The 57,671-nt window shown below is 71.6% G+C and carries 43 protein-coding genes (1 of these 43 running past the window's edge); 26 read left to right on the plus strand and 17 right to left on the minus strand.

The window, feature by feature from the left end; genetic code table 11:
- Positions 1-18: 18 nt before the first annotated feature.
- Together Pma05_RS03645 and Pma05_RS03650 are read right to left on the minus strand one after the other, a co-directional pair.
- On the minus strand, positions 19-2,805 hold the full coding sequence (locus Pma05_RS03645) for a family 78 glycoside hydrolase catalytic domain (RefSeq protein WP_203855839.1): 2,787 nt from the start codon (positions 2,803-2,805) through the stop codon (positions 19-21).
- 28 nt (positions 2,806-2,833) lie between these two features.
- Positions 2,834-6,157 carry a family 78 glycoside hydrolase catalytic domain gene (locus Pma05_RS03650; protein WP_203855840.1) on the minus strand — a complete coding sequence of 1,108 codons (3,324 nt, stop codon included), beginning with the start codon at positions 6,155-6,157 and terminating at the stop codon, positions 2,834-2,836.
- A 272-nt stretch (positions 6,158-6,429) separates the two neighbouring features.
- Here Pma05_RS03650 and Pma05_RS03655 point away from each other — a divergent pair, with 272 nt between their 5' ends.
- The 4 genes from Pma05_RS03655 to Pma05_RS03670 all read left to right on the plus strand — a co-directional run bounded on the left by Pma05_RS03655 (position 6,430) and on the right by Pma05_RS03670 (position 8,970).
- The gene (locus tag Pma05_RS03655) at positions 6,430-7,479 is read left to right on the plus strand and encodes an SEC-C domain-containing protein (RefSeq protein WP_203855841.1); all 1,050 of its coding nucleotides are present in this window, start codon (positions 6,430-6,432) and stop codon (positions 7,477-7,479) included.
- 103 nt (positions 7,480-7,582) lie between these two features.
- Entirely contained in the window at positions 7,583-7,921 is a 339-nt protein-coding gene (locus tag Pma05_RS03660) for an ArsR/SmtB family transcription factor (protein ID WP_203855842.1), read from the plus strand.
- Position 7,922: 1 nt separating this feature from the next.
- A complete protein-coding gene (locus tag Pma05_RS03665; RefSeq protein WP_203855843.1) occupies positions 7,923-8,387 on the plus strand; it encodes an SRPBCC family protein in 465 nt (154 codons plus the stop codon).
- 19 nt (positions 8,388-8,406) lie between these two features.
- On the plus strand, positions 8,407-8,970 hold the full coding sequence (locus Pma05_RS03670; RefSeq protein ID WP_203855844.1) for a dihydrofolate reductase family protein: 564 nt from the start codon (positions 8,407-8,409) through the stop codon (positions 8,968-8,970).
- A gap of 41 nt (positions 8,971-9,011) precedes the next feature.
- On the opposite strand, the gene Pma05_RS03675 is transcribed toward Pma05_RS03670, so the two are convergent.
- On the minus strand, positions 9,012-11,579 hold the full coding sequence (locus tag Pma05_RS03675) for a polysaccharide lyase family 8 super-sandwich domain-containing protein (protein ID WP_203855845.1): 2,568 nt from the start codon (positions 11,577-11,579) through the stop codon (positions 9,012-9,014).
- Between the two features lie 137 nt (positions 11,580-11,716).
- Positions 11,717-12,952 carry a beta-ketoacyl-[acyl-carrier-protein] synthase family protein gene (locus Pma05_RS03680; protein ID WP_203855846.1) on the minus strand — a complete coding sequence of 412 codons (1,236 nt, stop codon included), beginning with the start codon at positions 12,950-12,952 and terminating at the stop codon, positions 11,717-11,719.
- A gap of 69 nt (positions 12,953-13,021) precedes the next feature.
- Between Pma05_RS03680 and Pma05_RS03685 the strand changes: the two genes are divergently transcribed.
- Positions 13,022-13,615, plus strand: coding sequence for a TetR/AcrR family transcriptional regulator C-terminal domain-containing protein (locus Pma05_RS03685; RefSeq protein ID WP_203855847.1), 594 nt, complete (start codon positions 13,022-13,024; stop codon positions 13,613-13,615).
- A gap of 12 nt (positions 13,616-13,627) precedes the next feature.
- On the opposite strand, the gene Pma05_RS03690 is transcribed toward Pma05_RS03685, so the two are convergent.
- Complete coding sequence (locus Pma05_RS03690) at positions 13,628-15,022, minus strand: FAD-dependent oxidoreductase (RefSeq protein ID WP_203855848.1); 1,395 nt, start codon at positions 15,020-15,022, stop codon at positions 13,628-13,630.
- A 479-nt stretch (positions 15,023-15,501) separates the two neighbouring features.
- Between Pma05_RS03690 and Pma05_RS03695 the strand changes: the two genes are divergently transcribed.
- Both Pma05_RS03695 and Pma05_RS03700 read left to right on the plus strand, forming a co-directional pair.
- Positions 15,502-17,010 (plus strand): family 43 glycosylhydrolase, encoded by a 1,509-nt coding sequence (locus tag Pma05_RS03695; protein WP_203855849.1) that lies wholly within the window; start codon positions 15,502-15,504, stop codon positions 17,008-17,010.
- A 26-nt stretch (positions 17,011-17,036) separates the two neighbouring features.
- The gene (locus Pma05_RS03700; RefSeq protein WP_203855850.1) at positions 17,037-18,551 is read left to right on the plus strand and encodes a family 43 glycosylhydrolase; all 1,515 of its coding nucleotides are present in this window, start codon (positions 17,037-17,039) and stop codon (positions 18,549-18,551) included.
- A gap of 92 nt (positions 18,552-18,643) precedes the next feature.
- On the opposite strand, the gene Pma05_RS03705 is transcribed toward Pma05_RS03700, so the two are convergent.
- Positions 18,644-19,918, minus strand: a complete 1,275-nt coding sequence (locus tag Pma05_RS03705; protein WP_203855851.1) for an endo-1,4-beta-xylanase — start codon at positions 19,916-19,918, stop codon at positions 18,644-18,646.
- A gap of 141 nt (positions 19,919-20,059) precedes the next feature.
- Between Pma05_RS03705 and Pma05_RS03710 the strand changes: the two genes are divergently transcribed.
- From Pma05_RS03710 to Pma05_RS03730, 5 genes are all read left to right on the plus strand, one after another.
- Complete coding sequence (locus Pma05_RS03710; protein ID WP_203855852.1) at positions 20,060-20,821, plus strand: SDR family oxidoreductase; 762 nt, start codon at positions 20,060-20,062, stop codon at positions 20,819-20,821.
- A gap of 56 nt (positions 20,822-20,877) precedes the next feature.
- Positions 20,878-21,762 carry an ABC transporter substrate-binding protein gene (locus tag Pma05_RS03715; RefSeq protein ID WP_203855853.1) on the plus strand — a complete coding sequence of 295 codons (885 nt, stop codon included), beginning with the start codon at positions 20,878-20,880 and terminating at the stop codon, positions 21,760-21,762.
- Between the two features lie 275 nt (positions 21,763-22,037).
- Positions 22,038-23,063, plus strand: coding sequence for a Bug family tripartite tricarboxylate transporter substrate binding protein (locus Pma05_RS03720; protein ID WP_203855854.1), 1,026 nt, complete (start codon positions 22,038-22,040; stop codon positions 23,061-23,063).
- The gene (locus Pma05_RS03725; protein WP_203855855.1) at positions 23,060-23,581 is read left to right on the plus strand and encodes a tripartite tricarboxylate transporter TctB family protein; all 522 of its coding nucleotides are present in this window, start codon (positions 23,060-23,062) and stop codon (positions 23,579-23,581) included. Before Pma05_RS03720 ends, Pma05_RS03725 begins: the two co-directional genes overlap by 4 nt.
- On the plus strand, positions 23,582-25,195 hold the full coding sequence (locus tag Pma05_RS03730; protein WP_239311622.1) for a tripartite tricarboxylate transporter permease: 1,614 nt from the start codon (positions 23,582-23,584) through the stop codon (positions 25,193-25,195).
- A gap of 92 nt (positions 25,196-25,287) precedes the next feature.
- Here the strand turns inward: Pma05_RS03730 and Pma05_RS03735 are convergent, their stop codons facing one another.
- From Pma05_RS03735 to Pma05_RS03745, 3 genes are all read right to left on the minus strand, one after another.
- A complete protein-coding gene (locus tag Pma05_RS03735; protein ID WP_203855856.1) occupies positions 25,288-28,617 on the minus strand; it encodes a ThuA domain-containing protein in 3,330 nt (1,109 codons plus the stop codon).
- A 160-nt stretch (positions 28,618-28,777) separates the two neighbouring features.
- Positions 28,778-29,884, minus strand: coding sequence for a sugar phosphate isomerase/epimerase family protein (locus tag Pma05_RS03740; RefSeq protein WP_239311625.1), 1,107 nt, complete (start codon positions 29,882-29,884; stop codon positions 28,778-28,780).
- Positions 29,885-30,280: 396 nt separating this feature from the next.
- Entirely contained in the window at positions 30,281-31,522 is a 1,242-nt protein-coding gene (locus Pma05_RS03745) for a type III PLP-dependent enzyme domain-containing protein (protein WP_239311627.1), read from the minus strand.
- Between the two features lie 155 nt (positions 31,523-31,677).
- Between Pma05_RS03745 and Pma05_RS03750 the strand changes: the two genes are divergently transcribed.
- The 10 genes from Pma05_RS03750 to Pma05_RS03795 all read left to right on the plus strand — a co-directional run bounded on the left by Pma05_RS03750 (position 31,678) and on the right by Pma05_RS03795 (position 41,339).
- Positions 31,678-33,021 (plus strand): helix-turn-helix domain-containing protein, encoded by a 1,344-nt coding sequence (locus tag Pma05_RS03750; protein WP_203855857.1) that lies wholly within the window; start codon positions 31,678-31,680, stop codon positions 33,019-33,021.
- Positions 33,018-34,307, plus strand: coding sequence for an amidohydrolase/deacetylase family metallohydrolase (locus tag Pma05_RS03755; RefSeq protein ID WP_203855858.1), 1,290 nt, complete (start codon positions 33,018-33,020; stop codon positions 34,305-34,307). The genes Pma05_RS03750 and Pma05_RS03755 overlap by 4 nt, the downstream gene beginning before the upstream one ends.
- Before the next feature lie 3 nt (positions 34,308-34,310).
- The gene (locus Pma05_RS03760; protein ID WP_203855859.1) at positions 34,311-34,691 is read left to right on the plus strand and encodes a RidA family protein; all 381 of its coding nucleotides are present in this window, start codon (positions 34,311-34,313) and stop codon (positions 34,689-34,691) included.
- Between the two features lie 185 nt (positions 34,692-34,876).
- Positions 34,877-36,163, plus strand: coding sequence for an extracellular solute-binding protein (locus tag Pma05_RS03765; protein WP_203855860.1), 1,287 nt, complete (start codon positions 34,877-34,879; stop codon positions 36,161-36,163).
- A gap of 6 nt (positions 36,164-36,169) precedes the next feature.
- The gene (locus tag Pma05_RS03770; RefSeq protein ID WP_239311629.1) at positions 36,170-37,069 is read left to right on the plus strand and encodes a carbohydrate ABC transporter permease; all 900 of its coding nucleotides are present in this window, start codon (positions 36,170-36,172) and stop codon (positions 37,067-37,069) included.
- A gap of 59 nt (positions 37,070-37,128) precedes the next feature.
- Positions 37,129-37,962 carry a carbohydrate ABC transporter permease gene (locus Pma05_RS03775; protein ID WP_203855861.1) on the plus strand — a complete coding sequence of 278 codons (834 nt, stop codon included), beginning with the start codon at positions 37,129-37,131 and terminating at the stop codon, positions 37,960-37,962.
- Positions 37,962-39,764, plus strand: a complete 1,803-nt coding sequence (locus Pma05_RS03780) for a beta-N-acetylhexosaminidase (RefSeq protein ID WP_203855862.1) — start codon at positions 37,962-37,964, stop codon at positions 39,762-39,764. Before Pma05_RS03775 ends, Pma05_RS03780 begins: the two co-directional genes overlap by 1 nt.
- An 86-nt stretch (positions 39,765-39,850) precedes the next feature.
- Positions 39,851-40,072, plus strand: a complete 222-nt coding sequence (locus Pma05_RS03785) for a hypothetical protein (protein WP_203855863.1) — start codon at positions 39,851-39,853, stop codon at positions 40,070-40,072.
- A 177-nt stretch (positions 40,073-40,249) separates the two neighbouring features.
- On the plus strand, positions 40,250-40,726 hold the full coding sequence (locus tag Pma05_RS03790; protein ID WP_203855864.1) for a permease-like cell division protein FtsX: 477 nt from the start codon (positions 40,250-40,252) through the stop codon (positions 40,724-40,726).
- A gap of 181 nt (positions 40,727-40,907) precedes the next feature.
- Complete coding sequence (locus Pma05_RS03795) at positions 40,908-41,339, plus strand: permease-like cell division protein FtsX (protein ID WP_203855865.1); 432 nt, start codon at positions 40,908-40,910, stop codon at positions 41,337-41,339.
- On the opposite strand, the gene Pma05_RS03800 is transcribed toward Pma05_RS03795, so the two are convergent.
- From Pma05_RS03800 to aceA, 3 genes are all read right to left on the minus strand, one after another.
- Positions 41,323-41,769: a hypothetical protein gene (locus tag Pma05_RS03800; protein WP_203855866.1), complete on the minus strand. Its 447-nt coding sequence runs from the start codon at positions 41,767-41,769 to the stop codon at positions 41,323-41,325. The genes Pma05_RS03795 and Pma05_RS03800 overlap by 17 nt on opposite strands.
- An 86-nt stretch (positions 41,770-41,855) precedes the next feature.
- A complete protein-coding gene (gene aceB, locus Pma05_RS03805; RefSeq protein WP_203855867.1) occupies positions 41,856-43,457 on the minus strand; it encodes a malate synthase A in 1,602 nt (533 codons plus the stop codon).
- Complete coding sequence (aceA, locus tag Pma05_RS03810) at positions 43,457-44,740, minus strand: isocitrate lyase (RefSeq protein WP_203855868.1); 1,284 nt, start codon at positions 44,738-44,740, stop codon at positions 43,457-43,459. The genes aceB and aceA overlap by 1 nt, the downstream gene beginning before the upstream one ends.
- A gap of 201 nt (positions 44,741-44,941) precedes the next feature.
- Between aceA and Pma05_RS03815 the strand changes: the two genes are divergently transcribed.
- From Pma05_RS03815 to Pma05_RS03825, 3 genes are all read left to right on the plus strand, one after another.
- Positions 44,942-46,339, plus strand: a complete 1,398-nt coding sequence (locus tag Pma05_RS03815; RefSeq protein WP_203855869.1) for a short-chain fatty acyl-CoA regulator family protein — start codon at positions 44,942-44,944, stop codon at positions 46,337-46,339.
- Between the two features lie 329 nt (positions 46,340-46,668).
- Positions 46,669-48,369, plus strand: coding sequence for a peroxidase family protein (locus Pma05_RS03820; RefSeq protein WP_203855870.1), 1,701 nt, complete (start codon positions 46,669-46,671; stop codon positions 48,367-48,369).
- Positions 48,370-48,712: 343 nt separating this feature from the next.
- Positions 48,713-50,860, plus strand: coding sequence for an MMPL family transporter (locus Pma05_RS03825; RefSeq protein WP_203855871.1), 2,148 nt, complete (start codon positions 48,713-48,715; stop codon positions 50,858-50,860).
- Positions 50,861-50,981: 121 nt separating this feature from the next.
- On the opposite strand, the gene Pma05_RS03830 is transcribed toward Pma05_RS03825, so the two are convergent.
- The 3 genes from Pma05_RS03830 to Pma05_RS03840 all read right to left on the minus strand — a co-directional run bounded on the left by Pma05_RS03830 (position 50,982) and on the right by Pma05_RS03840 (position 53,739).
- On the minus strand, positions 50,982-52,565 hold the full coding sequence (locus tag Pma05_RS03830; RefSeq protein ID WP_203855872.1) for a phospholipase D family protein: 1,584 nt from the start codon (positions 52,563-52,565) through the stop codon (positions 50,982-50,984).
- Positions 52,566-52,862: 297 nt separating this feature from the next.
- A complete protein-coding gene (locus tag Pma05_RS03835; protein WP_203855873.1) occupies positions 52,863-53,066 on the minus strand; it encodes an NUDIX domain-containing protein in 204 nt (67 codons plus the stop codon).
- A 40-nt stretch (positions 53,067-53,106) separates the two neighbouring features.
- Positions 53,107-53,739 (minus strand): TetR/AcrR family transcriptional regulator, encoded by a 633-nt coding sequence (locus Pma05_RS03840; RefSeq protein ID WP_203855874.1) that lies wholly within the window; start codon positions 53,737-53,739, stop codon positions 53,107-53,109.
- A gap of 71 nt (positions 53,740-53,810) precedes the next feature.
- Here Pma05_RS03840 and Pma05_RS03845 point away from each other — a divergent pair, with 71 nt between their 5' ends.
- The gene (locus Pma05_RS03845; protein ID WP_203855875.1) at positions 53,811-55,016 is read left to right on the plus strand and encodes an FAD-dependent monooxygenase; all 1,206 of its coding nucleotides are present in this window, start codon (positions 53,811-53,813) and stop codon (positions 55,014-55,016) included.
- 42 nt (positions 55,017-55,058) lie between these two features.
- Here the strand turns inward: Pma05_RS03845 and Pma05_RS03850 are convergent, their stop codons facing one another.
- The gene (locus Pma05_RS03850) at positions 55,059-56,759 is read right to left on the minus strand and encodes a CocE/NonD family hydrolase (protein WP_203855876.1); all 1,701 of its coding nucleotides are present in this window, start codon (positions 56,757-56,759) and stop codon (positions 55,059-55,061) included.
- 311 nt (positions 56,760-57,070) lie between these two features.
- Positions 57,071-57,671 carry the 3' portion of an anti-sigma factor gene (locus Pma05_RS03855; protein WP_203855877.1) on the minus strand. The gene runs 140 nt beyond the window's last position, so only the last 601 of its 741 coding nucleotides appear in the window; its start codon lies beyond the right edge, outside the window; the stop codon is at positions 57,071-57,073.

The raw sequence follows: 57,671 nt of genomic DNA on the forward strand, positions 1-57,671 counted from the left end.
TCACAACGGCGGTCGAGATCAGTGGGTACGGCCGGTCGGGTGGAAGACGGAGCGGCCGGAGCCGACCTCGAAGACGGCACGACCGTCCTCGATCCCGACGAAGGTCGCCGGGCTCGGCCCGGTCGCCCGGTAGGACCGGCCCGGCAGTACCGGCAGGGCGACCCTGGCCGTCACGTTGACCGGTACCTCCAGTTCGACCCGCAGCCCGGCACCGCTGCGACGCCAGTCCACGGCCACCGGACCGCGCTGGGTGTGCACGGTCCCGGCGGCGTACGCCAGGCCGGTCGCCGGGGGCACGACGTCGACCCGCCCGGCGCCCGGCGTGGCGGTACGCACCCCGAGCAGGGTCTCCTGGACGTCGACCACCGCCTGCGCACCCCAGCCGTGCGACTGGCTGAAGTTGGTGCCCGGGTCGAGGGTCCAGGCTTCCCAGGTGAAGGTGCCGCCCTGGGCGAGGATGTTGGCCCAGCCCAGGTCGTCCGGGTTGGTCAGCAGGTCGAGTACGGCGTCCGGCCGGCCCGCCTCGCCGAGCGCGGCCAGCAGCCAGTGCGCCGTCATCGGCCCCTGCTTCATGCCGAGCGACGCGAGATATCCGGCCAGCGCCGGATGGTCGACCCGCGGCGCCACACCGTGCGCGATCGCGTACGAGGTGCTGTGCTGGCCGGCGTGCGTGCTCTGCTCGCCGGTGTCGGCGAGGCCGTCGACGTAGACGCCGTCCGGGCGGCGCAGCTTGGCGTTCATCGTGTCGACCAGGGCGTCCGCCCGAGCCTGGTAACCGGCCGCCTCCCCGGCCGGCCGGCCCAGCGCCTCGGCCATCCGCGCGGCAGTACGCAGCACGTCCACGCCCTGGGCGTTGATGGTGGTCCGGGCGGCGGCGCTCATGTCGTAGCCGAACCGGCCCGGCTCGGGCCAGTCGACGATGCCGTACTGGTAGGCGCCGCTGCCGCCGGAGAGCCGGGTGACCAGGCCGGCGGTCGGCCCGTCGGCCGGGATGTGCCGGAGCACGTAGTCGGCGGTGTTCCGGATCGACGGGTACGCCTCGGCGAGCAGGCCCGCGTCCCCGGTCTCGGAGTAGTAGCGCCAGACCCAGTCCACGAACATCAGCGAGTAGTCGGGGATGTCCCGCTTGCCGTCCCCGTTCGGATAGACCGCGTTGTACCGGCCCAGGTCGTTGCCGGTGTTCCAGTAGCGCGTGGCGGAGTGCAGGAACTCCCGGATCGCCTGCTGAGTGGCGTCCCGCTCGCCGAAGGCGCCCATGGTGGCGTACGAGATGTCCGCCGCGTCGCCGAGGAACTGGCCCTTCTCCCGGGTCGGGGTGTCGACGAACGCCTCCTGCACCGAATAGATCGCCGACCGCTTCAGCAACTCCCACACCGCGTCGAGGGTGCGGTCGGAGCTGCGGAAACTCCCCTCCCGGCCGGCCGGGGTGTCGGTGTGCACCAGCACCGCCGAGACGTCGTCCCGGCCGATCTTCTCGCCGGCGCCCGGCATCTCCAGATAGCGGAAGCCGAGATGGGTGAAGGCCCGGAACTCCTGCTTCCCGTCGGACTGGGTGTAGGGGAAGCTCATGTCGGTGCCCTGGGAGAGCAGGGTGGAGGTCTCCACCCGGCCGGTGGTCGGGTTCAGGTCGTAGCCGGCCCGGATCGGCACGGTCCGGCCGGCGACCCCGGCGTCGAACCGTACCGCCGGGCGGGCCGGGATCACCACGCCGAAGTCCGCGACCACCGTGCCGTCGGCGGTGGTGGTCAGCGCGACCGGCTTGACGGTCCGCTCGGCGAGCCGGGTCTCCTGGCCGACCAGACGCGGGTACGCCGCCGTCGGATGCGCCCCCACCACCACGGCCGGTACCCAGGGCGCGGCGGAGTCGTCGTAACCGGGCGCGGTCCAGCCGACGATCTCGGCGCGGGCGTCCTGCCGCTCGATCCGGTCCCCCTCGCCGTTGCGCCGGCCGGATCCGGCGGGGAAGAGGCTGTCCCGGGCGACCTGCCAGGTCCCGTCGGTGACGTGCACCGCGCGGGTACCGTCGGCGTGCTCGACGACCAGCTTCAGCAGCAGCCCGGGAGTGCCGGCGGGGCGGCCCTGGCCGCTGCCGTACCAGTGGTAGCGGACGCCGATCGCGAGCGGCTTGCCCGCCCTGACCAGGTCGGTCACGTCGGCGGCCTGGTAGTAGTCCTCGCCCGGGTAGCCGAACGAGGTGCCCCGGTCGGCCCGCCGGCCGTTGAGATACAACTCGTAGGTGTGGTCGGCGGCGGTGTAGGCGCGGGCCCGGACCACCCGGCTGCGCCCGATCGACACCTCGGTACGGGCCAGCGTGTAGTCGTCGGCGTCCCCGGTGACCCGGCGGATCCAGTTCGCCCCCTCCCACTGGGCGTCGGAGATGCCGGTCTCGAAGCTGCCGCTGCCGGCCGGCGAACTGCGGCCGGTCCGGTCCCAGGTCCGCACCGTCCACTGGTAAGCCGTGCCGGGCGCCAGCGCCGGGCCGCCATAGGACACATAGGACTGCTGGGCGGAGTGGACCTTGCCGGAGTCCCAGCGCAGGGCACCGTCGGCCGCCGAGACCGTCAACCGGTACGCGGTCTGCGTCTCGCCCGGGTCGTCGTCCTGGGGTAGCCAGTCGAACCGGGGCGTGCCCTCGACGTTCAGCGGCCGTACCCGGTCGTCGACGGTCAGGCCGGTCGGCGTGCCCGGAGCGTGTCCCCGGGTCGCCAGTGCCGGCGGGGCGGCGGCGAGCACACTCCCCGGCACGAGTACGGCGGTGACCACCAGGGCGGTGCCCAGCCGGGCGGATCGTCGGCGTCGTGACATGTGGCGCTCCTTTTGCCGTGGCGAAGGTTCAGTGCCGGTCCGGCCAGTCGAGGACGGTCGCGCCCGGCTCGACCCGGGTCAGCACGAGCCGGCCGGCGACCACCGAGCGCTCCGGTGCCCGCCCGTCGGAGCGCACCCGCACCTTCCGGGCCTCGGAGACGCCGAACTGGGCGAGGTCCAGTTCGATCCGCCCGGTGACGTTCGGCGGCAGCGTGACGGACAGCTCCGACGTGCCGGACGGGTGCGGCCCGGAGCCTCGGTCGAGGTGTGGTCCGGAGCGCCGGTCGAGCCGCACTCCGACCGGGCCGCGTATCGTCGGGACGGTCGCGCGCAGCCAGCGCAGCGGGCCGGGTTGCGGGGCGACCAGCACCTCGCGGGCACCGGGGGCGAGCGGGCGGACCCCGGCGACGAACCGGGGCACGATGTTGGCCGGCGCGGATCCCCAGGCGTGCGAGAACGTGGTGTTCGGCTTGATCGACGGGTCCCATGCCTCCATCACGACGGTGGCGCCGAGGTCGTCCATCATGTGCAGCCAGGAGGACTGCGCCCGACTGGTCAGCAACGCGTGCGCGGCGTCGGCCAGACCGGCCCGATAGAGCGCCTCCAGCAGGAACTGCGCCCCGTAGACACTGACCCGCATCCCGCCGGCCGCCAGCCCCTCCCCCAGCGCCCGGACGTGCTGATCCTCCGCCACCCCTAGGGCCAGCGGAAACACCGTGGCGTGCTGGGCCCGGTGCTCGGTGCCGACCCCGTCGCGGTACGCACCGGCCACCGGGTCGAGCAGCGCGGCGTTGAGCGCGGCACGCAGCCGGGCGGCCAGTTCGGCGTACCGCTGGCGGTCGGCGGGACGGTCGAGCACCCCGGCGATCCGGGACAGCGCCTCGAAGGCGGCGTACTGCCAGGCGTTGACCACGGTGTTGACCCGGGTGAAGACGTACCCGTCGCGGTTGCTCGCCGGCCAGTCGACCAGGTCGGCGTTGGACTGGCTGGAGCCGCCCGGATTCTTCTCCACCAGTCCGGCGGCGTTCAGCGCCTCGTCGAGCTGGCGGTCGACGAAGAGGTCGTAGTCGGCGGCCAGGTTCGACGGGTCACCGGTGGCCAGGTAGTCCTGCCAGGCGGTGAGCACGGTCTGCAACCGGTACTCGGCCGGCCAGGTCGGCCGCCGCACCAGGTAGGAGGTGGAGTAGCGGGCCAGCGCGTACGACCGCTGGGTGGCGTACTCGGAGAGCTGGTTGATGATCGCGTCGCCCTCGTACGGGCCGCGTTCCCGGGTCGGGGTGTCCTGGTAGACGTCCTGCCGGGTCGCCTCGATCGAGTACCGGCACATCGCCCAGACCCGGTCCAGGTCGGGATCGGAACTCTCGAACGCCGCGTCCCCGTCCCGCCAGGGCAGTGTCAGCACCGCCGCCTCCACCGCCCCGGACAGCTCCAACGCCGGATCGGCGACCAGCTCGATCCAGCGGAAGCCCCGGTACCCCCAGTGTTCGAGCCGCTGCCAGCCGTCCCGCAGGGTCCAGACCTCGCGGTAGGTCTGCCCGGCCCGCAGGTTGTACCGGGCACCGGTCTCGGTCCGCTCCTCGCCGAGCCGGACCTCGACGGTCTGCCCGGCGACCCCGCGCACCGAGAGCCGGAGTCCGCCGACCACCTCCTGACCGAGGTCGAAGAGCCAGCGGCCCGGTTCGAGCCGGTGCACCGCGACCGGCCGCCGGTAGTGGTATTCCAGGTTGCCGACCCAGGCCGGTGCCAGCGGCCGGGTCAGCGGGGCGGCGACCGCCGGCTGCCAGCCGGAGTCGTCGAACCCGGCGCGGGTCCAGCCGACCGGTTCGCGCCGGGCGTCCAGGTATTCCTGCGGCGCCTGGTAGAAGCCCCCGCCGGTGAAGCCGGCCGGTGGCCGCCACGCCCCGGCCCGGCGGACCCGCCAGCCGGGGCCGGTGCCGAAGACCTGCCGGGTGCCGTCGGTGTAGACCACGACGAGCTGGGCGAGGAAGGCGCGCTCCTGCGCGGAGTAGCAGAGCGCGGCGAGCGCGTTGCGGCCCGGCCGCAGCAGGCCGGTCACGTCGTGGGTCTGGTAGCGGGCCTCGCCGGCCATCGCCCGGACCGGGCCGACCCCGGCGATCTCGTCGTTGACCCGGAGCTGGTAGACGTACTGCCGGGTGGGCTCGGGCGACTGCCCGGTCGCGTAGACGTAGCCGGCGGCGACCGGCTTGCGCGGCAGCACCACCTCGGTACGCAGCAGCACCCAGTCGTTGCTCTCGCCGAGCGTCGCCAGCACCGACTGTCCCCGGTCGACGACCAGGTCACCACCGGCGACCGTGCCGCCCGGGGCGAACACCCCCGGCCCGGTCGAGAAGTCCTCCCGCACCAGCACCGCACCGGACGGGTCGGTGAAGCTGGCCGAGTGGAACCGCTGCGACTCGGTACTCCCGTTGCGGAACCCGATGCTCCCGGCGGCGTACGTGCCGTCCACAGTGGTGTCGACAAGTACGTCGCCGAGGTAGGTCCGGATCGTCGGGCCGGCGAGTTCGACCCGCAGCCGCAGCGGGGTGCCGACCGGTACCGGCTCGGTGAGCGGCCGGTCCGCCAGCACGGTGTAGCTGCCGTTGCGCTGCACGTGCGTACGCAGCACCCCCGGGGTGCCGGCCCGAAGTTGCCAGAGGTAGTTGTTGGCGGTGTTCTGGGCCCGGAACCAGAGGCTGGCGGCGACCGAGGTGATGGTGACCGACACCTCGAAGCTGCCGTCGCCGAGCCGGATCGTGCCGTCCGGTACCCAGATCGGCTCGGCTACCCAGGTGTCCCCGGAGGCGGTGACCAGCCGCTGCGGCGCGGACCACTGCGAGACCCGCCCCGGATCCGCCCAGGTACGCACCCGCCAGTGGTAGACCGAGCCGGATCGCAGCGGCGGCCCGGCGTACGGCACGGCGGTGGAGTCGGCCGAGCGGACCCGGCCACTGTCCCAGACCACCCCGCCCCGGCGGGACAGTTCGGTCGTGGTGTGCGCGACCTGCACCTGGTAGGCGTACTGCCGGGGCGCCCGGCCGAGCGCCGGCACGATCCAGCTCAGCCGGGGGTACTCGGCCGCGATCCCCAGTGGATCGTCCAGCAGGGAGGTGAGCAGCCCGGTCGGGGCGATGGCTGCGTCCGGCTTGCCGGCCGCCGACGCGGCGGTGCCCACGGTGTCGCCGAACGCGCCGAGGGCGGCTCCGGACGCGGTGGCGCCGAGGGCGAGCGCACCTCCGGTACCGAGCAGCCCTCGGCGGGACAGTCCGGAGCCTGCCGCAGATTCTCCAGGACCTGGGAGCCCCGGGTCGGTGCCGGTGTGCTCGGCGGTATGGTCGGCGCTGGGCTGGCTCACCCCTGCCTCCTGCCTGAATCGTTTCAGGCAGGTTAACGCCGCCGGCCACCCCGCCGGAAGAGACGCCGGTTGGCCGGATCCGGCCACCCTGCCGGCCCGCGAGCTGGTGCTGGACGGCGAGGCGATCGCGCTCGGGCCGCCCATCGCCAGCCGATCCAAGGTGCGCTTGGCCCGGCCTCGGCAATCCGCCCACGGTCACCCAGGCGGGCACGTGTGGCGGGTTACACCCCGACTGGTCGGGTTGCGCCCGACTACCGCAGTACGGTGAAACCGTGCCGACGAAAGACGTTCTCACCAGCGCAGACCTGACCGGGCTGCGACAGTCCGCGCTCGGCGCGGCCGACCCGCTGGGCATCGCCGCCGAGTTGGCCGAGGCGGTCGAACAGGGGCGGCTCGCCGATCCGGCGGACGCCGGCCGGGCGCTGACGCTGGCCGCCGAGATCGCCGAGACCCGGGCGAAAATCGACGCCGCCCAGCGGTACGCGGACCGCGCCGTCCAGGCGTACCGGGACAGCACCGAGCCGGACGCCGGTTTCGCCCGCGCGCTGCACGCCCGGATCCTGTTCCGGGCCGGTCGTGCCGACCAGGCGCTCGCCGAACTCACCGCGCTGCGCCCACTGCTCGGCTCCCAGCCGGACGCCGCCGCCTACCTCAGCGCGGCGCTGGACGTCGGGGGCCGGACCGACCTGGCCGAGCAGTGGCTGACCGAGGCGGTGGAGAGCGCGCTGCGCGACCGGGCCGCCCCGGCAGAGGGCGCCGCGACGGACACCACCGACGCGACCGTGATCGCGGAGCCGACCGCCCAGGAAGCCTCCGGACTCCTCTTCTTCCTGCTCCAGCAACGACACCGGGTACGCCGCGAACTCGACCTGCCGCACGACCAGAACGACAACCTGGCCGACCGGCTGGAGAACGAACTGTTCCGCAACGCCACCACGGCGGCGGCCGAGCCTGGGCCGGAGGCGCGGCTGTTCCTGCCGCAGGGCGAGTTCGACGCGGTGCTGTCGCGCTGGCCCGACCTGGCCGAGTCGGTCGGCCGGGACTGGGCCGAGCACCGGGGCCGGGTCCAGCGGGAGCTGGTCCGGCTGACCGATGCGGGTCAGGTCGGGCTCGGCCCGCTGCGCGGCTCGACCGAGGAGTTGGCCGGATACGCCGGGCGCACCGGCGCGGAGCCGACCGAGGCGTCGACCCGGGCCGGCTACGCGGCGGAGCTGGCCGAGCGGGGCGGGCAGCTTTCCTGGCCGCCGGAGCGGAACGAGGCGTGCTGGTGCGGCTCGGGCAGCAAGTACAAGAAGTGCTGCCTGCCGCGTACCCGTAGTTAGTCCCGGCGACGCCGACGGCCCGGAAGGGGTTGACACGAGCTGCTGCGGGCGCCATATTCAACCTACAAGTTGATTAACCGAGCGGTTGAGAAAGGCGGACCGAGTGGACCGGCTGAGCGAGGTGTTCAGCGCCCTCGCCGACCCGACCCGGCGGGCCATCCTGGCCCGGCTCGCGGAGGGGGAGGCGACGGTCAACCAGATCGCCGAGCCGTTCCCGATCAGCCTCCAGGCCGTCTCCAAGCACCTGAAGGTGCTGGAACGGGCCGGGCTGATCAGCCGGGGCAGGGAGGCGCAGTGGCGACCGTGCCGACTCGACGCGGAGCCACTGCGCGAGGTGGCCGACTGGATCGCCGGCTACCAGCGGTTTTGGAAGCAGCGCTACGACCAGCTCGGCGAATACCTGCGACAGCTGCAGAAGGACGAAACGCGACCGGAGGAGTGAGATGAGCGAGAACCTGACGGTGACCCTGCCGTCCGACCTGGAGATCAAGATGGTGCGCGTCTTCGAGGCACCGCGCGCGCTCGTCTTCGAGGCGCACGCGGCGTGCGAGCACGTGAAGCACTGGTGGGGCCGGGGCAACCCGCTCGACTGCGAGATGGACTTCCGCCCCGGCGGCAGCTACCGCTTCGTCGAGCACGCCCCGGACGGCGAGTACGCGTTCCGGGGCGAATACCGGGAGATCCAGGCGCCGGAGCGGATCGTGCAGACCTTCGAGTTCGAGGGCATGCCCGGACACGTCTGCGTGGAGACGCTGGAGCTGACCGAGCAGGACGGCAGGACGACGGTCACCAGCGTCACCCGGTTCGACACCAAGGAGGAGCGTGACGGCCTGGTCGCCTCCGGCATGGAGGACGGCGCCCGGGAGTCGTACGAGGCCCTGGCGGCGTACCTGGCGAAGCTCTCCTGAGGGCGGGACGGAGAACCCGATGCGAGAACTGACGGTGGACCTGTTCAGTACCGTCGACGGCTGGCTCCGGGGTCGCGACTCCCCCGCCTACTTCGGCTACGACGGCCCGGACCTCCAGGCGTGGATCGACGAGCAGTCGGCCCGTCCACAGGTGATGCTGATGGGCAGCAACACCTACCGGGCGTTGGCGGAATACAGCGGTGGCGACGACCAGTCGTCCAAGCGGATGGCGGAGTTGCCCAAGCTGGTCTTCTCCAAGTCGTTGCGGGCCCCGCTGAGCTGGCAGAACACGTCGGTGGTGGCCGAGGACGTCGAGGTGGCCGTACCCGCGCTCAAGGACGCCCCCGGCGACCCGCTCCGGGTGATCGGCAGCCTCTCGCTGGTCCGCAGCCTGTTCCGGCTCGGCCTGGTGGACCGGCTGCGCCTGCTGGTGTTCCCGCAGGTGCTCGGCGAGAGCGGCGAGGAGCGGATGCTGGCCGGCCTGCCCGACCTCGACCTGCGGCTCGCCACCACCGAGGTACTCGACCGGCGGCTCGTCCTGCTCGACTACACGGTGGAGAGGACTCCGACGCCGGTCGGGTAGGCCCGAACCGGCGCGGATCACCGACAGCGGCATCCTCACCGTCAGCGCAGGGTCACCCGGAGGCTGTGACCGTACGCCTGGCGGGTGCGGGCCTCGATCCGGGTACCGCCGGGAACCCGGCGGACCCGGATCCCGTCGTCGGCCGAGACCACCCGGCGCCAGCGCCCGCGCAGCGTCACCGAGACCGTGTCGCGGTCCATCGTCGGATCGGCGACCGCGACCGAGGCGGTGCCGTCGCGGTCCTGCCGGAACAACACCGAGGCCGGGCCGTCGACCACCAGCCGGTCGGCGGTGTGCCGGCCGGGCGTGAAGGCGTTCGCGGCGACCAGCCCCAGCCCGGCGTGCCGGACGGCCTGGCACCGGGTGCTGTTGGTCAACACCACGACCGGCCCGCCCGGGTACGCCCGCAGCCGCTGCTCCGAGGCGTTCGGCAGCAGGGCGTACGCCAGCGAGCCGAGCGGCGCACCGGCGGCCTGCTCCACCGAGACGGCGAAGACCCGCTTCCGCACCATCGTGTCCGGGTTGGCGGTCCGGACCACCCGCCGACTCCGGGTCACCACCTCGGCGGTGACGGTCGGCGCTGGCCCGGCCAGGAAGACGTAGCCGACCGAGGTCTGCTGGGCGGCGTTGGCGTAGCGCAGCCAGGCCAGTGGGGCGGTGGCGCTGCCGGTGCCGCTGCCGGTGCCGGTGCCGGTGCCGGTGAAGCTTCGGCCGTCGCGGAGCCGTCCGGTCACCGTCACCGGATCGGACTCCTCGGCGATCCGGCTGTCGACAGTCGTGCTGACCGCCCTTCCGGCCAGGTCGCCGACCCCGGCGGCGAGCACCACGATCTCGTCGTCGAAGAGGAACCACGACTTGGTGGCCACGGCGTTCCGGTACGCGACGAAGTCGTCCGGCAGCCGGCCGGCCCGCTTCGCGGCGTACGCGGCGTCGTCGGACTGGACCAGCCCGGCGGCTCCGTAGCTGTCGAGGGTGGCGCCGCCGGAGAACCCGTTGGTGCCGCGCGGGAAGTAGACGTAGGTGTTCTGCGACTCCGAGGAGGAGGTGAAGCCGAGCGCCGGGTTGTCGTACCAGGCGGTGCCGTACAGCTCGGGGACGGTGTGCCGGTGCTCGACCGGCGCGGTCACCCCGGCCAGCCGGTACGGCGAGACGGTGGTGAAGTAGTCCACCCCGTACGCCTGGGTCTGGTCCTGTCCGGCGAGGTAGAGGTAGTACGCCCCGTCCCCCTGGAACCACGGCGTCAGGTTCTCCCCGCTCATGTACTCGTACTTGCTGATCCGGTCCGAGCTGCGGGCCAGCGCGAAGGCGTAGCCGGGGCGGCGGTGCACGGTCCGGTCCATCGCGTTGAACGCGACGCTGCGCCGCTCCGGGTTCAGGTCGGCCGCCGGGATCGTGGCGTCGGCCAGGATGTCGGCGTAGCGGGCGATGCTGACCGGTGAGACGAAGGTGCTCGGGTTGAGCGCGGCCCGGGAGGTCTGCCGGACGAACTTGACATAGCCGGCCAGCGCCCGGGCGTCGGCGCCGGTGGCGTGCCCGGAGAGGTCGACGACCGCCTCCACCACGTTGGCCACGTCGGCGTAGCCGGTGGTGGTCCGGGAGACCGCCCGACCCTTGACGATCTCCATCATCCAGCCCTCGAAGATCAGCGGGGCGAACCCGTCGACCACCCAGCCCCGGACCACGTCGACCAGGTCGGCGCCCTGGACGTAGCCGGTACCTTGGAGGATCTTGATGGTCTGCACCACCCGGGTCAGCAGGTTCTTCCCGTACGCCCCGGTGTAGGCGACCGAGGCGTGCTGGATGAACGACCCGTCGGCGTAGTAGCCGTCGGTGACGCCGTGCTCCAGCGCGTACGGGTCGATGGTGGCGAAGACGGTGAGCTGGTCGGCGAGGGCCTTGCTGATCCGGGCGTCGTCGCCGAGTACGGCACCCTGGAGGATCCGGTTCGTCGCGATGTCGGCGAGGTTGGCGCCGGTGTGGAACCGCGAGTCGAGGTCGACGTCACCGTCCTTCCCGTTGCGCAGGTACGCGTCCATCGACGCCAGATAGCTCCCGACCAGCTCCGGCCGGTACGCCGCCACCTCGGCCGCGAGCAGCACCAGGGTCCGGCTGACGTGGTTCGAGATGCCGATCTCCCAGTTGTGCCAGTTGCCGTAGTAGCCGGTCGACTGGTCGCCGTAGTAGCGCTCGTGCAGCCAGCCGAGCCCGTCGATCACCCGGTGCCGAAGTGCGGTGTCGCCGTCGAGGGTGCCGCCGGGGACCCGGGTGGCCAGCGCGATCTCGTAGAGGTACTGGAACGACGTGGTCAGGTTGGGGTCGCTGCTGCCCAGCGGTACGCCCCGGAACAGCTCGCCCGGCCCGGCACCGGTCAGCGCGTCGAGCCGGGCCCGGGCCGTCGAGTCGATGGCCGCGAGCTTGGCGGCAACCTCGGGCCGCCCGTTCGACTCGGCGGTACCCGCGAAGACCGCGACCGTGTTGCCGAGCAGCACGGCATGGTCGGCGGCGACCCGTCCCGGTGGGGTGGCGGCTCTGGCCCGCAGCGGTTCGGCCAGCGCCAGCAGGCCGGCGGCGGGGATCGTCGACAGGACGGCGCGGCGGGAGACAGACACGGCGGACGCTCCAAGATCGACAGTAGGCAATTGCCGAATTCAACCAACCGCAGTGAAACTTTTCAACCTCCCCGTGCCTTCTGGCTCGCCGGTGACGAGGACAACGGCGAGACCTCGGGCGCCAGACGGAGCCGCCGTCAGTTGGCGGTGAAGAGCAGCGAGACGTTCTGCCCGCCGAAGCCGAACGAGTTGCAGATCGCGGCGTCGATCCGCTGCTCGCGCGGCCCGTCGCCGACCACCTCCAACCGGACCTCGGGAGCCTTGCGGTCCAGGTTGAGTGTGGGCGGGATGACGCCGTTGGCGACCGACAGCAGGGTGACGATCCCCTCCACCGCCCCGGCCGCGCCGACCAGGTGCCCGAGGCTCGACTTCGGCGCGGTGAGTACGACGTCGTCGCCGAGCGCCTGCTGGATCGCGCTCGCCTCGCCGACGTCGCCGACCACCGTGGACGTGGCGTGGCAGTTGACGTGCCCGACGTCACCCGGTCGCAGCCCGGCGTCGGCCACGGCGTTACGGATCGCCCGGATCTGCCCGGCACCGGTCGGGTCCGGACCGGTGATGTGGTGCGCGTCGGCGGTGATGCCGTAGCCGGCGAGCCGGCCGCGCGGCCGGGCACCCCGGCCCGCCGCGAAGTCGGCCCGCTCCAGGATCATCACCCCGGCACCCTCGCCGAGCACGAAGCCGTCCCGGTCCACGTCGAACGGTCGGGAGGCCCGCTCCGGCTCGTCGTTGCGCTTCGACAGCGTCCGCGCCTGGGCGAAACCGGCGATGGTCAGCGGGGCGATCGCCGCCTCCGCGCCACCGGCGATCACCACGTCGGCCTCGCCGGAGCGGATCAGCCGGACGGCCAGCGCGAGCGCCTCGGCACCGGAGGCGCAGGCCGAGACGGTGGTGTAGACGCCGGCCCGGGCGCCGAACTCCAGGCTGACCCAGGCGGCCGGCCCGTTCGGCATCAACATCGGCACGGTGAGCGGGGAGATCCGGGCCGGGCCCTTCTGCTCCAGCAGGTCGTCCTGGGCCAGCAGGATGTTGACGCCGCCGATCCCGGTGCCGACCACCACCGCCAGGCGGAGCGGATCGACCTCGGGACTGCCGGCGTCGGCCCAGGCCTGCCGGGCGGCGACCAGCGCGGCCTGCTGGCAGCGGTCCATCCGGCGGGCCTGCACCCGGGTCAGCACCGAGTCCGGCGAGACGGCCATCGGAGCGGCGATCCTGGTCGGCAGGTCGTCGGTGTGCGGGAACGACGCCACCAGGTCGTCGATCCGGCGTACGCCGGAGCGCCCGGCGAGCATGCCCTGCCAGAGGGAGTCGACGTCCCCGCCGAGCGGGGTGGTCGCGCCGAGTCCGGTGACGACAACGTCCCGGCCGCTCATGCTGTCTCCTCGTCGTCTTCGCGGTGTGGCGGCTTGTCTGCCGTTAGTTGTATCGCATACAACTATGGCATGTCCACCGAGCCGCCCCGGGCCCGTGGTCGGCGTACCCGGGCGCAGATCCTCGAACACGCCGCGGCGCTCTTCGCCGAGCGCGGCTTCGACGCCGTCAGCGTGGCCGAGATCGCCACCGCCGCCTCGGCCCACCCGAACCAGATCACCTACTACTTCGGCTCGAAGGACGGACTGTTCGTGCACGCCGCGTTCATGCTGCTGCTCCGGGACGCCGAACGACTGGAGCCGGTCGGCCGACGCCGGCGTACCCCGGCCGCGTTCCGTACCGCGTTGGCCCGGAGCGCGCTGACGCTGCCCGCGGTGCCGATCGCGGTACAGGCGATGTCGATCACCCGACGTCGGCCGGAGCTGCGACCGGTGGCCGAGCAGAGCCTCGCCGTGCTGTTCCGCAAGGCGCAGAGCTATCTCGGCGCCATCCTCGACCGGCACGGCTGGGTGATCGACCGTCCCGCCGACGTCGAGGCGCGTACCTTCTGGAGTACGGTCCTCGGCGCCCGGCTGATCTCGGAGTCCGGCTTCGCCGGCCGGGCCGACGACATCGACCTGGCCGGGGTACTCACCGTCCGGGCGCCGGCCGAGCCGACACCCTGACGGGCGGGAGGCTCACCGTCCGGGCGCCGGCCGCCCCGGAGCCGTGACCGGCGGCGCCGACAGCGGCGGGCGGGTCGGGCCGCGCAGCACCCGCAGTGCCACCCTCGGATGCGCCAGCGCGGCCGGCGGCCGGACCAGATGCTGCACGTCGGTCAGCACCCGCAGCACGTACGCGTCCCGGTCGGCCACGTCCGAGGCCCGGTCCAGATACCAGTACGAGAGCCGGCCACGCCGCCCCGGCCGGACCGCGCCGGGGGCGGAGAACCGCAGGTCGGTACCGGTGGCGATGGTCCACGCGGTGGCACTGCACCCGGCCACCGCGGCCTGGGCGGCCCGGCCGAACCGCCCCCGGTGGGCCCGCAGGTGCAGGCCGAGCACCACCGCGGTCTGCGCGGCGACGCTCATCCCCTGCCCGTAGACCGGGTTGAACGCGCAGGCGGCGTCCCCGACCACCAGGAACCCCTCCGGCCAGCGCGGCATCGTCTCGTAGTGCCGGCGGTGGTTGGCGGTCCGCCGGAACCCGTGGATCGGCCCGTCCGGCTCGGCGTCCCGGATCGCCTCGTAGATCAACGGACTGCGCAGGTTACGGGTGAACTCCAGGAAGCCCGCCTCGTCGGTGGGCGGGACCTCGCCGCCGAACCCGCCGAGGGTCACCATCCAGCGGCCGTTCTCGATCGGATAGAGCACCCCGGCCCGGGTGACCTGCGGCGGCTTCGGCATCACCATGATGTTCTTCCAGCCGTCCGCGACGCCCGGGGCAAGCCGGTACCGTCGGCTCGCGTAGCCCAGCCCGGCGTCGATCCTGGTCTCCGCCGGCCGCCCGTAGCCCAGCGCGGCCAGCCACTCGGGGCTGTGCGAACCGCGCCCGCTGGCGTCGACGACCAGGTCGGCCTCGCAGCGGTGGATCTCGGGTCCACCGTTGCGGATCCGCAGTTCCACCCCGGCGACCGAGCCGCCGTCCTCGCCGGACAGCAGTCCGACCACCTCCCGGGCGGTCTCGAACCGGATCCGCCCGTCGGCGGCGAGCCGCTGCCGGATGGTCCAGTCCAGCAGTTCCCGGCTGGCCCCGACCAGGGTGTGGGTGGCCGGAAAGCGCTCCCGCCAGCCGTACGGGCTCAGCGACAGCAGGTCGGTCGGCGCGGCGACCGGGACCGCGCCACGGTCGTAGAGTTCGGCCATCAGGCCGGGAAAGAGCCGGTCGAGGGCGCGCTGTCCCGAGGTGACCAGGACGTGCAGGTGACGTGCCTGCGGAATGCCCGTACGCAGCCGAGGCCCGTCCGGAAAGCGGTCCCGGTCGAGTACGGTCACCCGCTCGACGAAATCGGCGAGGGTACGCGCGATGCAGAGGCCGGCGAAGCTCCCGCCGACGACCACGGCATGGCGGGGCTTGGACAGTGGCGAAGGCATACCTCCATCCTTACCGAGACCAGTGCTCACCAGCCGAAACTGCTTTGCCAACCTGCCGGATAGTCAGCATCACGACTCTCCGGTGCGTCGGCGTCCGCCGCCGGGCGGGGCTCCGCCCAGCCGGGCCGCCGGGACGCGGCGATGGTCCGCGGCGACAGTGTGACCGCTAACATCGATGGGAGTCAAGGCTCTGCCGCCTCCAGCGAGAACGAGGATTCCCGCCTTGACATCGAAGGATGTTAGCGCGAACATCATCGATACGTCCGGGCCGAGTGACACCGCGACACCGCCGCGCGCCGGCACCCGGGCCCTGCGGCAGCGCCCGCCGGCACCTCATCGGCGAGCCGGCGCCCGAGCGCACCCACCGGACGCCGGACGATCCACCGCCTCGACCACCCCGGCCAACCCGCGGGGCACCGTCGTCCCACGGCACCCGCAGGCTCGGCACCGTCCACGGACGGACCGACGGAAGGAAGACAATGGAAGCCCCCGCTTCCCGCCGACCCACGACGCCGGGCCGAGCCCGGCTCCTCCGCACCGCCACCGCCATCGCGGTCGCCGCCACGCTCGTCGGCGCCGTGCTCACCGTATCGGTCCGGTCGGCCTCGGCCGCGACCGTCGACCCGAACGCCTGGTACGTCCTGGTGTCCCGGCACAGCGGCAAGGCCCTCGACGTCTACGACCGGTCCACCGCCGACGGTGGCCGGATCGTGCAGTGGGCCCGCAACGACGGCGCCTGGCAGCAGTGGCAGTTCGTCGACTCGGGCGGCGGCTACCACCGGCTCCGCTCCCGGCACAGCGGCAAGGTCCTCGACATCCGGGACTCCTCCAGCGCCGACGGCGCGGAGGTGATCCAGTGGACCGACCAGGGCAGCACCGACCAGCAGTTCCGGCTCGCCGACTCGGACGGCGGGTACGTCCGGCTGATCAACCGGAACAGCAACAAGGCCCTCGACGTCTGGGAGTGGTCCACCGCCGACGGCGGCCGGATCAGCCAGTACGCCGACCTGGGCGGCGCCAACCAGCAGTGGCAACTGGTCCGGGTCGGCTCGGTCGGCGGACCCGGCACCCCGACCCCCACCGGTGGCCCGGGTACGCCGCCAGCCGCCTACCCGGCGCCGATGCGGGTGACCGGGGACGTCGGGGTACACGACCCGACCGTGGTCCGCCGGCCTGGCGGCGACTACCTGGTGGCGCACACCGGGAACGACATCTCGCTGAAGACCTCGACCGACCGGATCGCGTACCGCAACGCCGGGTCGGTCTTCCCGAACGGCGCCCCGTGGACCACCGGCTACACCGGAGGCAGCCGCAACCTCTGGGCGCCGGACATCTCGTACCGGAACAACCAGTACTACCTCTACTACTCGGCCTCCACCTTCGGCTCGAACCGGTCGGCGATCTTCCTGGCCACCAGCCCGACCGGCAACTCCGGCAGTTGGACCGACCGGGGCCTGGTCATCGAGTCGCAGACGTCGGACAACTTCAACGCGATCGACCCGAACCTGATCGTGGACGACCAGGGGCGCTGGTGGCTGGCCTTCGGCTCGTTCTGGTCCGGGCTCAAGCTGGTCGCGCTGGACCCGGCCACCGGCAAGCGCGCGGACAGCACGATCCGGAGCATCGCCGGCCGGGGCGGCGGCGCGATCGAGGCGCCGACGCTGGTCAAGCGGGGCAGCTACTACTACCTGTACGTCTCCTTCGACCGCTGCTGCCAGGGCGCGGCCAGCACGTACCGGGTCATGGTGGGGCGCTCCACCAGCGTGACCGGACCGTTCGTCGACCGGAACGGCACCGCGCTCACCTCCGGCGGCGGTACCCAGGTGCTCGCCTCGCACGGCGACATCCACGGGCCGGGCCACCAGACGGTGCTCTCCGACACCGACGGCGACCTCCTCGTCTACCACTACTACGCGAACAACGGCGCCTCGCTGCTCGGCATCAACCGGATCGGCTACGACTCGGCCGGCTGGCCGTACGTCTACTGACGCATCGACCCGTAGGGAGTACCCCAATGACAGCGCACTCGCGCCGGGCCCACTGGCGGGCCGGGCTCGCCGCCGGCGTCGCCGGCCTGGTCGCCGGCACCGGCGTGCTCGTCGCCGCCGCGCCGGCCTCGGCCGCCACCGCCGACCCGAACGTCTACTACGTACTGGTCAACCGGCACAGCGGCAAGGCCCTCGACGTCTACAACCTGGCCACCAACGACGGCGCCCCGATCAACCAGTACGCGCGCAACGACGGCAACTGGCAGCAGTGGCGGTTCCTGGACGCCGGCGGTGGTTACTACAAGGTGCAGTCCCGGCACAGCGGCAAGGTGCTGGAACTGCCGAACTCGAACGACGGGGTGCAGTTGGTGCAGAACGCCGACAGCGGCAATAGCCGGCAGCACTTCCGGCTGGCCGACTCGGCCGGCGGCTACGTACGCCTGATCAACCGGGCCAGTGGGAAGGCGCTGGACGTCTGGGAGTGGTCCACAGCGGACGGTGCGATGGTCTCGCAGTACCAGGACCTGGACGGCGCCAACCAGCAGTGGCAGATGGTCAACGTCGGCTCGGTCGGCGGCGGCAACCCGACGCCGGGCACCTTCACCAACCCGATCAAGCGGAACGGGCCGGACCCGTGGCTCCAGCACTACAACGGCTACTACTACCTCGCCACCACCACCTGGAACTCGACGATCACGATGCGGCGCTCCCCGACCCTCGGCGGGCTGGCCAGCGCCCCCGACCAGGTGGTCTTCAACCTCGCCGGCCGGCCGAACGGCTGCTGCAACATGTGGGCGCCGGAGTTCCACCTGATCAACGGGCCGAACGGCAACCGGTGGTACCTCTACTACGTGGCCGGGCAGAACGTCGGCGACTACAACCCGACCCAGCGGCTGCACGTACTGGAGAGCGCCGGCACCGACCCGCTGGGGCCGTACACCTTCAAGGCCGACCTGGGCGGCGACTGGCAACTCGACGCCAGCGTGCTGCGGGTGAACAACAGCCTCTACCTGCTCGGCACCTACAACGCCGGCGGCAGCTACGGGCAGAGCCTGTTCATCACCCCGCTCAGCAACCCGTGGACGATCAGCGGCTCCCGGGTCCGGCTGACCTCACCGACGCTGAGCTGGGAACGGCAGACCGGTGCGGTGGCGGAGGGGCCGGAGCCGCTCTACCGGAACGGCCGGACGATGATCGTCTATTCGGCCAGCGCCTGCTGGGGACCGGACTACAAGCTCGGCCTGCTCACCCTGACCGGCGGCAATCCGCTGAGCGCGTCGTCCTGGACCAAGAGTCCCAACCCGGTCTTCCAGCGCAACGACGCGAACGGCGTCTTCGCGCCCGGCCACAACGGTTTCTTCAGGTCGCCGGACGGGACCGAGGACTGGATCGTCTACCACGCGAACGACTCGGCGAGCGGCGGCTGCGACATGAACCGTTCGACCCGGGCCCAGAAGTTCAGCTGGAACAGTGACGGCACCCCCAACTTCGGCACCCCGGTACGGCTGGGCGTGCAGCTCACCGCACCGTCCGGCGAGTAGTCGGACCGGTCCGGCCGGGGAGCTGACCCTCGCCAGTTCCCCGGCCGGGCCCCGCCGCCGGGCAGGGTCGTGGCTGACCCCGAGCAAGCGGGTCAGAGCGCCACCTCGACCGCTGTCGCCCCCGGTTCGTCGAGCCGGAACGTCGCGGTACGACCGCCGGCCGACACCTCGTACTCGCCGAGGAGACCGGTGACCCTGACCCGGCCCAGTTCGTCGGTGCCCAGGGTGGTCGGTGCGAGCCACCACTCGTCCCGGACCAGCCCGCGCAGCGCCTCGTACGAGGGCTTCGGGGTGCCGTCGGCCCGGACGAAGCCGCCCGGCGCGCCGAGCCAGCCACCGTCCACCATTCCCCAGTAGGTGGTGGCGCGCACCGACGGGTGCGAGAGCAGGGTCTTGTAGTGCCGGACGATCTCGTCGGCCTGCCGTTCCTCCCCCTCCGGCGTACTGGGCCAGTCCGGGATCTGGTAGTCGTTCAGGTCGACGATGTCGGCCGGCATGAGGTGCCCGGAGAGCAGGGTCGTCTCGGTGAAGTGAATCGGCAGGCCGTACCGGGCGAACCGGTCGAGGACGGCTAGCGTCTTCTCCTCGCCCCAGTAGCCCTGGTGCATGTGGCTCTGCAAGCCGAGCGCGTCGACCCGGATCCCCGCCTCCAACACCCCCTCGATCAGGCACTCGTACGCGGCGGACATGTCGAAGTCGTTGAGCAGCAGGGTGGCACCCGGATTCGCCTCGCGGGCCGCGTCGAAGACCATCCGGACCAGCGGGATCCGCCCCAGCTCCCGGCAGATCCGGGTGAGACCGTTGTCGTACCTGTCGAAGATCGGCATGATCACGACCTCGTTGATCACGTCCCAGGTGTCGATCACCCCGGCGAAGTCGGTCACCTCCCGGCGGATCCGGTCCAGTTGCACCTGGGTGATCTCCGGGTTGGACAGCTCGGTCAGCCACTCGGCGCTCACCGTGTGCCAGGCCAGCGGGTGACCCTTGACCAGGCAGCCCCGCTCGGCGAACCAGCGCGCCGTCGCCTGGAGCCGCCGGGTGTCCGGCCGGCCGCGCTCGGGCTCGAACCGTCCCCAGTAGAACGGCAGGGTGGCGAAGTTGAACAGGTCGAACCAGAGGTCGGCCAACCGTTCGACCCGGGTGATCTCGGCCTCGCCCGGCGAGCCCGGTCCGGCCTCCACGGCCGCCGTCAACTCGCCGTTGGCCAGCGGGATGAACTCGAATCCGGTGCAGCCGAACAGGAACGCGTGGTCGCGCTGGGCGACGACCACCTGCTGACCGGCCAGCGGGGCACCGTCGCTGGTCACGGTCAGGGTGGCGGTGGCGGCCCGGTACCGCCGGATCAGCGCGTCGGAGTCGGACGACATCGAGCATCCTCCATCGGTGGGGTGGGTCGGCGCGGACGGCCAACCGTACGCCCCGGCGCCGAACAGCGATCGACTTCCGTTCGTTCGGCAGGTGGTGAACGCGGGCTTGCTTGTCGACCTTGAGTCCGACAGGGTCGGTCCATGCGGGACGGGGACGGTGCTCCGGTACGGGTGGCCCTGGTGACCGGGGCCGGCCGGGGGCTCGGCGCGGAGATCGCCCGGACCCTCGGCCGGGCAGGGTTCGCGGTGGCGGTGAACGACCTGGCCAGCAGCCCCGGTGCACTGGCCGTGGTCGAGGACATCCGGGCGGCCGGTGGGGAGGCCGGACTCTTCCCCGCCGACGTCACGGCCGAGGACGCCGTGTCCGGGCTGGTCGCCGAGGTGCAGCGCCGGCTGGGCGAGGTGCAGGTGCTGGTGGTCAACGCCACCGGACCGCAGCCTGTCATCGGGGTCGAGGATCTCCGCTGGCAGGACCTCCTCGACCAACTGGTCTTCTTCGTGAAGAGCCCGACCCTGCTGGTCCAGGCGGTGCTGCCGGGCATGAAAGCCCGGGGCGGCGGGCGGATCGTCAACATCGGCTCCGACCTGTTCGAGCGGGCCGCGCCAGGCTTCTCCGCGTACTCGGCCGCCAAGGGGGCGCAGTTGGGGCTGACCCGCACCTGGGCCCGCGAACTGGGGCAGTACGGGATCACGGTGAACCTGGTCGCCCCGGGCTGGATCCCGGTGGAGCGGCACGCCGAGGTGCCCACCGAGGTGCTCCAGACGTACGCCGACGAGGTGGCGTTGCGCCGGTTCGGCAGCCCCGGCGAGGTCGCCGCCACCGTTGCCTTCCTCGCCTCGCCGGAGGCGGCGTTCATCACCGGCGAACGGATCGCCGTGAACGGTGGGCACACCATCGCCTGACTCTGACCGGCCGGGGCGGCTGTCCGGCGACGGCCGTGGGCGGGCACGATGGCGGTATGCGCCTGGTGTCGCTGCTGCCCTCCGCGACGGAGATCGTCTACGCCCTCGGGCTCGGGGACGATCTCGTCGGCGTGACGTTCGAGTGCGACGAGCCACCGTCGGCCCGGACCGACAAGACGGTCGTGGTCGGCGGCCGGGACACCCGGGGAATGACGCCGGCCGCGATCGACGAGTACGTGAAGTCACAGATGTCGGCGGGGGCCGACCTCTACACCCTGCACGCCGACGCGCTCGCCGGACTGGCGCCGGAGCTGATCCTGACCCAGGACCTCTGCCGGGTCTGCGCACTGCCGTCCGAGCACGTCGAGGACGCCCTCGACTATCTCGGCTGCCGGGCGGACGTGCTCTCGCTGGACCCGTACTCGCTGGAGGAGGTCTTCGGGACGATCCTGGCGGTAGGCGCGCGGACCGGCGTACCCGATCGGGCCGAGGCGCTGGTCGGCGCGTTGCGGGACCGACTCGCGGCGGTGGCCTCGGCGGTCCGGGGTCGACCACGGCCCCGGGTCGCGGTGGTGGAGTGGGTCGAGCCGCCGTTCACCGCCGGTCACTGGGTGCCCGACCTGGTACGCGCGGCCGGCGGCGAGCCGGTGGCCGCCCGGCCCGGGGCGCGGTCTGTGCAGACGACCTGGCAGGAGTTCGCCGACGCCGAGCCGGAGATCGTGCTGGTGACGCCGTGCGGCTTCCACCTGGACGGCGCGGCCCGGCAGGCCGAGACCGTCGCGCGCCGGCTGTCCGGGGTCGCGGTATGGGCGGTCGACGGGGACGGCCTGGTCGTCCGCCCCGGCCCGCGCCTGGTGGACGGCGTCGAGGCGATCGCCGCGATCCTGCACCCGGGCGCCGTGCCCGAGCCGCCCGGCGGAGCCGTCGCCCGGATCGCCTGACCGGCGGTCGGACCGGACCCGACGCCGCGCCCGCGCCGGGCGGACGGTGCACGCTGGGCGTGTCCGGCGGCCAGCGCGCCGGTGCGGCCCGGAAGCCGCTGGGCGCGGCGCGCTGGCGGCACCCCGACCTGCTGAGAGGATTCCGGTGCTGCCTCCGTCGCTGTCCACTTCCTACCGATGCCACCGGTTTGATTGACAGTACCTAGATCGGCATGTATCAAGGTGACACTCTTCGAAGTCCAAGATCTCCAACCTGAGCCACCAGGGAGGGACCAGTGACCGAATCGAATCTGAGGCACGCCATGGACCGGCGGGCCGTCCTGCGCCTCGGCGCGGGGCTCGGCGCGGGAGCGTTCCTCGCCGGTTGCAGCGTGCAGACCGGCAACGGCGGCGACGACGGCGGTTCGGGATACCCGGAACGCTCGGTCGAGCTGATCGTGCCGTTCGCCCCGGGTGGCAGCACCGACCTGATCGCCCGGACCCTCGGCAAGGCGATCGAGAAGCCGCTCGGCCACTCCATGGTGATCGTCAACCGGGACGGCGCGGCCGCCGCCGTCGGCACCAAGGAGGTGGCCGCGGCCGCGGCCGACGGTTACAAGATCGGCTTCCCGCCCAGTTCGCTCTTCACCCTCACCCCGCAACTGGGCAAGGGCGCCGCCACCGTCTCGCTCGACGAACTGCGGGTGGTGATCGGGCTGACCGTCGAGAACATCGTGCTGGTCGCGCACAAGGACTCCCCGTTCAAGACCATCGACGACGTCATCGCGCTCAAGGGCAGCGGACGGCGGATCACGTACGGGCACTCCGGGGTGGGCACCGGGGCGTACTTCGCGCAGACCGCCTTCTACAAGCTCGCCGGGATCAACGCCACCGACGTGCCGTTCGGGGGTGGCGGTCCGGCCGTCACCGCCGTGCTGGGCAAGCAGGTCGACATCGGTGCCTCCCAACCGGCCGAGTCGATGCGGCTGGTCGAGTCCGGTGAGCTGCGCTGGCTCGGGGTGTTCAGCCAGCAGCGCAGCCCCTCGCTGCCCGACCTGCCGACCGCCGCCGAGAAGGGCTTCGACCTGACCGTCGACCAGGCCCGGTTCATCGCCGGACCGAAGTCGATGCCGGACGACGCGGTGACCGCGCTCCAGGAGGCGTTCCGGGAGGCGGTCAAGGCACCGGAGTACGACGACTTCCTGAAGAAGAACTACATCGACCGGTTCGAGGTCGACGGTACCGAGGTGGCGAGCAAGATCAAGGGTGACTTCGACCGGTACAAGGCGCTGATCGACCGGTTCGGGCTGGGGCCGAAGTGACCCGTTCCGACCTCGACGAGGCGTCCCCGCCGACCGGGGAGGACGAGCCGGGTCTGCTGCCCTCCGAGGACGTCCCGCCGGCCGGCCGGCTCGGGCAACTCGTCGCCGGGGTGGTACCGGTCGCGCTCGGCCTGGTCGCGCTCGGCTACTCGGTCTCGCTCTCCCTCGGTACCCCCGCCGAGGCCGGGCCGGGGCTCTGGCCGGCGCTGGCCAGCCTGCTCCTGCTCGGCGCCGGACTGTGGTCGCTGGTCTTCGAGCGGGACGCGGGGGCGGTCGAGCGGTTCAGCCGGGGCGGGATCGGGATCGCCCTCGGGGTCGTCAGCCTGGTCGTCTTCGTACTGCTGATCAACCGGATCGGCTTCGAGATGTCCACCCTGCTGGTGATGGCGTTCTGGCTCAAGGTGCTCGGCCGGGAGTCCTGGCTGGTCACCGCAGCGGTCAGCATCGCCACCACGGCCGTGCTCTACCTGCTGTTCATCACGCTGCTGGACGTGAGCCTTCCGAGATTGGCGTTCTGAGTGGACTTCCTCGAGCCCGTCCTGGCCGGCTTCGGGGTGGTCTTCACCCCGGTGAACCTGCTGTACGTCCTGGCCGGTGTCGTGATCGGCATGGTCATCGGCGTACTGCCCGGCCTCGGCCCGGTCGCGACGATCGCCCTGCTGCTGCCGATCACCTACGAGATCCCGGCCGAGTCGGCGATCATCATGCTCGCTGGCATCTACTACGGCGCCATGTACGGCGGCACCATCACCTCGGTACTGCTGCGGCTGCCCGGCGAGGCGGCCACGGTCATCACCACCATCGACGGCTACCAGATGGCCCGGCAGGGGCGGGCCGGCTCGGCCCTGGGCATCGCCGCGATCGGGTCGTTCATCGGCGGCACGGTGAGCATCGTCGGGCTGACCCTGGTCGCCCCGTTGCTGGCCAGGTTCTCGCTCGGCTTCGGGCCGCCGGAGAACGCCGTACTGGCCGCGATGGGAATCCTGCTGGTCGCCAGCCTCGGTACGGTGTCGACCGCGAAGAGCCTGGTCGCGGCAGGGCTCGGCCTGCTGCTCGCCGCCGCCGGACCGGACCCGCTGTTCGCCTCGCCCCGGTTCACCTTCGGCAACATCAACCTGGCCGACGGCGTCGACTTCGTGGCCCTCGCGATGGGGCTGTTCGGGCTAGGCGAGATCCTCTACCTCCTCGAACACCGGGCCCGGAACCGGCTGCCGAAGCCCCGGGTCAGCAACGCCTGGCCGTCCCGGCAGGACTGGCGGCAGTCCCGGGGCGCGGTGGGTCGGGGCTCGGTCGTCGGGTTCTTCATCGGCCTGCTGCCGGGCGGCGGCGGGGTGCTGTCGTCGATGGCCGCGTACGCCCTGGAGAAGCGGCGGAGCAGGACGCCGGAGCGGTTCGGTCGGGGCGCCATCGAGGGTGTGGCGGCACCGGAGACCGCGAACAACGCGGCGGCGACCTCCTCGTTCATCCCGCTGCTGACCCTCGGCATCCCGACCAACCCGGTGATGGCACTGATCTTCGGCGCGCTGCTGCTCCAGGGCATCCCGCCCGGTCCCCGCCTGATCAACGAGAACCCCGAGGTCTTCTGGGGCGTCATCGACTCGATGTACGTCGGCAACATCTTCCTGCTGATCCTCAGCGTGCCGCTGGTCGGCATCTTCGTCCGGCTGGTCTCGGTCCGGGACAGCATCCTCGCGCCGATCGTGGTGACCGTGACGATGCTCGGCGTCTACACCGTCAACAACAGCACCTTCGACATGCTGCTGGTGATCGTCTTCGGCGTCGTCGGGTACCTGATGAAGAAGACCGGCTTCGAGCCCGGCCCGCTGGTGTTGGCGTTCGTGCTGGGCAGTGTGCTGGAGACGGCGTTCCGGCAGTCGATGCGGATCTTCGACGGCGATCCGAGCGGGTTCGTGACCCGGCCGATCTCCGGCACCCTCTTCGTGGTCACCGTGCTGGCCCTGCTCCTACCGGTCGGAATACGACTGGCCCGGCGGCGCCGGAAGGCCGCCTCCCCGGCGGCCACGGTGCCGGCCGACGCGGCACCGTCGGCCACCGAGTCGGCGGACCGGGAAGCGACGGTCCCGTCGCAGCGGCAGGACCGTGCCGCGGACACCCCGCCGCCGGTCGACTGAGGACCGTGTGGGACCGGCCGGGTGGCGGACGCTCCACAGACGACGGTGCCGGGGAGCCACACCCGTGACTCCCCGGCACCGCTGCGGACGGGCTACTTCGGGGTGAACTCCACCCAGTTCAGGTTCACCAGGCCGGTGGTCGGGCCGCCGGTGACCGGCTGGAAGACCAGGTAGAGCCGGTGCCCGCCAGCCGGTTGGTCGACCGGCACGGTCTGGCTGGACCAGTCGTTGTTCCCGGTGGTGGCGTTCAGCGTGGCGGTGCCGGCCAGCGGACCGGTCGGCGAGTCGAGCCGCAGCTCGACGGTGGCCCGGGGCGTACCGGCGGTCGCGGCGGAGCCACCGGAGACCCGGAAGGTGACCGCGCTGGCGTCACCCAGGTTGATCGGGTCGAACGCGATCGAGTCGCCCGCGTCGATCCCGTTGACGTGCTGACCGCCACCGGCGTCGCTGGTGTTGGCGATCGTCACGTTCTGCTTCACCTGGGCGAACTCGGCCTGCTGCCGGGGCGTCTGCACGACGACCTGGCTCACCGTGGTCAGCGCCGGCTGGCCGCCACCGCCGAGATCGGTGTACATGGCGCTGATCCCGCCGTAGAGGTAGCCGCCGGCGTGGTCGGCGCCGTCGGCCGGGGACTGGAGGACCCCGGTGCAGCCGGTGGTCGAGCCGTGCTCGTGGCCGTGGGTGTCGTGCCCGAGTACGAAGCTGACCGTGACCCGGGAGCAGTCGATGGTGCCGTCCTCCGGGTCGGTGACCGTCACCGAGTAGGGAACCGGGTCACCCCAGTTGAAGAAGGAACCCGGGATCGGGCCGGTCACCGTCACCGTCGGGGCGGTGTTGCCGACCGTGATGGTCCGGGTCAGCACTCCCGTCTTGCCGCTGGAGTCGGTCACCGTCAACCGCGCCGTGTACGTCCCGTTCGCCGGGTACGTGTACGACGTGCTCGGGTCGGCCGAGTCGACCGTACCGTCGCTGGTGAAGTCCCAGGCGTACGAGATCGACTCGCCCGGGTCGGGGTCGTACGAGCCGACGGCCGAGAAGTTCACCGTCAGCGGGGCCTGCCCGGAGGTGGGGCTGGCGTTCAGTACCGCCACCGGGGACCGCTTGCCCTTGACGTAGCGGATCACCGAGAGCTGGGCGTCCGGGTTGGCGGTGAAGAAGCCGTCGCCGTACTCCAGCAGGTAGAGGCTGCCGTCCGGGCCGAACTCCATCTCCATCGGGTTGTCGAAGACGAAGCCCGGTAGCAGTTGCTCGACCCCGGTCAGGTTGCCCTTGCCGTCGGTCCGCATCATGAAAATCTTGTCCCGGGTGAACTCGCCGAAGGCGACGGCGTTGTCGTAGTACTCCGGGAACTTCGTCTCCGAGGTCGAGTCCGGGTCGTACTTGTAGATCGGTCCGCCGTGCGGCCCGACCCCGCCGGTCCCGATCACCGGCCACTTGAAGTCGCAGCTCGTCGGCGGCGTCTCCAGGTACGCCCCGGGGCACGGGGTACGCGCCTCGTAGGTGTACCAGAACTGCGGGTCCTGGACCGGCGGCAGCACCGTCCGGCCGGTGTTCCGGGGCGAGTTGTTCACCGGGGCACCGCAGTTGAACGGCTTCCCGGAGGTCCGGGTGGCAAAGTCGTAGTCGATGTACGGCAGACCCGGCGAGTAGCAGTACGGCCAGCCGTAGTTGCCGGCCTTGTTGGTGGCGAACCACCGGCCGGTCCCCTCCGGTCCCCGGGCCGGGTTCGAGGTCCGGCTGTCCGGCGAGTAGTCGCCGACGTAGACCCGCCCGGAGGCGTCCACGTCGAACCGGAACGGGTTGCGCAGCCCCATCAGGAAGATCTCCGGACGGGTCTTGTTGTCGTAGTCCTGCGCCTCCGGGAAGAGGTTCCCGGCCGGGATCGTGTACGTGCCGTTCGGCCGTACCTTGATCCGGAGCAGCTTGCCGCGCAGGTCGTTGGTGTTGGCGGAGGAGCGCTGGGCGTCGTAGCCCGGGCCCTGGGTCGGCGACTCGTTGATCGGGACGAAGCCGTCCGAGCCACCGGCGTTGGTGTCGTCACCGGTGATCAGATAGAGGTTGCCCTTGCCGTCGAACTTCACCTTGCCGGCGACGTGGCAGCAGATGCCCCGGTCCACGTCCACCCGCAGGATCTGCTGCTCGGTGCTCATGTCCAGGTGCGGGGTCTCGCCGTCGACGAACTTGACCCGGGAGAGCTGGTTGTAGCCCTTGAACTTGTCCCAGACCGTCGGATCGGTGCTGGTGACCGGCGCGTCACCCTCGTTGACCCCCGGGGTGGCCGGGTTGTCGACCGGGGTGTTCAGCGGCGGCGAGTAGAAGAGGTAGACCCACTTGTTGGTGGCGAAGTCGGGGTCGATCGAGACGGTTTGCAGCCCGTCCTCGTCGTGGCTGTAGACCGGGATCGTGTTGATCACCGGGCTGGCCCCGCTGGTCGGGTTGTAGAGCCGGACCTGACCGCCCCGGGTGTTGTGCAGCACCCGGCCGTCCGGCAGTACGGCGAGCGACATCGGCTCGCCCGGCTCGTCGTTGAGGGTCACCTTCTCGTAGTTGCCGATCACGGTCGCCCCGCAGTCGCCCTCGACCACGCCGGCCGCCCACTGGATGCCGCCGAGCAGGTGCTTGGTGAACGGCTTCGAGCGATAGGTCTCGATGGAGTGGCCGAGCCCGGTGTACCAGGAGCGACCGCCCTGGTAGTCCTTGCACCAGGCGACCGGGTGGTCGAAGCCCATCGTGCCGCCCGCGAAGCTGCGCTCGTCGGCGGTGGCCAGCACGTGCGAGTTGCCCCGGACGTTGGCGGAGAAGTTGTACCACTCCTCGGTCAGGGTCAGGGTGCGCGGCACGGTCTCGGTGGACGGGTGTGCCCGGTCGGCGACGTCGATGTTGCCCGGCTCGACCGGGGAGGCACCGGTGGCCTTCGCGCCGAGCAGGCTCTGGTAGAACGCCCAGTCCGGCTCGGTCTCGGCCGCCGCGTGCACCCCGGCGAAGCCGCCGCCGGCCCGGACGTACTTCTCGAACGCGGCCTCCTGGCTGGCGTTCAGGATGTCGCCGGTGGTGTTGAGGAAGACCACCGCACGGTACGTGCCGAGGTTCTGCTCGGTGAACGCCGCCGCGTCCTGGGTGACGGTGACCCGGAACCCGTGCTCCTTGCCGAGGTCCCGGATCGCCTGCACACCGTCCGGAATGGACGCTCGCCGCGCCCCGGCCGTCTTGGTGAAGACCAGTACGCCGTAGTCACGCGGTGCCCGGACGTCCGAGCGGAGCGCGGCCGGGCCGTTCTCCTCGGCCACCAGTGGCTCGGCGGGTACGCCGCCGGAACCCGCTCCCGGGTCCGGTACGGCCGCCGCCGGGGCCTGGACCGCCAGTGGGACGATCGTCGCGGTCGCCGCCAGCACGGTCAGCCAGCGGCGCATGGTTCTCTTCATCTTTCCTCCGTTCGGCACACGGTCGTGTGGGCAGCAACACGCGCGTGCCCCGGCGCGGTGCCACGTCCGCCGGGGTCACCCGGGGGGTGCGGTCGGTGGTGCGCGGGCCTGGTCACGGAAGGTGGGCGAGGCACGCGCCGCCGTGCCCCGCCCGGACGCCTCAGCGGCGGTAGATGGTCAACTCCGACATGTTGGTGTAGCTGAGCGAGGCGAAGTCGAGCGACTGGCCGGGGTTGGTCGCGCCGCCGGGCGCGGTGTCCTGCTCCCAGTTGGCGTGCCGGAAGTCCGGGTCGCCGATGGTCTGGAAGAACTGCTGGAAGTTGATGTCGCCCTCGCCGAGCGGGGTCATCTCGTAGCCGTTGGCCAGCGCGCTGTTCCGGTTGCCGTCCTTGGCGTGGAAGAGCGGGAACCGCTTGCTCTGCGAGACCACGTTGAGGATCGGGTCGAACAGCTCGGTCTTCTCCCGGCCCCACCGGTCGACGTACTTCTGGTGCTTGAAGCGGGCGACGTAGGCCCAGTAGATGTCCAGCTCGAAGAAGACGTACTTCGGGTCGGTCTTCTGGAAGAAGTACTCCAGCCGGCGGGTGCCGGAGGAGCGGGTCGGCCGGCCGTTCGCGTCCAGCGGCCCGGCGTCGAGCAGGAACGAGTACGCGGCGTCGTGGTTGTGCGTGTAGAGCCGAAGTCCGCGCTTGCGGGCCTGCCGGCCCAGCTCGTTCCAGACGTCCGCCGCCGCGTCCCAGTCCGCGGTGTAGACGGAGTTCGTCGGGTCGCTGCCGGTGCCGATGTTCTTCATCCCGAGCGTCTCGGCGATGTCCATCTGCTGCTCGAAGGTGGCCGGGTTGATCGAGGCGTGCGTGCCGTTGGCGACCAGCCCGTTGTCGTCGAGGATCTTGCGGATCTCCTCCGGCGTGATCTGCCGTCCCAGGATCTGGGTGCTCTGGTTGTAGCCGGCGAACTCCACCTCCTGGTAGCCCAGCTCGGCGATCCGGGCGAGCACCCGCTCGAAGCCGTACGGCACACCGCTGTCGTCCGGGGCGGCGGAGATCCGGTCCCGGACGCTGTAGAGGATGATGCCCCGGTTGCGGCCCGGGATCAGCGGTTCGGCCCGCAGTTGCCCGTGCGCGACCGCGGGGGCCTCGGTCCGGACCACGTTGGCGCCGACCGCGCTGAGCGCGGCGGCTGCGCCTGCCGAGGCGGCCAGGATGCTCCGCCGGGTGAGCCGGCGACGTTCCGCCGGATCCATCGGTTCGCGCTGCGTCTTCCCCATGTCGTGCACCTTCCCGGGTGGCGACGCCTCCACCACCCCATGCTTGGATCGATTCAAGAGGTCCTCGGTGGGCAACTCGGATAGCTCGGTGGCTGCCCACCTGACGAAGTCGACGGAGGGGCGCGCTCACGTGCCACTCGCGGCGCGCGGGGACGGGCGTCGCGGCCGTGGCGGGCCGGACGCCTTCGTGGCTCCCGCTCCGGGCGGCCACCCGGGCGGGATATGACGATCAGCGGTCGTCTCTGTTACGAATGAACACACGCTAGAGGCTGCGCAGCCAGAAGAAAAGAGCAGCGCTCGGCAACTTTGGTCGCCATCTACAAAAGTTCGTCGCGCGCAGCGGAAAGTTTCCTTCGATTGTGGTTCGAACGGGACGACCGGCCGGTCGGCAGCCGCTCAGAAGTAGGTGCGCAGCACGTCGACGACGGTGTGGGCGTCGTCGACCACCGGCATCGCCCGCCACTTGTCGAAGGCGGTGCACGGGTGGGAGATACCGAAACAGACCAGGTCACCGGGGTACAGCGCGACGCCGGGCGGCACCGCGAGATAGCCGTGGTGGTCGTTGAGCCGGCTGACGACAAGCCCGGTGCCGGGCTGGAGTTCGCCGGACCGGCGCCGGATCCGCAGCGGCACCGGCAGGCCCTCGTCGTACGGGGCGTCCCGCTTGCCCATGCCGACGATCGCCAGCCCCGGCTCCGGGGTGGAGGTGACCTGCGCCCAGAGTTCCAGTGCCGCGTCCAGGGAGCCCTGGCCGGGGATCCGCCGGAACGGCGTGTGCTCGGCGTAGAAGCCGTGGTCGTGGGTGACGTAGGCACCGCTGCGCAGCACCACCCGCAGGTCGTGGCCGGTCAGCCAGGCACCGCCGAGCTCCTCGGCCACCAGGTCGAACCACGCGCTGCCACCGGCGCTGACCAGTACCTCCGGGCCGACCAGCCGGCGCCGGGCCAGCTCGGTCGCCGCCGTACGGAGCCGTCGCAGGTATGCCGACACCGCCACGCCGTCCGGCAGCCCGCCCTCGTAGCCGGCGACGCCGTCGAGGCGTACCCGGGAGGTGGCGGCGACCGCCTCGGCGACCTCGACCACCTGCGCGACGGTGCGGCAGCCGGCCCGCCCGCCGGGGAAGCCGAGTTCGACAAGTACCCGCAGCGGTGCACCGGCCGGCCGGTCGGCGAGCGCCGCGTCGATCGCTTCGACCCCGGCGACCGAGTCCACGAAGAAGAGTGCCTCGAAACCCCGGTCGAGTTCGCCGGCCAGCCAGCGCAGCGGCACCGGGTCGAGCAGTTCGTTGGCGAGCAGCACCCGGGGTACGCCGAGGGCCCGGCAGGCGAGCACCTGGTTGGCGGTGGCCATGGTGATCGCCCAGGCACCGGCGGACAACTGGGCGGTGAGCAGCGACGGGGCCATGCTGGTCTTGCCGTGCGGCGCGAACGAGAAGCCGTGCCGGGCACAGAACTCGGCCATCGTGGCGACGTTGTGCGCGACGGCGGAGCGCCGGACGGCCAGTACCGGCCAGGTGAACGCACCGCCGAACAGGGAGTGCCCGGCGGCGGCGAACGCCGGGTCCGAGACCGGCGCGTCGGGCTGCCAGAACCCCTTGACGCGCCAGTCCAGCGCGGGCTCGTCGAGTTGGTGGCGCACCGGCTCTCCCCCGTGCAGGTTCGGATATGGCTCGCTGTTGGCTGCCCAGACTGCCCGACGTGAACCTTGTTCGTCAACGACTTGACGGGGTCAGCCCGGAAGGCCCAGGCTAGGACGCCACCGTTAACGGACCACTTTCGAACCTGGGGAGCCCGATGGTGATCGGTCTCGTCATCCACGCCAGCCACCGCGCCGTCTTCGAGGACGCGGCCCGGACGCTGGCCGGGGTGACGCTGGAGTGGGTCGTCTACGAGCACGAGGACGCGGTCCGGGGACTCGTCGGCGGCCTACTCGCCCGGCAACGCGTCGACGGCCTGCTGCTCGGCCCGGTCCCGTACGCGAAATGTCGTGACCTGCTCCCGGCGGAGCTGCCGGTGGCGATCCTGCGCTCGGCCGGGCTGGACCTGTCGCTGGCGCTGTTCAAGGCGCTGTCCCGGGGCTGGCGGCCCACCCCGGTGAGCATCGACACCTACGACGCGCAGACCGTGGACGAGGTGGCCCGGGCCCTGGAACTGGACCGGGGACAGATCAGCTGCCTGCCGTACGACCCGGAGCAGAGCGTGGCCGAGATCGTCGCGTACCACCGGGCGGCGCTGGACCGGACCGGCGCCGACTACGTGATCAGCCTGCGTACGGCGGTCGCCGCCCAGCTCCAGGGCGACACGCCGGTGCTCGGCGGCCTGCCCGGGCCGGCCACCCTGCGGGCCCAACTGCACGAGCTGGCCCTCCAGGTGCAGTCCAAACAGGCCAGTGCACTGCGCTTCGTCGCCGGCATCTTCCTGGTCGGTCGGACCGGCCCGCAGCTCGACCTGGACCGGGCCCGGGTGGGGCTGATGAACCTGCTGCTCAACACGCCGGAGTTCGGCGACGCCTGGATCGAGAACCGGGGCCGGCGCGGCGTGGTGGTCTTCGCCCACCAGGCGCTCTTCGAGCAGGCGACCAGCAGTTGGGTGTCGCTGCCCGCGCTCGGCCAGGCGCAGGAGACCCTCGGCATCCGGGTGGCCGCCGGATTCGGGGTCGGTGCCTCGGCCCGGAGCTGCCTGCACCTGGCCGAGCGGGCGGTCGCCCGGGCCGAGCAGGAGGAGTCGCCGAGCGCGTACCTGGTCGAGGACGGTGGGGTCATCATCGGGCCGATGAGCCCGGCCGGGGCCGCGCTCGCCTTCACCTACCGGGAACACGGCGCCGAACTCGAACGGCTGGCCGGCGAGGTGGGGCTGAGCGCGGCGACGCTGTCCCGGCTCTCCGCCATCGAACGGGCCCTCGAAGGCCGGGCCATCTCCCCCAGCGACCTGGCCCAGCAACTCGGCATCACCGACCCGAGCGGCCGGCGGCTGATCCGCAAGCTGAGCGACTCCGGACTGGTCGAGGTGGAGGGGAGCACCCAGGTGCACCGCAAGGGCCGACCGGCCCGGCTCTACCGACTGCGCATCTGCGCCGCCGCCGACGGCGGAACGGCCGTCGAGGAGGGAACCGCTGTCGAGGGCGAGGCGGCCAGATGAGCGAGCGGGCCGTCGACTCCGGTCCGGCTGGCTGGGACCTGCTGCTCAGCGGCGGGGAGCTGCTCGATCCGGGTACCGGCCGGGCGGGGCGGCACGACGTCGCCGTCCGGGGCGGCCGGGTCGCGGCGGTCGCACCCGTACTGCCCCGGGAGCGGGCCGCCGAGGTGGTGGAGCTGGCCGGCCGGTTGGTCACGCCCGGACTGGTCGACCTGCACACGCACGTGTATGCCGGTGCGACGTACTGGGGTATCGACCCCGATCCGGTGGCGTGGCGTTCCGGCGTGACGACCTGGGTGGACGCGGGCTCGGCCGGGGCGTACGGGTTCGCCGCGTTCGCCGCCGCCTCGGCCCGGTACGCCGTCCGGGTGCCCGCACTGCTGAACATCTCCGCCGTCGGGCTGGTCGCCCCGGTCGGCGAATCCCGGGAACTCGCCAACTGCGACGTCGAGCTGGCGGTGGCAACCGTACGGGCACACCGGGACAGCATCGTCGGGATCAAGGTGCGGATGGACCGGCACAACGTCGGTACGCACGGCCTGGCCCCGTTGCGCCGGGCGGTCGAGGCGGCCCAGGCGTGCGGGCTGCCGGTGATGGTGCACATCGGCGCGGCACCGCCGACGGTGGCGCAGATGCTGCCACTGCTGCGCCCCGGCGATCTGATCACACACTGCGCCAGCGGCATCGCGGCCGGTCCGGACGGCTTCGACCCGGCGGCGAAGGAGGCGTACCAGGCGGGGGTACGGTTCGACCTCGGGCACGGCTCCGGCGGCTTCGCCTTCGACGTACTGGAGGCGCAGTTGGCGGCCGACATGCCGCCGCACGCCGTCTCCACCGACCTGCACAGCCGGTCGCTGCACGGCCCGGCCTTCGACCTGCCGACCACGATGGCCAAGATGCTGGCGGTCGGGATGAGCCTGCCGCAGGTGGTGGCGGCGACGACGGTCGGGCCGGCCCGGGCGCTCGGCCTGCCGGACGGGATCGGCACGCTCGCGGTCGGGGCGCCGGCCGATGTCGCGGTCTTCACCGTCGAGCCGGGTCGGCACGAGCTGGTCGACGTGCACGGGCAGCGGAGGCATGCGCCGCTGCGGCTGGTCAACGACCTGACCTACCGGGCCGGCCGGCCGCTGCCGCCCCGGCTGCCCGAGCCGGTGCCGCCGTGGATCCCGCTCACCGACGCGCAACGCGCCGCACTGGCCGACCGGGACCGCCTGGTACGCCGACTTCTCACCCCACCCCTGGTGGGCCCGGACGGGCTCGCCGAACAGTTTCCCCGACACGGAGGTTGACCCATGCCCAAGCAGATCGTGGTGGCCGACCAGGCGGCACCGCCCGGCGGGCCGTATTCCCATGCGGTGGTCGCCGGGGAGTTCGCGTACCTCTCCGGAGCCTGCCCGGTGCGCCCGGACGGTACCTGGGTGAAGGGCGACTTCGCGGAGCAGGCCCGGGCGGCCTTCAGCAACCTGGCCAAGGTGGCCGAGGCTGCCGGCGGCGACCTCGACCGGGCGGTACGGGTCGGCGTCTACCTGCGGGACTTCGCCGACTTCCCGGCGATGAACGAGATCTACCGGGAGTTCTTCGGCACCGAGAACCTGCCGGCCCGGACCACCCTGCCGGTGGCGCTGAACGGCTTCGACATCGAGATCGACGCGGTGCTCTACCTGGGCGACTGAGCCGGCCCCGGCAAGGTGCCGTCCGGCCCGGCCGGACGGCCGCTCCGGCATGCCTCCGGCACGACCACAAAGGGCTTCTGAGCAGGGAAATTGTTACTTGACGGGTGACCGGGGCGAACCCCAGCCTGGATGACATCCATATCGACCTAATTACGAACCTAGCTCGTTATTCGAGGAGGAAGCCCGTGCGGAAACTCCTGGCACTTCCCGCGCTGCTGGCGTTGGCGCTCGGCGCCGGCGCCTGCGCGCCCTCCACCGACGCGCCGGCGGAGAGCAGCGACAGCCGGACCGGCACCCTGCGGGTCTGGCTCTTCGACGAGGCCAACCGGGCCGCCAAGGAGGCGGTGGTCAACGAGGCGATCGCCGAGTTCACCGCCAAGAACGCCGACGTGAAGGTCGACGTCAGCTATCTGGCCACCGACACCCGGGCGGAGAAGTACAAGGGCGCGCTGAACGACCCGGCGAGCGCGCCGGACGTCACCGAGGTCGGCAACACCGACCTGGCCAACTTCGTCGCCTCGAACGGAATGGCCGACGTCACCGAGGACAACAAGAAGTGGGCCGAGGCCGCCGACCTGCCGGCCGACCTGGTCCAGACGGTGACCGTGGCCGACAAGGCGTACGGGGTGCCGTGGTGGATCGGCGTCCGGGCGCTCTACTACCGCACCGACGTCTTCACCGAACTCGGGCTCACGCCCCCGACCTCGTACGCCGAACTGGTCACCGCCGCCAAGAAGATCCGGGCCGAACGCAAGGACATGCTCGGGATCGCGGTCGGCGGGCTCTACACCTTCGGCGCGCTGCCGTTCGTCTGGGACGCCGGTGGCGACATCGCGACCAACTCGGGTGGCACGTACACCGCGGCCATCGACTCGGCCGCGTCGAAGGCGGGGATCAAGGCGTACACCGACCTGTTCAGCCCGGAGATCTGCCCGGCGCAGCAGTGTGTCGACCTGACCGGCGGTGGCACCGTCGAGGCGTTCGCGGCCGGCCGGGCCGGGATGGGGATCCTGGGCAACTTCAACCGCTCGGCGGTGGAGGCCGGCGCGGTGAAGGGCAAGTACGGCGTGGTGCCGCTGCCCGGTGCCAAGCCCGGCTCGATCGCGCCCGCCTTCGCCGGCGGCAGCAGCCTCGGCGTCTTCCGCTCCACCACGCACCGCAGTCTGGCCGTCGAGTTCATGCAACTGCTGGCGAGCAAGAAATACACCCTGAAGCTCTACGACGCGATGGGCTTCGTGCCGGCGATGAAGTCCGGCCGGGCCGAGGTGATCGCCAAGGAGCCGTTCCTGAAGCCGTTCGTCGAGACGATGGAGGCCGGCACCAAGTTCGTCCCGGTCGACAAGGCGTGGACCACCATCGACGCCGAGAAGATCCTGCCGAACATGCTGCAAAAGGTGATCACCGGCAAGGCGACCGTCGACGCGGCGGCGACCGAGGCGAACACCCAGATCACCGCGGCGTTCGGAAAGTAGTCAGCGGTGCCGTCGTCCGCAACGATCCGCCGGCAGCAGCGGCTGATGCCCGTGTGGCTGCTGCTGCCGGCGCTCGCCGTGCTGGTGCCGATGTTCGCGTACCCGCTCTACCAGCTCGGGCTGCTCTCCCTCTTCGACTACGGGCAGCCGCAGGTCAGTGGTGGCGAGCCGGCCCGGTTCGTGGGGGCGGGCAACTTCTCCACCCTCTTCGCCGATCCGGCGTTCTGGACCGTACTCGGCCAGACGGTGGTCTTCGCCGCCGGGTGTGTGGTGGTCACTCTCGCCCTCGGTGCCGCGCTGGCGGTGCTGATGACCCGGATCGGCAAGCTGGCCCGGACGATGCTGTCGTACGCCGCGCTGACCGCCTGGGCCGCACCGGCGATGACCGGCTCGGTGGTCTGGATGTTCCTCTTCGACAGCAACCTCGGGCTGGTCAACGAGGTACTGGGGCTGGACGGCTACAACTGGCTCTACGACCGGACGGTGGCCTTCGCCCTGGTCGGTGCGGTGGTGGTCTGGCACTCGTTCCCGTTCGTGATGATCACCCTGTACGCCGGCATCCAGGCCGTCCCGCCCTCCGTACTGGAGGCGGCGGCCCTGGACGGGGCGGGTGCGGCGACCGCGTTCCGCCGGATCACGGTCCCGATGCTGCGACCGCTGATCGCGATCGTGGTGATCCAGTCGATCATCTGGGACTTCAAGGTGTTCACCCAGATCTACGTGATGACCCGGGGCGGCGGCATCGCCGGCCAGAACATGGTGCTCAACGTGTACGCGTACCAGAAGGCGTTCGCCTCGTCCCAGTACGGCCTGGGCTCGGCGATCGGCATCGTGATGACCCTGATCCTGCTGGTGGTCACCCTGCTGTACCTGCGGGCGCTGCGCCGCACCGGGGAGGTGCTGTGAGTGCGAGGAGTGAGACGGGTTTGCGAGCCCCGCAGTCACGAACGAAAGGCGGCACTGTAATGCGTCGCCGTGTCGCCGACACCGTGGCGATCCTGGTCGCGCTGGTCACGGTCTTCCCGATCTACTGGATGGTGCTGTCGGCGCTGAAGCCGACCGGCGAGATCCTCTCGGCCGACCCGCGACCGTGGACGCTGCACCCGACGCTCGACCACTTCCGCTCCGCGCTCGGGGTGAGCGGCTTCGGCCGGTACTTCCTGAACAGCCTGGTGGTGGCGCTGGCCGTGGTCGCGCTGAGCGCGCTGGTCGCCTTCCTGGCCGCGGTGGCGTTGACCCGCTACCGGTTCCGGACCCGCAGCACCATCCTGGTGCTCTTCCTGATCGCCCAGATGGTGCCGGTCGAGGCGCTGAGCATCCCGCTCTTCTTCCAGATCCGCGACCTCGGCCGGACCGTGCCGGGGGTCGGGCTGAACACCCTCGGCTCGCTGGTACTGGTGCAGTTGGCGTTCAGCCTGCCGTTCGCGATCTGGATGCTGCGCGGCTTCGTCGCGGCGGTGCCGCCCGAGGTGGAGGAGGCGGCCACCATGGACGGCGCCTCCCGGTTCACCATCCTGTGGCGGATCCTCTTTCCGCTGATCGCGCCGGGTCTCGCCGCGACCAGCGTCTTCTCCTTCATCACCGCCTGGAACGACTTCCTCTTCGCCAAGACCTTCATCATCAGCGCCACGGAGAACCAGACCCTGCCGGCCGCGCTGCTGGTCTTCTTCAAACCGGACGAGAACGACTGGGGCGGCATCATGGCCGCGTCCACCCTGATGACCGTTCCGGTACTGGTCTTCTTCGTCTTCGTCCGGCGCCGGCTGGTCTCCGGACTGGGTGGGGCGGTGAAGGACTGATGCTGCCCCGCCCCGGCACCGTCCATCGTGGATTCGGCGCCTTCGGCCTCGGCCCGGCCACGCTGCTGCGGACCGATCCGGCGTGTGCCGGGGTGGCCCGGCTGCTCCGGGAGACCCTGTCCCGCTCCACCGGCCTGCCGCTGCCGGACCCCTCCCCCGGCGAGTGCCTGCCCGACCCCGCCCTCGGCGACGGCCTGCCCGACTCCTCCCTCGGCGACGGCGCTCGCAACGGGGGTGGCGCCGTCGCCGGGGGAGGCACGATCGCACTCGCCATCGACCCGGCACTGCCCGCCGAGGGCTACCACCTGCGGGTACGCCCCGACGGCGTCACCATCACCGGCGGCGCCCCGGCCGGCGTCTTCTACGGCACCCAGAGTCTGCTCCAGTTGCTGCCGCCGGCCGTGTACCGGCGGGCCCGGGTGGCGACCGGCCCGTGGACGGTACCGGCGGTGGAGGTCTCCGACGCGCCCCGGTTCGGCTGGCGCGGCTGCATGCTCGACGTGGCCCGGCACTTCATCCCGGTCGCCGGGGTGCTGCGCTTCGTCGACCTGCTCGCCGCGCACAAGCTGAACGTGCTGCACCTGCACCTCACCGACGACCAGGGCTGGCGGGTGCAGATCCGGCGCTACCCCCGACTGACCGAGGTGGGCGCCTGGCGGCCCGAGTCGATGGTCGGCTCCCGCCAGCACGAGCGCTTCGACGGCCGGCCGCACGGCGGCTACTACACCCAGGACGACCTCCGGGAGATCGTCGGGTACGCGGCGGATCGGTTCGTCACCGTCGTACCCGAGATCGACCTGCCCGGGCACACCCAGGCGGCGATCGCCGCGTACCCGGAACTCGGCAACGGCCCCGGCGAGCCGGTGGCGGTCTCGACCCGGTGGGGGATCTCCCGGCGGGTACTGAACGTCTCCGACCAGACCCTCGACGTCGTCCGGCACGTGCTGGACGAGGTGATGGAGCTGTTCCCGAGCCGGCACATCGGGATCGGCGGCGACGAGTGCGACAAGTCCGAGTGGCGGGCCAGCCCGGCCGCCCAGCGGCGCCGGCACGAGCTGGGGCTACGCGACGAGGACGAGTTGCAGAGCTGGTTCGTCCGACAGCTCCAGCGGCACCTGGCGGCGAACGGGCGGGAGCTGTTCGGCTGGGACGAGGTGCTGGAGGGCGGGCTGCCCGGCGGGGCGACGGTCGCGGCCTGGCGCGGGCCGGCGCTGGCGGTCGCGGCGGCCCGGGCCGGGCACGACGTGGTCTCCTGCTGGGACACCTCCGCCTACCTCGACTACCGGCAGTCGGACCGGCCGGACGAGCCGATCCCGGTCGGTACCGTGCTCACCGTCGCGGACGTGCGGGCCTTCGACCCGGTACCCGCCGAACTGCCGGCCGAGCTGCGGCACCGGATCGTCGGCGCGCAGTGCAACCTCTGGACCGAACACGCCGACACCCCCCGTACCGTCGACTACCTGGCCTTTCCCCGGCTCTCCGCGTTCGCCGAGGCGGTCTGGTCGGCACCGGGCACGATGGACGGCTTCGACGAGCGGCTGCGCGAACACCTCGGCCGGCTGGACGCGCTCGGTGTCGAATACCGGCCGCCGGGCGGGCCGCTGCCCTGGCAGCGCCGGCCGGACGCGGCGGGCTGGCCACGGCAACGCGCCGACCGGGACGCCGAACTGGCCCGGCTCACCGGCAACGTACTGCGGCCCCGGGCGGCGGCCGAATCCGGTGCCGATCCCGCTCCCGCTCTGCCCGATCCCAGCCCCGGTCCGCCCGATCCCAGCCACCCGGCGGCTTCGCCGAGTTCATGATCCGGCCGAACCCGCGTCCGTCCTATCTGGAACAATGCAGGCCGGATCCGGCGCCGTGCCGGACCGACTGTCCATTGGGAGTATTCGTGCCGGTTACCGCCAACCTCGCCAAGCTGGTCGACAAGGAATACCAGGACAAGAGCCTGGCCGAACTCGTCGACGCCCCGGTCGCCGCGCTCGCCGGAGTCAGCGAGCGGGCCGCGACGCACCTCAAGGAGGCGCTGGGCATCAAGACCATCGGCGACCTCGGCCGCAGCCAGTACTTCCGCACCGCCAGCGCGCTGGTCGCGCTCTCCGACGACAAGTAGTCGGGTGACACGCCGAGTCGCCGAGGCGTAGTCGGGGGTCGGGGCGCCGGCCTACCTGCCGGCACCCCGACACGGCGCTACCACGTATCGACCGGCTGGTGGACACTGGTAGCCATGTCCGACATGCCGCCCCAGCCGCCGACGGGTACGCCGTCTCCCGCCGGTTCGTCGTCTGCCGTGTCCAATCGGCCCACCCCGGGGCGGCGTTGGATCGTGGCGGCGGCCGTCGCGCTGGCGGCGATGCTCGTGGGTGCGCTCGCCACCGCCGCGACGCTGTTCGCCATGCGGGACGACCAGCCGCAGCCGCAGCACCGGTACGAGGTGAGAGTGCGGCTGGACGTTGCCGCCACCGCCGATCAGAAGGCGGTGGTGGAGTCGTCGCTGTCTACCCGGTACCCGACCGGTGCGGTCCGGACGGAGAGCCGTGACGAGGCGTACGAGAGGTTCAAGGAACTGTTCAAGGACCAGCCGGATCTGCTGTACAGCGTGCGCCCTGATTCGCTCCCCGAATCCCTGCTGGTCGTGACCGCCGGCCGGCTGTTCGACTGTGCGGGATTGGCTGCGGTAGAGGGGATGCCCGGGGTGGACGGGATCATCGTTCGTCAGCTCCCCGCCGTGGGACGTCCTGACGCCGTCCTCCTGAACTGCCCATAGCCGCTGCCGGCGGAACGTCGACGAGGGCCGGCTCGCCGGATACTGCGCAGTGCCGCGGGGGTGGTGGACACTGGTAGCCATGTCCGACTTGCCACCCCAGCCGCCGGCGGATACGCCGTCGCCCGCCGGTTCGTCGTCCACCGTCTCCGGCCGGCCCACCCCGGGGCGGCACTGGATCCTGGTGGCGGCCGTCGCGCTGGCGGCGATGCTCGTCGGTGCGATCGCCGCCGCCGGGTCGTTCCTGGTTCTCTCGTCGGTCCGGCAGCCGCAGGATCGCTACGTCGTGACGGTGTTCCTGAACACCGACGTCACCGCCGGGCAGAAGGAGGCGGTGGAGTCTGCGCTGTCTGCCCGCTACCGGACTGAGAAGGTTCGGCTGGACAGCGCAGAGGAGACGTCGGAGAGGTACCGGGAGCAGTTCGAGGGCACCCTGGACACGACCGACGGAACGCCCGAGGAGGTGTCCGAGTCGTTCCGGGTCGAGACCACCGGCGAGGTATTCGACTGTGCGGTACTGGCTCCGGTAGGGCGGATGGCCGGAGTAGACCTGATTACCGTTGTCCAGCCTCCTGCTGGAGATCGTCGCTACGGGCTTCTCATGGACTGCCCGTAACCGCGTCGGCCGGCGCGCGACTCCCCCTGGCCGGCGTACGACCGGAGCGTGACGTACTTGTCCGGCAGGCCGTCCCCGCCGACCAGCGACCGGAAGTTGCCGAAGAACAGCCGTCGATTTGCCACACCTGCTCGTGGTCGGCGAGCTGCCGGACCAGCCGTCGCTGCCGCTCGTCGAGGGCGTCGAGGGCGTCGAGGGCGGCGAACGGTACGTCGTCGCCGACCGGCCCGCCGGGAAAGGCGAGTTTCGCCGTCTCACCGACGATGTGCAGCGCCTCGACGCCGGGGACGGCCGGAATCCGGTGCAGCAGCGCGTCCAACGCCTCGACGGTCTGGCTGGCTGGCACCGAGCTGGGCGAGCGCCTGGCCGGCGTACCCGGCCAGGTCGCCGTCGAGGAACGGAACGCGGTCGTCGCTCCGGCTCTCGCCACCGGCCCAGCCCAGCAGCTCGGCGGCGACCGCCCGATCCGACCGTGGTCCCTGTGCCCGGGCCTGCCCGGTCGGACAGCGCATTCCCCTACCGGGCGGGCGCCGTCGGCGTCACCAGGTGCCGGGCGTACGCCTCGGTGGTGAAGAATGCCGGCAACTCCTCGCCGAGCGCGGTCCGCACGAAGATCTCCGCCGCCAGGGTCAGCCGGTCCCGGTCCTCCACCGACCGTTCCGCGTTCAGCGCCGTCACCTCCTCGACCAGGATCGACCGGACCAGTGCCTCGGTGACCCGGCCGCCCTCGGCCAGCGGCGTCGCGTGGTGCAGCCACTGCCACACCTGGCAGCGGGCGATCTCGGCGGTGGCGGCGTCCTCCATCAGGTCGAAGATGGCCGCCGCGCCGGTACCGCCCAGCCAGGCGTCGAAGTAGCGCAGCGCCACCGCCACGTTGCCGCGCAGCCCCGCCCCGCTGACCCGGCCCGGGGTACGGTCCACCGACAGCAGGTCGTCCGCGCCGACCGTCACCTCGGGGCGGCGCCGGTCGAGCTGGTGCGGCCGGTCGCCGAGGACGGCGTCGAAGGCGTCCCGGCAGACCGGGACCAGGCCGGGGTGGGCCACCCAGGAGCCGTCGAACCCGTCGGCCGCCTCGCGTTCCTTGTCCGCCCGGACCTTGCCGAGCGCGACCGTGTTGACCTCCGGGTCCCGGCTCGGAATGAAGGCGGCCATCCCGCCGATCGCGTGCGCCCCGCGCCGGTGACAGGTCCGGACCAGCAACTCGGTGTACGCCCGCATGAACGGCACCGTCATCGTCACGTCGCCCCGGTCCGGCAGTACGAAGTCGTCCCGCCAGCCGAAGTTCTTGACGATGCTGAAGATGTAGTCCCACCGTCCGGCGTTCAGCCCCGCGCAGTGCTCCCGGAGTTCGTACAGGATCTCGTCCATCTCGAACGCGGCGGTGACGGTCTCGATCAGCACGGTGGCCCGGATGGTCCCCTGCGGGATGCCGAGGTAGTTCTGCGCGAACCGGAAGACCTCGTTCCACAGCCGCGCCTCGCGGTGGCTCTCCAGCTTCGGCAGATAGAAGTACGGGCCGCTGCCGGCGTCGAGCTGCCGCCCGGCGCAGTGGAAGAAGTAGAGCCCGAAGTCGACCAGGGTGGCCGAGATGGCCCGCCCGTCGACCACGATGTGCTTCTCCACCAGGTGCCAGCCGCGCGGCCGGACCACGATGGTGGCGAGGTCGTCGCCGAGCGTGTAGCGCTTGCCGCCCGGTGCGGTGAAGTCGATCCGCCGGTCGATCGCGTCGACCAGGTTGAGCTGCCCGCCGACGATGTTGTCCCAGGTCGGCGCGAGCGCGTCCTCGAAGTCGGCCAACCACACCTTGGCGCCCGAGTTGAGCGCGTTGACCGTCATCTTCCGGTCGGTCGGGCCGGTGATCTCGACCCGCCGGTCGCGCAGGCCCGGTGCCGGCGGCGCCACCCGCCAGGTCGGGTCGGCCCGGATCGCCTCGGTCTCGGGCAGGAAGCCGGGGAGCTGGCCGTCGGCGAAGCGGGCGCGGCGGGCCCGCCGGGTGTCCAGCAGGTCCACCCGACGGGCCGCGAACTCGCTGTCGAGCGCGACCAGGAAGTCCAGCGCCTTGGGGCTGAGGATCTCGTCGTACCGCTCGCGGAGCGGCCCGGTCACTGCGATCCGCATCAGAACTGCTCCTCTTCGGTGGAACCGCGTAGTGCGGTGGTCTCGGCGGCCGGGTTGAGCACCGTACTGACCAGGTCGAAGTAGCCGGTACCGACCTCGCGCTGGTGCTTGACCGCCGTGTAGCCGTACGCCTCGGCGGCGAACTCCCGCTCCTGCAACGACACGTACGCCGGCATGCCCTCGGTGGCGTAGCCCCGGGCCAGGTCGAACATCGAGTAGTTCAGCGCGTGGAACCCGGCCAGCGTGATGAACTGGAAGCGGTAGCCCATGTGCCCGAGTTCGCGCTGGAACTTGGCGATGGTGGCGTCGTCGAGGTGCTTGCGCCAGTTGAACGACGGCGAGCAGTTGTACGCCAGCAACTGGTCCGGGTAGACGGCCTTGATCTCCTCGGCGAACCGGCGGGCCAACTCCAGGTCCGGGGTGCTGGTCTCCATCCAGAGCAGGTCGGCGTGGGGGGCGTAGGCGAGTCCCCGGGCGACGCAGGCGTCGAATCCGTTGCGGACCCGGTAGAAGCCCTCGGCGGTCCGCTCCCCGGTGACGAACGGCCGGTCCCGCTCGTCGACGTCGGTGGTGAGCAACGTCGCCGCCTGCGCGTCGGTACGCGCGACGATCACCGAGGGGACGCCGGCCACGTCGGCGGCGAGCCGGGCGGCGTTCAGGGTCCGGACGTGTTGCCCGGTCGGCACCAGTACCTTGCCGCCGAGGTGCCCGCACTTCTTCTCCGAGGCGAGCTGGTCCTCCCAGTGCACCCCGGCCGCCCCGGCCACGATCATCGCGGTCATCAGCTCGTACGCGTTCAGCGGCCCGCCGAACCCGGCCTCGGCGTCGGCGACGATCGGGGCGAGCCAGTCGATCCCGGCGTCGTCGCCTCCGGTGTTCCGGCCCTCGGCGGTCTCGATCTGGCCGGCGCGCAGCAGTGCGTTGTTGATCCGGCGCACCACCGCCGGCACCGAGTTGGCCGGATAGAGGCTCTGGTCCGGATAGGTCTGCCCGGAGAGGTTGGCGTCGGCGGCGACCTGCCAGCCGGAGAGGTAGATCGACTTGAGCCCGGCCCGGACCATCTGCACGGCCTGGTTGCCGGTGAGCGCCCCGAGCGCCGGGACGAAGTCCTCGCGGTGCAGCAGGTCCCACAGCCGCCGGGCGCCCCGGTCGGCGAGGGTGTGCTGTTCCCGTACCACGCCGCGCAGCCGGACGACCTCGTCCGCGCCGTAGACCCGCTCGACGCCCCGCCAACGCGGGTCGGTGGCCCATTCGGTACGCAACCGCTCTGCCGGCGTGCTCATGGAAGTCTCCTCCGAGTTCGGTGGACGGTCGACAACTCACCGTCCATCAGGACTTGTCGAAACTGTGGCATGGTCTTGTTCGACGGGTCGAGACACGGAAACGGCCAACTATTGAAAAGTCCCGACCGCATTTTGCGAAGTTGCGAATGCGCCACTTTACATATGTGTTAATGTGACTGGATCCTGGCGGAGGGAGGCGCCGTGGCCAAGACGTTCGCGGGTGCGCGGCTGCGCCGGCTGCGCGAGGAGCACGGCGTCAACCAGATCGAGCTGGCCCGGCAGCTCGCCATCTCGCCCAGCTATCTCAACCAGATCGAGCACGACTCCCGCCCGCTGACCGTCCCGGTGCTGATCCGGATCACCGAGGTCTTCGGCGTCGACACCGCATACTTCGCGCCGCACGACACGCCCCGGCTGGTCGCCGAGCTGCGCGAGGCGCTGCCGACCCGGGCCAGCCTGCCCGACCTCACCGAGCTGGCCGGCAAGCTGCCCGAGGTGGCCGAGGCGGTGATCGACCTCTACCGGCGCTACCGACAGGTCGACGACCAGCTCGCCGAGGTGGTCGGCGACCGGGGGCTGGTGCCCGGCCGCAGCCCGCACGACGAGGTCAGCGACTTCTTCTACCGGCGCCAGAACTACGTCCCGGAGCTGGACGAGGCGGCCGAGGCACTGGCCGGGCAGATCGGGATCCGCCGGGGCGAGACCCGGGCCGCGCTGACCGACCGGCTGGCCGGCCGGCACGGCATCCGGATAGTCCGGCAGGACCCGGACTCGCTCGCCGGCGACCTGCACCGCTACCGGCCGGAGACCCGCACCCTGCACCTGTCGACGTCGCTGCGCTCGGGCCAGCGGGCGATCCGGATGGGCGCCCAGATCGCGCTGCTCGAATTCGCCGACGTCATCGACGAAATCATCGAGGACGAGAGCGTCGCCGACCTGCAAACCCAGATCCTCATGCGGGTCGGATTGGCCAACTATTTCGCCGCCGCGCTGATTCTGCCGTACCGGGAATTCCTCACCGCCGCCGAGGCGATGCGCTACGACATCGAACTGCTGACCGACCACTTCGCGATGGGTTGGGAGAGCGTCTGCCACCGGCTGAGCACCCTGCAACGCCCGAGGGCGCGCGGGGTGCCGTTCTCGTTCGTCCGGGTGGACCGGGCCGGCAACATGTCCAAGCGCCAGTCTGCGACCGGCTTCCCGTTCTCCCGCTCCGGCGGCACCTGTCCACTCTGGAACGTCTACGAGGCGTTCGGTGCTCCCGGCCGGGTGATGACCCAGGTGGCGGCGATGCCGGACGGCCAGCGCTACCTCTGGATCGCCCGCACGGTCACGCGGCACCACGGCGGGTACGGCCAGCCCGGCAAGACGTTCGCGATCGGGCTGGGCTGTGAGACCCGGCACGCCGGCCGGCTCGTCTACTCCGCCGGGATGGACCTGCACGCGACCGAGGCGGCCACCCCGATCGGGCCGGGCTGCAAGACCTGCGCGCGGATGACCTGCCCGCAGCGGGCCGCCCAGCCGATCGGTCGGCAACTCGACCTCGACGAGAATCGCAGCACCTTCATCCCGTACCCGCTGCGGGAGCGGGACAGCTAGTCCACAGGGGACGCTCAGCCGGCGTCGAGAAACTGCTTACCGTGACGGATCAGTAGCCGCAGCGTGAAGGCGCGACCCCGCTTCGGTCGCATGGCAGACACTAGGTGGACGCCTCCGGTGGCGCTGCGGACTCTTGGCCCTAAGTCGACTGAGACCGGCATGGTGCACCGGGCCGGGTCGGCTGGTCCGCGCCGATCGCGGACGTTCACGGGGGTCCAGACCGAGCGGACGCACGTTCCGTCGTCGTGCGTACGTGCCTGTCGTGCACATCCCTCCCCCGTCAGCCGAACCGGATCCGGTTGCCGGTCACCACGAGGGAGGAACGACGAATGAAACGGCACATGCGGGAGGACTACCTCGTCGAGGGTGAGGGCCTGCTCTCCTTCGACGACAGGCAAGAACCGACCACCCGCCGCCCGTCGACAACCGCCGAGCTGCGCAAGTTCCGGTTCTCCCGGCTCGGCCCGGAGGGGCGGGCACTCTCCGAGCCGACCCGCGTCGCCGTCGCCGAGGCGATGGTCGCCGGTACGAACGCCGACTCGGCGGACCCGGCCGTTCCCGCCGGGTACACCTATCTTGGTCAGTTCGTGGACCACGACCTGACCCTGGACAACACCGCCGCCGCGCTGGGCGAGGACGTCTCCGTCGACGAGCTGCTCCAGGGCCGCTCCCCGGCGCTGGACCTGGACTCGCTCTACGGCCGGGGGCCCGGGGACACGCACGACCGGGTCTTCTACTCCGCCGACGGCGTACACCTGAAGACCGGCACCACCGCGGCGGTCGCCGGCGACGACCCCGCGGTCAACCAGGACCGGGACGGCTTCGACCTGCCCCGGTCCGGGCTGGGTTCGAGCAAGCGGGAGCGGCGGGCGGCGCTGATCCCGGACGCCCGCAACGACGAGAACCTGGCGGTCGCCCAGACCCACCTGGCGTTCATCCGGTTCCACAACCTGGTGGTCGACCAGTTGGCCGAGGGCGGGCTCTCCGGAGCGGCGCTGTTCCGGGCGGCCCGCTCGGTGGTGGTGAAGCACTACCAGTGGCTGCTGGTGCACGACTTCCTGCCCCGGATCGTCTCGCCCGAGGTCGTGGACGAGGTGTTCAGCCGGGGCCGCAGGTTCTTCGAGGTCTCCGCCGGCTACGGCGCCGGGCGGCGGGACCGGGCCGTGCAGCCGGGCGACCGGCCGACCATGCCGATCGAGTTCTCCGTCGCGGCCTACCGGCTCGGACACAGCATGATCCGTGCGGTGTACGACTGGAACCGCGTCTTCAACACCCGTTCCGACGTGCCGGGTGTGCTGGCGCCCGGCACCCTGGAACTGCTCTTCCAGTTCTCCGGTACCAGCGGCATCCTCTCGCCGGACGGCACCATCGCCGATCCCGAGTCGGGTTCGTTCGAGCGGCTGCCCACCAACTGGATCGCCGACTTCCGCCGCCTGTACGACTTCACCGAAGCCGGCCGGGACGACCTGGTGGCGGTCGTCAGGCGGGACGAGACCGATCCGGGGCAGCGGCAGCTCAACCTGACCCAGCGGATCGACACCCGGCTGGTGGATCCGCTGCGCAACCTGCCGCTCGGATCGTTCGGCGGCCAGGACGCGCCGCCGGCGATCGAGCTGAACCTGGCCTTCCGCAACCTCACCCGGGCCGTGATGGTACGGCTGGCCAGCGGTCAGCAACTGGCCCAGCTCTTCGACCTGGTGCCGCTCAAGGCCGACGAGATCCTGGGCGGCCTGGACGGGGCCGTACTGGACGGGCTCTCCGACGAGCAGAAGACCGAACTGACCACCAACACGCCGCTGTGGTTCTACATCCTGCGGGAGGCGGAGTTCAACGGCGGCCGGCTCGACGGTGTCGGCGCGCGGATCGTCGCCGAGGTGTTCCACCGGGCCATCGAGGGGAGCCGGATCTCGATCCTGCGTGACCCGACCTGGCGGCCGACGCTCGGCCCGGACGACGAGACGTTCCGGATGGTCGACCTGCTGCTGTACGCCTTCGAGGGCAACACCGAACTGCTCAACCCGGTCGGCTGAGCACCCGACCACGAGCATCACGGACGGGGTGGCCCGGCCAGCGCGCCGAGCCGCCCCGTCCGGCGTACTACCGGCGGCCCGTCCCGTCCGGCGTAGCCGGCAGCCAGTCTCGTGCGGCGCTGCCGGCAGCCGGTCCCGTGCGGCGCTGCCGGCAGCCGGTCTCGTGCGGTGCTGCCGGCAGCCAGTCCGGCCCGCACTGTCAGGGCCGGGACCGCGCGTGGGCGGATTACTGCGCGTCGGCGGATTGCGAGCGACCGAGTGGACTATTCATGACTTGTCTGGATAGCGCAGCGTTTAGGTTTGCTCACGGAGGGATGGTCGCCGATCGCGGGAGGTGCGGCTGGTGTTCGCCGCTGTGGGACGGTTCGTGGTCCGGCACCCGATCTGGGTGATCGTGGCCTGGGTGATCGCCGGGGCGGCGGTGATCGGCTTCGCTCCGACCCTGACCGCCACCACCGACGAGGCGTCGTTCCTGCCCTCGCACTACGAGTCGATCCGGGCCGCCGAGGTGCAGCGTAAGGCGTTTCCGCAGGCCACGACGCCGGCAGCGATCATCGTCTTCGAGCGCCAGGACGACGCGCCGCTGACCGACGCCGATACCGCGAAGGTGGCGACGATCGGACAGGCGCTCGGCGGGCAGCGGATCCGCAACGTCGTCGCGGTGGTGCCGACGCCGCCGTCCCCCAACCGGCTGATCCAGATCGTCGCGGTGCAGCTCAATCCGCAGCGCAGCGCGGGTGACCGGTCGCAGGCGGACGCGGTGCAGGCGCTCCGGGACGCGCTGCCGGCCCAGCTCGCCGGCTCCGGTCTGAAGGGCGGCATCACCGGTACGGCCGCGCAGGCCCTCGATGCCCAGAAGTCCGGCGACCGGGCGAACGCGATCATCGGGGTGGCGACGATCGGGCTGATCCTGGTGCTGTTGTTGATCATCTTCCGCAGCCCGATCATCGCGCTGCTCCCGGTGGTGGTGATCGGAGCGGTGTCCCAGGTCGCCACCGGTCTGATCGCCTGGGCCAACGACGCGTTCGACCTCAAGACCGACAGCTCGGTGAGCGCGATGCTGATCGTCGTACTGTTCGGGGTCGGCACCGACTACATCCTGTTCCTGATGTTCCGCTACCGGGAGCGCCTCCGGATGGGCGAGGACTCCAAGACCGCGATGATCAACGGGGTGGCCCGGGCCGGCGAGGCGATCGCCTCGGCCGCCGGTGCCGTGATCATCGCGTTCCTGGCGTTGATCCTGTCGACGCTCGGCCTGTTCCGGTCCCTCGGTCCCGCCCTGGCCATCGCGGTCGCCACCACGCTGGTCGCCGGGCTGACCCTGATCCCGGCGGTGGTCTCGCTGCTCGGTACCAGGGTCTTCTGGCCGTCGAAGGCGTGGCGGCACGAGCCGACCGGTGCCCGGTTCGCCGCGATCGGCCGCTCGCTGGGCCGCCACCCGGCGCTGTACGCGGCGGTCTCCGGCGGCGTGCTGGTCGTACTCGCCGTCTTCGCGCTCGGCTTCCACCCGAACTTCGACCTGAGCAGCGGGTCCACCGCCACCGAGTCGGAGTCGAACGTCTGGGGCAGGGAACTACTCAAGGGACTGCCGGCCGGCGCGACCGAGCCGTCGAACGTCTTCCTCCGCTCCGACACCGGTGCCCCGCTGCCGGTCGACCAGCTCGGCGGCTACCGGGAGCGACTGGCCCGGGTGCCCGGAGTCGGGCAGGTCGCCGAGCCAGCCCTGTCACCGGACCGGACCGTGGCGAACTACGTGGTCACCCTGGCCGACACCCCGCAGTCCGCCGCCGCGCTGCGTACCGTGGACGGGCCGCTGCGGGACACCGCGCACGGGGCGGCACCGGACGGCACGACCGCGCTGGTCGGCGGCATCACCGCGGTCTTCGTCGACATCCAGGCCGCGGTCGACCGGGACTACGCGGTGGTCTTCCCGGTCGCCGCCGTACTCATCATGGTGATCCTGGGTCTGCTGCTGCGCAGCATCGTGGCGCCCTGGTATCTGATGCTCTCGGTCGGCCTCGGCTTCGCCGCCACCCTCGGCGCGACCGTGCTGATCTTCCAGATCGGGCTCGGCGAGCCGGGGCTGATCTTCATGCTGCCGGTGATCATGTATCTCTTCGTGGTCGCGCTCGGCACCGACTACAACATCCTGATGATCGCCCGACTCCGCGAGGAGGCCCGGGAGGGGCGCAACCCGCGCGACGCCGCCAGCATGGCGATCCGGCACGCCGGCCCGACCGTCGCCGCCGCCGGACTGATCCTCGCCGGTACCTTCGCCTCGCTGATGCTGGCCGGCAACAGCACCCTGACCCAGATGGGTTTCGCCATCTCCTGCGGCATCGCCATCGTCGCGTTCGTGATGTCGCTCTTCCTGACGCCGGCCCTCACCGCGCTGCTCGGGCACGCCGCCTGGTGGCCGGGGCACGAGGACACCGCCCTCGCCCCCACCCCCGTCGGGCGACACCGACGGGACGACGGGCCCGCCCTGTGACACCGCACGGGCCGGCGATGAAGCCGTCCAGGGACATGCTCGCCGAGTACAGGAACGTTGCCATGGGTTACCTCCGGCTGCTGGGATGTCACCCTCTCCCGCCGAGGTCGGACGGCAGCGTCTACCAGGTGCCGGCGCGGCGGTCCCGCCAGGCTCGCCCGTCCGGATCGTAGACCAGCCGGTACGCCGGAACCGCCCAGAGCCGCTGGTGCCACCGCAGCCGGGTCGTCTCGTGCGGTACCAGCCGTCCCGGCGGCCGGGTACCCTGCCGACCGCCCGCGTGCCAGTCCCGCAGTGCGGTGGCGGCAGCCTCGACGGCGTCGATCGCCGAATCCGGGTCGAGGAGATCCCCGTCGTCGCCGGACGCGCGATCCAGGTGCTCGCGGAGCAGGGCCAGCCGCAGGTCCCGGGGGAAGCGCCGGGCACCGTCACCGAGGCCGGCCGGGTCCCGGGGCTCCCGCTCGTCGCGGGTGTCGTCGAGAATGGCGCAGGCGAGTTCGCTGTCGTGGGTCCAGGAGCGCCGGTTGAAGTTGTCGCTGCCGACGCTGCACCAGACGTCGTCCAGCACACAGACCTTGGCGTGCACGTAGACGGGGGTGCCGGCGTGGTTCTCCACGTCGTACACGTGCACCCGGTCGGCGGCGGCCTCCCGGCAGAGCGCGATGGCCTGCTCCCGACCGATCTGGTTGGGTGGCAGCGCGAACCGGCCGTCCACGTCCGGATGCCGGGGCACGACGGCGACCAGGTGCAGGTCGGGGTTGTCGCGCAACGCGTCGGCGAAGAGCTTCGCCACCTCCCGCGACCAGAGATACTGGTCCTCCAGGTAGACCAGCCGACGGGCCCGCCTGATCGCCTTGGTGTAGCCACGGGCGACGCTCTGCTCGCCGAGCTTGGCGAACTCGTAGGCCGGGCGCATCGCCGGATAGGTCCGGAGCACCTGGATCCGGTGCGGTCCGCAGGGCGGCGGGTCGGGCGGCTGCGGCGGTAGCCGATCGGCGTGCAGGTCGGCGCCGTCGAGCTTGTCGCGTACGGTGCTGACCGGTCCGTGCTGGTCCAGCGGCGCCGGGTCGGTCCAGCGCTCCCGAAAGGTCAGGTCGAGCGCGCCGACGACCGGGCCGCGCAGCGCGAGCTGCACGTCGTGCCAGGGCGGATTCTCGCCGTACGCCCTGGCCATCCGCACCGCCTGCGGGTCGCCGCGATGGTCGGCGTCGTCGCGCCGGCTGTGGCACAGGTCGATGCCGCCGGCGAACGCGACGTCCCGCTCCGGCTCGGCCGGATGCCGGAGTACGACCAGCTTCTGGTGGTGCGAGCCGCCGCGCCGGACCCGATGGTCGAGCAGTACCTCGCCACCGGCCGCCTCGACCTCCTCGCCGAGGTGCCGGTTCTCCTCCTCGCTGTAGGTGAACCGGTCGAGGTGGGAGCGCCAGATCAGACCCTTGACGACCACCCCACGCCGGGCGGCGGCGGAGAGCAGCTCGGCGACGGTGGGGCCGTCGTCGCGCAGCCGCTCGTCCGGGTCGCCCCGCCAGTCGACGAAGAAGGCGTGATCGCCTTCGTGCAGGGCCTCGACCTCGGTGGCGAGCCGGTCGAAGTAGGTGGCGCCGTCGATCAGCGGCTCGGCCACGTTGCCCTCGGTCCAGACCGGGAGGGCGGAGTCGGCGTTGCCCCGCTCCGCCTCGCTGAGAAACCAGTCCTGAACAGGCACGCAGCACCTCCGCTAGGCGATCACCTCACGGTAGGACGGGCGTCGCCCACCCGCATCCCGTACGCGGCACTCGGCCAGCCCGGGGACTCGCCCCAGCCTCGGTCTTTCGGCACGAAGTGGTCATGTTCGGAGACCGTAAAACGGATACGGCACGTACTCCACGAGCATCCTCCGGTTACACCAGGCAACCTCGACAAGTTCCTCCTCGTCCGCGACGTGGGCCGTCCCCTTCAGCACCCGGCATGCGACGTACACCATCGCGCGTCCGGTCGCAGGATGGATACGCTCGCCGAGGCGCTACACCGAGTGCACCGTGAGGCCGGTCTCTTCGCCCGCCTCCCGGACTGCGGCCTCCTCGGCGGGCTCCTCCGGTTCCACTTCCCCGGCCGGAAACTGCCACGAGAGCTGACCTTCGTTCACACGTCGTCTCACCAGCAGCACACGGCCGTTGTCCACGATGACGGCAGCAGCGATCGGCGCTCGGTCATCCCGCTGGTTCACGACGGTTCCCGCAGCGCCTGCAACACCGGCCCGCGCACCGCTACGGGCCGGACCGGTACGCCCGAAGGAACACCCGGACTCCCTCGACGAGGATCGGGCGGACCCGGGGGTCCTCCGCCGCGTTCGCCGAGCGGAGCCGGTTCAGCGCGACGCCGAAAGTCAGCGCGATGAACTGGTCGGCCCCGAGTCGGGGGTCGGTGACGTCGAGCAGGCCGGCCTCGGTGAGCGCGGCGAAGCGTTCGGCGAGGGCCTCCTCCGGCGCGTTGTCGATCTCATAGCGGTCGAGCTTCGCCAGGTGGCCGGAGTCGGTCTGGGCCAGTCGCTGGAGCGTGGCGTACTCCGGTGAGCCGAGCATGTCGGTGGAGACCCGCATCGAGAACGCGACCAGGGCGTCCTCCAGCCCGGCGGCATCGACCTCGGCGAGCGTCTCGTCGAGGGTACGCCGGATGGTGGCGACCATCGACTGCCCGACGGTATCCACCACGGCGTTGAGCAGGGTCACCTTGTCGCCGAAGTAGTCGTAGACGGTCCGCTTGGAGACCCCGGCCCGGGCGGCGACCGCGTCGACGCTGGTCCGATCGAAGCCGTCGGAGAAGAAGAGTTCCCGTGCCGCCGTGACGATGGCGGCCCGCTTCGGCGTCGCCCCCTCACGCAGCGTCTTCGCGCTCGCCATGCGGTGATCGTACCGGAACTACACTGCACGGTGTAGTGTAGGTGTGGAGACACCACGAGAGGCGGTCACCGATGAAGGTCCTGATCTCCGGCGCGAGCATCGCCGGACCCACCCTCGCCTACTGGCTGCACCGCTACGGCTTCGACGTCACAGTGGTCGAGAAGGCACCGGCGGTACGCGACGGCGGCTATCCGATCGACGTCCGGGGCACCGCGCTCGGCGTCCTGGACCGGATGGGCGTACTGCCCCAGGTCCGGGCCGCGCACATCAACACCCAGCGGCTCACGTTCGTCGGCCCGGACGGCCGGACGGTCGGTACGCTGCGCCCCGAGGCGCTCACCGGCGGCATCGAGGGCCGTGACCTCGAACTACCGCGCGGCCAGCTGACCTCGGTCCTCGACGCCGCCGTACGTGACGACGTGGAATTCGTCTTCGACGACTCGATCGCGGCCCTGCGTACCCACGACGAGGGCGTCGAGGTGACGTTCCGGAGCGGCCGACAGCGCGACTTCGGTCTGGTCTTCGGCGCCGACGGGCTGCACTCCAACACCCGACGCCTCAGCTTCGGCCCGGAGGAGCAGTTCGTGCGCTACCTCGGCTACTGCTTCGCCGGCTTCACCCTGCCGAACGACCTCGGGCTGGCCCACGAGGCCGTCACCTACAGCGCACCCGGCCGGATGGCCACCGTGTACGCACCCGGCTGCACCGACACGCTGCACGGCTTCCTGATGACCGCCCGGCCGCAGCCACCGCTCGCCGAACTCGGCGACGTCGACGCGCAGCGCGACCTGATGGCGCGGGTCTTCACCGGGGACCGGTGGCAGGTGCCGCGCCTGCTCGACGCCATGCGTACCGCCGACGACGTGTTCTTCGACGTCGTCAGCCAGATCCGTCTGCCACGGTGGTCGCACGGGCGGGTCGCGCTGGTCGGCGACGCCGCGTACGCGCCGAGCTTCTTCTCCGGGCAGGGCAGCAGCATCGCGCTGGTCGGGGCGTACGTGCTGGCCGGCGAACTCGCCGGTCGCGCCGACCACACCGAGGCGTTCGTCGGGTACGAACGGATCTGCCGGCCGTTCGTCAAGGTCAACCAGGCGCTCGCCGACGACGGTGGGCGTACCCTCGCCCCGACCACCGCCTCCGGGCTGTGGCTGCGCAACCGGATGCTCCGGATCGCACCCCTGATCGCCCGGGCCGGGCTGCTGGGTCGGTCCGCCCGACGCGCCATCACCGCGCTGGAGCTGCCGTCATACTCCAGCGCGGTCGTCCGGTCGCGATGACCGCGAACCCCTACCCCGGGCCGGCCACCTCCGCCACACCCGTCAGTTCGTCAGGGGCAGGGTGAGACGGCTTGGTGAGAGCTGCACGGTGACCCCGGCAGCCAACGTGTCGGTGGTCAGGTATTCATTGTGGTTGGCGACCAGCACCACCCCGATCCGGCTGCCGACCGGGAAGACGTAGTCCTTCGGCTCCAGCCGGATCGTCACCGTGTAGGCGGTGCCCGGAGTCAGCGGCGTACCGGTGGTCAGCGAACTGCGGTTCTTGGTGTCGATGGCGCCCCGGCTCACCACCCGGGTCGGCACCCCGTCGGTGTAGTGCACCAGGACGGCGCTCAACGGCGTACTCGTCGAGGTGGCGCTGAACCGGACCTCGACCGTGCCGGCCCCGGCCAACCGCCGGGCGGTGGTCAGCGTCGGGGCGAGGTAGACCAGCCGGTTCGGCTTGGCGGTCTCCGGCTGGGTGGTCATCGGGTATTCGAGCTGACCCCGGTTGTCGGTGAACGACTGGTTGACCGCCGGGCCGGGCGAGGTGAGCAGGGTACCGGCGGCGCCACTACCCGGCCCGCCGAGGTAGAAGTCGGTCGAGGTGACCGTCCCGGGCCAGCTCGGGTAGGTGTTCGTCGTGCCGCCCGGCCGCTTGATGGTGGCCTGCGGCTCGTCCATGATCCCGTTGGCGATGCCGTAGAGCCAGTGGTCCATCCAGCGGCCGACGGTGTCCCGCCCCACCAGGTCGCTGCCGAACGGGTCGGTGTGCGCGCCGTCGTGCAGCCACAGCTTGCGCGGCACGCCCTGGGCGGCGATGGCGTCCCAGTACCGGCCGAAGTGGGTGGTCTTGGTGTTGTTGTCCTGCTGACCGTGCACCAGGAAGACCGAGGCATCCACCGAGGCCGCCCCGTCCCGGTAGTCGCGCTGCTGCCAGAACGCGTTCAGGTCGGCGGTCGCGTCGTCGGCCGCGTCGCCGAGCGCCGTGTAGCGAGCGTCGCACTCGGCGTCGTGCGCGGGCGAGGAGACGTACCGGGCCAGGGATTCGGGGTACCGGCTGCCGAAGCCGCCGTACGCGATGCCCTGGGCGCGGGCGTAGTCGTACCAGGCGGAGATGCTGGCGATCGGGACGATGGTCTCCAGCCCGTCGATGCCGGTCTCGGCGACCGCGATCGGCAGGGTGCCGGCGTACGAGACACCGATCATGCCGACCGCGCCGGTGCTCCAGTCGGCGACTGCGGGCGTACCGTCGGAGTAGGTGGCCGTGGCGCGGCCGTTGAGCCAGTCGATCGCGGCGCTCGCACTGCGGACGTCCTCCGGGCCGCCGATGGTGGCACAGCCGTCCGACCCGGCGGTGCCCTGCATGTCGACCTCGACGACGGCATAGCCGCGCGGCACGAAATAGTCGTCGTACCAGGCGGTGAAGTGTGCCGGGACGATCAGGTTGCCGCGTGGCGCGGTGCTGTCCCCGAAGTACGGGCTGGCGTGCATCACCGTCGCCACCTGGAGGCCGGAGCCGGTCTCCTCGGGGCGGATCACCTGCACGGCAATCCGGTCGGTGGCGCCGTCGCCGTCACTGTCCATTCCGGAGTTGACGTAGACGGTCTCCTGGATCGCCGCTTCCCGGGCGAAGACGGGCTGGGTGGTGCCGTTCTCGATCACCAGGCCGGGCGGCGCGGCGGTGGCCGGTGCCGTGCCGAGCAGCACGCCTCCGGCGGTCATCACCCCGGCCACCAGGGCGGCGGCGAACGATCTGGACATGGCAGTGCCAACGCGATGGCGCATGGTCCCTCCCCCGTACCGGACACGTGGCGCCACCATATCGACCTAGACCTATCTGGCGGAAGTCGATGTGATGTTCGTGATGCGAGCGAGCCGGCCCGGCTTTCGGGCGCAGCCCCCGGCGCCTCGGGTCATCGCGATCGTCGGCGTCCTCGTCGCCGACGCCGCAGGTCCCGAACCGAGATCGTCGGCGTCCTCGTCGCCGATGCCGCAAGTCCCAAACCGAGATCGTCGGCATCCTCGTCGCCGACGTCGCAAGTCCTGAACGGACGGTCCAGGTCGGAGAGTGGTCAGGTCAACGGGACGGAGGCCAGGACGTCGGTGGTGGGCTGGGCGGAGCCGGAGGCCGGTTCGACGGTCACCGCGACCGCGCTCATCCCGGAGAGTCCGGCCAGCACGGCGGAGTCGTCACCCGCCCCGGCGGTCAGCACCCCGGCCGGTCGCGGCGTCGTCCCCGCCATCAGCCACAACTGGTAGGCCCGGTCGGGCGGGACCGGCGGTGCGCCGGCCAGCAGCGCCACCCCGGCGTCCCGGGCCGGGGAGGTGAGGACGGTCAGCCGCCCCCCGAAGGACAGCCCGCCCCGCCGGACCACCAGGTCGGGTTCGTCGAGGATCTCCTGCATCCGGTCCAGCTCGGCTCGGGCGGCGACCGTGGCCGCCCGCTCGTCGCGTACCCGCTGTTGCTGCACCAGATAGCTGGTCACCCCGGCGGCCACCGTCAGTACGGCGGCGGCGACGGCCGCGGCGGTGACCGTACGCCACCGGGAGACCGTACTCCGACCGTCCCGCCCCGGCCGGGGCGCCGGACGTTCCTGACGGGTCCGGGACACCTGGGCCAGCACCTCGGCCCTCAGCCGTGGCGGCGGTACCGACCAGGCACCGTCGGCCAGC

The sequence above is a fragment of the Plantactinospora mayteni genome, from assembly GCF_016862935.1.
Classification (GTDB): Bacteria; Actinomycetota; Actinomycetes; order Mycobacteriales; family Micromonosporaceae; genus Plantactinospora; species Plantactinospora mayteni.

What these genes read in the sequence shown, in the direction of transcription:
- Pma05_RS03750 (WP_203855857.1), top strand. Translation starts at nt 31,678, where the DNA reads ATGGTGATCGGTCTCGTCATCCACGCCAGCCACCGCGCCGTCTTCGAG.
- Pma05_RS03695 (WP_203855849.1), top strand. Translation starts at nt 15,502, where the DNA reads ATGGAAGCCCCCGCTTCCCGCCGACCCACGACGCCGGGCCGAGCCCGG.
- Pma05_RS03715 (WP_203855853.1), top strand. Translation starts at nt 20,878, where the DNA reads ATGCGCCTGGTGTCGCTGCTGCCCTCCGCGACGGAGATCGTCTACGCC.
- Pma05_RS03700 (WP_203855850.1), top strand. Translation starts at nt 17,037, where the DNA reads ATGACAGCGCACTCGCGCCGGGCCCACTGGCGGGCCGGGCTCGCCGCC.
- Pma05_RS03845 (WP_203855875.1), top strand. Translation starts at nt 53,811, where the DNA reads ATGAAGGTCCTGATCTCCGGCGCGAGCATCGCCGGACCCACCCTCGCC.
- Pma05_RS03665 (WP_203855843.1), top strand. Translation starts at nt 7,923, where the DNA reads ATGAGCGAGAACCTGACGGTGACCCTGCCGTCCGACCTGGAGATCAAG.
- Pma05_RS03820 (WP_203855870.1), top strand. Translation starts at nt 46,669, where the DNA reads ATGAAACGGCACATGCGGGAGGACTACCTCGTCGAGGGTGAGGGCCTG.
- Pma05_RS03775 (WP_203855861.1), top strand. Translation starts at nt 37,129, where the DNA reads ATGCGTCGCCGTGTCGCCGACACCGTGGCGATCCTGGTCGCGCTGGTC.
- Pma05_RS03740 (WP_239311625.1), bottom strand. Translation starts at nt 29,884, where the DNA reads ATGGGGAAGACGCAGCGCGAACCGATGGATCCGGCGGAACGTCGCCGG.
- Pma05_RS03840 (WP_203855874.1), bottom strand. Translation starts at nt 53,739, where the DNA reads ATGGCGAGCGCGAAGACGCTGCGTGAGGGGGCGACGCCGAAGCGGGCC.
- Pma05_RS03710 (WP_203855852.1), top strand. Translation starts at nt 20,060, where the DNA reads ATGCGGGACGGGGACGGTGCTCCGGTACGGGTGGCCCTGGTGACCGGG.
- Pma05_RS03690 (WP_203855848.1), bottom strand. Translation starts at nt 15,022, where the DNA reads ATGCCTTCGCCACTGTCCAAGCCCCGCCATGCCGTGGTCGTCGGCGGG.
- Pma05_RS03670 (WP_203855844.1), top strand. Translation starts at nt 8,407, where the DNA reads ATGCGAGAACTGACGGTGGACCTGTTCAGTACCGTCGACGGCTGGCTC.
- aceA (WP_203855868.1), bottom strand. Translation starts at nt 44,740, where the DNA reads ATGAGCACGCCGGCAGAGCGGTTGCGTACCGAATGGGCCACCGACCCG.
- Pma05_RS03760 (WP_203855859.1), top strand. Translation starts at nt 34,311, where the DNA reads ATGCCCAAGCAGATCGTGGTGGCCGACCAGGCGGCACCGCCCGGCGGG.
- Pma05_RS03645 (WP_203855839.1), bottom strand. Translation starts at nt 2,805, where the DNA reads ATGTCACGACGCCGACGATCCGCCCGGCTGGGCACCGCCCTGGTGGTC.
- Pma05_RS03850 (WP_203855876.1), bottom strand. Translation starts at nt 56,759, where the DNA reads ATGTCCAGATCGTTCGCCGCCGCCCTGGTGGCCGGGGTGATGACCGCC.
- Pma05_RS03680 (WP_203855846.1), bottom strand. Translation starts at nt 12,952, where the DNA reads ATGAGCGGCCGGGACGTTGTCGTCACCGGACTCGGCGCGACCACCCCG.
- Pma05_RS03780 (WP_203855862.1), top strand. Translation starts at nt 37,962, where the DNA reads ATGCTGCCCCGCCCCGGCACCGTCCATCGTGGATTCGGCGCCTTCGGC.
- Pma05_RS03735 (WP_203855856.1), bottom strand. Translation starts at nt 28,617, where the DNA reads ATGAAGAGAACCATGCGCCGCTGGCTGACCGTGCTGGCGGCGACCGCG.
- Pma05_RS03685 (WP_203855847.1), top strand. Translation starts at nt 13,022, where the DNA reads ATGTCCACCGAGCCGCCCCGGGCCCGTGGTCGGCGTACCCGGGCGCAG.
- Pma05_RS03705 (WP_203855851.1), bottom strand. Translation starts at nt 19,918, where the DNA reads ATGTCGTCCGACTCCGACGCGCTGATCCGGCGGTACCGGGCCGCCACC.
- aceB (WP_203855867.1), bottom strand. Translation starts at nt 43,457, where the DNA reads ATGCGGATCGCAGTGACCGGGCCGCTCCGCGAGCGGTACGACGAGATC.
- Pma05_RS03755 (WP_203855858.1), top strand. Translation starts at nt 33,018, where the DNA reads ATGAGCGAGCGGGCCGTCGACTCCGGTCCGGCTGGCTGGGACCTGCTG.